Below are 57,671 nucleotides of genomic sequence, written 5' to 3'. Positions count from 1 at the left end.
GATCGGGGTATAGGCCGGCTGCACGGAAAGATTGCGCGCTTTCTGGTCGATAAAGTTCGTATTGTAGGCAACGTCGGCGCTTGCATGCGGCGGGGCAGCCGCCATCAGCACAAGCAGCGCGGCGAAGAGCGGCAGCCACCGCCGCCGGATCGTCATGTTCACGTCGTAACCTCCGTAGCTATCTATATCGCATAAGAATTTCACTTTGCAGGGTTATTTGATGCCGGAATGGGCCATCGTCGCGATCACCTTCCGCTGGAACACAAGAAAGACGACAAGATTGGGCACGAACAGGATGACGGCGGCGGCAGCGGCGGCCCCTTGCCTCGCGACGCTGTTCGCAAGGCCGTTCGTAAGCGTCGAGAGAAAGAACGGGAACGTCTTCATCGCTTCGTCCTGCATAAACAGGCGGGATGCCTCGATGTTGCCCCAGGCGGATTGGAACGTCAAAATTCCGACGGTGGCGACAGCCGGCATGATCATCGGAACGATTACCCGGACGAATATGGTCGTCTGGCTCGCGCCGTCCATTTTCGCCGCTTCCAGGAGCTCGTTCGGCACCTGATCGACGAACTGCTTCATCAGAAAGACGCACGTCGGCGCCGCGAGGTACGGCAGAAGATGTCCCCAATACGTACCCATGATGCCGAGCTTCGAGATGATCAAGTACCGCGGAATCGCTACGGTTTCCGGCGCGAACATGAGCGTCAGCAGAATGAGCGCCATGAGCGGCCGGGACCCGGGGAACCCCAGCTTGGAGAGCGGATAGGCGCACATGGCGCTGACGAGCGTAACGAGCGTTACCAGGGTTCCGGTGACGAAGATACTGTTGAACAAGTACCGGGTCACCGGAACAGCCGAGCTTCCCGTCACGATGAACAGCTCGGTGAAATTGTGCAACGACGGATGCTGCGCGATGAAACGCGGCGGATACACGAACAGTTCCTGATAAGGCTTCAGGGAATGACTGATAATGAACACGATCGGCAGCGCCATGAACAGTCCGAGCAGCGTGAGAATGCCGACAACCGCCAGCTGGAACGGTTCCATACGCCGTATGGATACGATGGTTCGCAAGAGACCCATAGCTACTCGTCCCCCCTTGAGCCGAACAGCTTCCCGCTGCCTTTGCCCGCGGCGTACATCATCAGGAGCAGGAATACCGACACGGCGGCGGCGTAGCCCAATTCGAAGCGCACTTCGCCGTAATCCTGAATGTGGCTGATCATGACGTGTCCCGAATAGAGCGGGGTCGGGAACGTGCCGGACAGTACGGTCCCGATATCTCCTGCCTTGAACGTCGCGACAATCGCCATGACGGCGCTGAACAGCATTTGCGGCTTCATCGACGGAATGGTGATGTACCAGATTTCCTGGAGCCGGCTCCTGATGCCGTCGATTCGGCCGGCTTCGTACAGCTCCGGATTCACATTCAGAATACCGGCGAGCTGGGCGAGAAAACCGACCCCCATGCCGGACCATAGCGTGACCGCAACCATCGACTGCATGAGATACCTGCCGTCCGTTGTCCAGATGACCGGCTGCACGATCAGCCCGAGCTTGAGCAGCAGGCTGTTCAAATAGCCGATCCGGTCCCCGGCGAGAAGAGGGAGCCAAACCGCCGCCATCGCGATGCCTGCCGTCAGCGATGGCGAATAGTAGATCAGCGCGTAGACCGAACGGGACCACTTGGGCAGCTGCGAGATGAGCCATGCCAGCAGGAACGAAGCGGCAAAGCCGCCGGGGCCGACGAGCAGCGCGAAGCGGAACGTGTTCGGCAGCGCGTACTTCAGAAAGATGAGATCCTGCGACAGCAGCGCCATGAAATTGTCCCATCCGATCCAGCGCGGCGGCTCCAACCCGTTGTACGACGTAAAGCTGAGCAGAGCGGCAAGCATAATCGGCAGCAGGATAAAGAGCAGGAAGCAGACGGCGAACGGAGCGATAAACATGTACGCGGCCCGGAACGACCACAGCCGCATGATCCAGGCGGCGGCCCCTCTGCGGACCGTCGGCCGGTCAGGGCGAAGCGCCGTCCGCCATTCGAGCTCATTTTGCGACATACGGATCGACTCCTTCCCATGGCTGATCGACGACGGGCCACTCCAGCGTGTGCAGGATGCGGCCGTCATCCGCGAGGAAACCGAATTCCCGCGATTTGCGCGACATTTCCCGGTTGATATTGACGACCGCCTCCTCAAGCGAATCCCGGAAATGCACGCCCTTGAGCACTGATCGATTCCACGCGTTCCCCAGCTCGCGCGGGATAAAGTAGGAGCCCGGCAAATTCGGCAGCTCCTTGTACCAGCGCCACTGCTCCAGGATCACGGCCAGCTCCTGCTTGGGCCAAAGATGAGTGAACGCCTCGATATTGGCAGTATTCCAGCGGAAGCCGACGCCGTAATACGATTCGAGGTCGGAGCCGTAGCGTTCCTGAGTTTCCGCGGAGACGAGCCATTTCAGAAATGCCCACGCTTGCTCTTTGCGCGCCGAGCTCTTATAGATGAAGGCTGCGGTTTGACCGCCCGACGACCAGCGCGCGACCGTACCGTCCGGCTGCTTGACCCCCGGCAGCGGGGCGATGCCCCACCAGCCGGTCAACTCCGGAGCGGCGACAGACAAGGTCACGTACAGATTATAGTCGGCTACGCCAATGGGCATCGTCCCTTTGCGGAAGTGCTGATAGAAGCTCGGTACGCTTTTCTCCAGGTCGTACAGATTGAACAAATCCGTCAGCTGCTTGAAGCCTTGGAATGCCGCCGGCGAATCGAGCGCCGTCCGCAGACCGCCGCGATCGAAAAATTCGGCTCCGTTCTGATACATGAAGGTCACGTAATCGTTCGGCGGCACGTAGAAGTTATAGCCGTTCTGCTGCAGGGTCGGCATCATGGCGTAAACGTCCTCCCACGTATCGGGAATGCGCAGTCCCAGCTGCTGCATAATGTCCTTCCGGTAGAACAGCACCTTGAACGATTGCGTTTCGGGCAGCGCGTAATAGCCCTTGTTGTAATAGAAAGGAAGCAGGGCACCCGGGGCGAACCGGCTGGCCGTCTCGCGGAAGTCGGGAAATTGGCTGAGGTCCAGCAGCGCGTTCCGCATGGCGAAGTCGATCGATTTATCCTGCGGCTGTCCCAGCGCGATGTCCGGTGCCATTCCGGCAGCGTTGGCATAGAGCAGCAAATTTTCGTCCGGCAGCAGGCTGACCCGCACCGGAATGCCGGTTTCCGGCGTGAACAGCTCGTCGCTGAGCTCCTGAAGCAAATTGACATAGTCGCGCCCCCGGTTGACCCACACGTTCAATACGTCTTCCTCTTGATGCTCCAGTTTGTCCTCGCGGGAGAAGGTGTTCAGGAATCGCACGGCCGAAGCCCGCAGCCGTTCGTACCAGGCTGCCTCCATCTTGGGGATTGGCGACTCAAGCGGGACGATATAAAGTTGGTCGAGCTGCAGAGCCGAACGCAGAAGCGATTCGCGCACGGTGCCGAGTTTCTCCTGCATGGCGCTCAATTGATCGGTATAATAGGGAATTTCATTCGGCACCTTCAAATAACTGTCGAGATCCTTGACGCTCGTTTCGATCAGCTGCAGCAGGTTGTCGCGCCGGCCGTTCGTTGCGAGCAGCAGCTGCGCCATTTGCTGCAGTTCCTCCCTGATTGCCCGGAGGCGGCCCGGTAGTTCGGGGAGATCCCGTTCAATCTTCCACGTTCGGTCCTTATCCACCACGTTGCCGGTCAACGCCTTGAGCTCGACCACGATTTCGCGGACCGCGCCCGCGGCCCGTTCTCCGCGAATGATCACGGGCTGGTACGGCGCGGAGGTAGCCGTCATCGTCAGCGTGTGCTCGCCTTCCGTCAGGCTGAACTCGTACGGCTTGCGCTTGTCGTCCCGGAGCTGCAGCCCTTGCCAGCTGGCGCTGTACGGAAACCGGTAAGCGAGCAGTTCCCGGAAAGGAACCTTTCCGTCAATCGCGATCGTCCGGAAGGCCGACAGATTGGAGGCGGTGTTCTGCAGCGCGCGCATCGCGATGCGGTATCGGCCGGCGGATGGCACGCGAAATGTCCAGCTGATCGACTGCCCGCCGCTTCCCCACTGCGCGCCGCCCACCGTGTTGAATCGATCCTTCCGCAAGGCGGACGGGACCGAGCGCGCATCCCGATCGACCGCGATCAGAATCGATACATCGTTCTTGGCGGCCATCGCTTCAGCCTCGACGGTGATCGTTTCCTTCGGCAGGTTCGTGTCTGCGGGAAGACTTGCGGCATAATCCGCATAAGGCAGGATTGGTTCCTGAGGAGCGACCGTCAGGGAGGCGATGGCAACGGGCTGGTCGCCTGCCAGCCGGATCGTGTGCGCGCCTTTGGTGAAATGCCACAGGAGCGGCTCGCTGTAGGCGTTCGCCGCATCGCGGAACGGTTCCTCGATCCATTCCTTCCGTTCCTGCGGCTTCGGCCGAATGTCGTTGCCGGAACGGTCCGTCTTCGGCGGCAACTCGTCCTTGAACATGCGGCGAAACGGAATCGCGCGCGCCTCCCGGTAAGGAAATGCGCCGTCTACCGTTACGGCCAGCATGACCGGCGTTCGCGTATCGGAAGCGGCTCCGTCCCTATCGAGCGAATGATAATCAAGCTTCATCGTATAGAGAGCGTCTTCCTTCACCGTAAAGGTATATTCCACCCAACTGGTTGCCGCGCTTTGCCAGAGCAGGACATCGTCCTTCTCCCGGTAAGTTCCGGAGAGTGCGTAGCGATCGGCGGATTGAGCCGAGCTGCTCGCTCCCTTGAGGCGAATCGGCTGCGCCGTCGTCGTGGTTAACCCTTGTGTGAGCCAGGAGGCCAGCACCTCGGCATAATAGGGCTCGAGCGTTGTGGCCACCGGGATATCGCCCAGATTTGCCTCCTGATTGGCTGGCGGGGGCTGTTCATTCGACTGCGTTGCGGCCGAACCGGAAGCGGAGCCGATCGACACGGCCGCCGCAAAAAGAGCCGCGAATCGCAATTTACGTAAGGTTCGTATAGCCTGCATGCCCATTCCCCTTCTATGCATCAAGAATTCGGGTGCCGTCTGTCCGATCGAAAACAATCGACTGATTCAGACCGAAAGTCAGCTTAACTTTCTCATCATCGGCGAAATGCCGGTGAGGTGCGGTTCTGGCCACCAGCGTGCTGCCGGTGCCGATATCCAGGTGCAGATAACGGTCGGCCCCCATGAGCTCGGAGAACCGGTGAAGTCCGGTTACGCGGGAGCCGATATCGGTGTCTTCGCCCAGCGAATCTTCCTCTACGGCGATATGCTCCGGCCGTATGCCGAGAATAACGGATTTGCCGTTATAATGGCGCTGTGCAAGCGCTCTCCCCATTGCAGGGGGGAGCGGGAGCGCAAACCGATTGGTATGGAACGCCAGTCCGCCGCCATCCTGCTCAAGCAAGCGGCCTTCCATAAAATTCATCGGAGGCGAACCGATGAAGCCTGCCACGAAAGTGTTTGCGGGTTGATTATAGACCCGTTCCGGCGTGTCGACTTGCTGCACGACGCCGTTCTTCATCACAACGATGCGGCTGGCCATCGTCATCGCTTCCGTCTGGTCGTGCGTGACGTAGATGGTGGTGACGCCGAGCTGCTTCTGCAGCCGGATCAGCTCCGAACGCATGGACACGCGAAGCTTGGCATCGAGGTTCGAAAGCGGCTCATCCATCAGGAATACTTGCGGATTCCGCACAATGGCCCGACCGAGGGCAACCCGTTGCCGCTGCCCGCCGGACAAGTCCCGGGGCTTGCGGCCAAGCAAGGCGTCAATTTCGAGCACACGTGCCGCCCGCTTGACCGCGAGATCGATTTCATGCTTCGGTTGCTTGCGAAGCCGCAGGCCGAAGGCGATATTCTCGTATACCGAAAGGTTCGGATACAAGGCGTAATTTTGAAACACCATCGCGATATCCCGATCTTTGGGGGGCAATTGGTTGACTTTGACATGATTGATATAAATCCCGCCTTGACTGATCTCCTCCAGACCGGCGATCATGCGCAGCGTAGTCGATTTGCCGCACCCCGAGGGTCCGACGAAAACGATGAACTCCCTGTCCAGCACCTCCAGGCAAAAGTCTTTCACGACGGCATTGTCTTTCCCGTATTGCTTGCATACGTGATCGAACAGAATGGTCGACAACATTCGCCCCTCCTTTATTTTCGAGTAACAGTCCCTGCAAACATGCTACGGAAAGATTGGCGCGCTGAACAGCGGACAATGCTCCGAAAATCTGCAAATGCTTGCAATGTTGCCGGTATGGCAGATTTGGATATTACAGAAGGAATCGCATATATACAAAGCCGAACGGCCGCCATACGATAAGGTGGGTCAGTCAAAGAGATGATCGACGGGAGGTGTGCGGTACGTGATGGAACCATGACAAGGCGTACGGGGGCATTATTGGACGGTTTTTGTTGTTTATTGCTGAAAAGGGACAAAGAGAATCGAATGGAGGATAAACGAATGAACAAAGTCATTGCCCGCTTGACACTGCTTCTTGCATTGCTCGCCTTGCTGTTGGCGGCGTGCGGCAGCAAGGGATCCTCGGACGGCAGCGCATCCTCGAGCCCGAGCGCCAGTCCGATCGCAAGCCCGGCCGCATCGGCTGCCGTTTCGCCTTACGGCGATACCGGCGGACTGAAGCTGCCGCTGGTCGACAAGCCGACGACGCTGACCTGGATGATGATCAGCGACCACACGAACATGAACGAATCGATGCTGGCGAAAGAGATTGAGAAGCGGACGGGCATCAAGCTCGATATCCAGGCCTACCCGGCGGCAAGCTATATGGAGAAGCTTCGCGTCGTTCTTGCATCCGGCAAGTTGCCGGATATTTTCCACGGCCTGTCGCCCGCGGAAGTGAACAAGATGGGGGTTCAAGGCGCTTTGACGCCGATCAATCCGTATCTTGACAAGCTGCCGAACTTCAAGAAGCTTTACGTCGACAACAAAGACAACAGCTGGGTGATGAAGTCCTGGTCGGACGACAAGAACAACCTGTACACGTGGCCGATCTACGGACTCCAGCGCGATGTCAATCACGGCTTCCTGTTCCGGAAGGATGTTTTCGACAAGCTGGGCATCAAGGAATGGACCACGACGGATGAATTCTATCAAGCGCTGAAAAAGCTGAAGGAAGCTTATCCGCAGTCGTACCCGTTCGCGTCCAAGTACAAGGAAGCCATCTTTGAAGTGTTGGCGTTCGGCTGGGGGATCGGTTCGCACAACGGCGTTTTCCCCGCTTATTACGACGAACAAGCGAAAACGTGGAAGCTGGCTTACACCGCGCCGGAATATAAAGCGATGCTTGACTTCATGAAGAAGCTGTTTAACGAAGGGCTGCTCGACCCGGAATTCATCACGGACACCGATGCGTCGTGGACGAGCAAAATGACAACGAACAAGGCGTTCGTCACATTCGACTGGATCGGAAGGATGGAAGCGTTCGCCAATCAGGTGAAGTCGCAGATGCCGGACTACAACTTGCGTTACGGCAACCCGGTCGGCCCGACCGGCCATGTCCGCAGCTTGCCCAGGATCGACAACGTCGGGCTGGCGGTGGCGAACAACGCCAATAAAGAAACGGCGCTCAAGCTGTTGGACTATTTGACAAGCCCGTCCGGCGCATCGCTGGTCACCATGGGAGTCGAAGGCGAAACGTACAAGCTGGAAAACGGAAAGCCCGTATATTCGGAGCTGAAGGACGCGCCGACGGTAGATATCAACGTGCTGCAGAAAAAGTACGGCCTGTGGGCCAATGCGATGTACCTTCGCCCCGACAAGCGGAGCGTGTACTTCAACTTCACCGCAAAGGAACAGGAAGCGCAGGATAAGATCGTCAAGAGCAACAAGTTCGAAACGCCGGACCCGATGCCGAAATTTACGGACGAGGAAACGAAGACACTGGCCGATCTTAAAGTTTCGCTCGATAAGGCGGCCCAGGAATTCAGCACGAAATACATCATGAAGAAAGAGATGAGCGACGCGGATTGGACACAGTGGCTGCAAAGCGCCGAGAAGCTTGGGGCGAGCAAGTTCGTCGGCGCCTACAATGCGGCTCAGAAGCGGTATGACGAAATCAAATAGGCAGCTATGGGTGTTGTTTCTTCCTTGCGCCGCCTTCTACTTGCTGTTTCGCTACGGTCCGATTTACGGGTTAATCATTGCATTCAAGGATTACAACGTATACGAGGGGATTCTGAGCAGCGATTGGGTCGGCGTGAGGCATTTTGAACGATTGTTCGACAGTCCGGATTTCTGGTTATTATTTAAAAATACGTTGCTTCTCGGGTTCTATACGCTGCTGTGGGCGTTTCCGATGCCGATTCTCTTCGCGCTTATGCTGAACGAAGTGAGGCATGCCCGATTCAGGAAAACGGTACAGACGATGAGCTACATTCCGGCCTTTCTGTCCGTCGTCATCGTCTGCAGCATGCTGATCGATTTTTTATCCCCCACGAATGGCATCGTGAATCACGCGCTCCATTCGTGGGGCTTTCCCACCACGTATTTCATCGCCAAGCCGGAGTGGTTTCGCACCTTGTACGTCTCCTCCGAGGTATGGCAGTACATGGGGTACGAGTCCATCATCTACCTTGCGGCGATCGCCTCGATCGATCCGTCGCTTTACGAGGCGGCCAGAGTTGACGGCGCCTCCAGGTTGCGCATGATTCGGCACATTACGCTGCCGGGCATCCTGCCGACGATTTCGATCATGCTGATTATCAAGTCGGGGGCGATGTTCCGCATCGGCTACGAGAAGGTGCTGCTGCTCTATAATCCGATGACCTACGACGTGGCGGACGTGTTCTCCACCTACGTGTACCGCAAGGGTCTGCTCGAGGCCAATTATTCGTATGCGGCGGCAGTCGGCCTTTTTGAAGCGACGATTGCCCTGCTCATGCTGACCGCCTCGCAGCTGACGATCCGCCGGGCAGGAGGGAGGGGGATATGGTGAAGCGTTTCCTGTTCGACACGGTTCTTTATGTTTTGCTTGCCAGCGTCGCGTTTATAACCGTGTACCCCCTCCTTTATATCGTGGCGGTGTCGTTCAGCGATCCGGCCAGCATCGTGCAGAACAAAGTGGCGCTTTGGCCCAAAGGATTCAATATCGAGGCTTATCGTGAGCTTCTGCATCATCCGAAAATCCCGCGGGCGTACCTGAATACGATTCTGTATACGTCCGTGGGCACGTTTATCAACCTGGCGATGACCGCGGTAGCGGCGTATCCGCTCTCCAGGCCGGAGTTCAGCGGCCGCAAGCTGGCGCTCGTCGCGATTGTGCTGACGATGTTTCTGAATGGCGGCATCATTCCGACGTATATTATCGTGCAGAAGCTTCATCTGCTCAATACCATCTGGGCGATCGTGCTGCCGAACGCGATCTGGACGATCGAGCTGCTGCTGCTCAAGAGCTTCTACGAAGCGATGTCTTCCTCTTTGCGAGAATCGGCGAAAATCGACGGCGCCTCGGAATATCGGATTCTGCTGTCGATCGTGATTCCGCTTTCCAAGCCAGCCATTGCGTCGATCGGCCTGTTCTTTTTCATGGGGCATTGGAACAGCTTCTTCCTGCCCATGATCTACATGAACGACGCGGACAAATACCCGCTTCAGGTCGTGCTTCGCGATATGCTCATTCTCGGGCAGGCGAAGGAGAACGACCCGATCGGCAACTCGTCCATACCGCCGCAGGCGCTAAAGAACGCCACGATCTTCCTTTCGCTCGTCCCGGTGCTGGCGATTTATCCGTTCGCGCAAAAATATTTCGCCAAAGGCATCATGCTCGGGGCGGAAAAAGGATGAACCGCTAAAAGTGTTTGCGGGCGGCGGGGGGAACGAAGAGGACTTGCATGCAGCAAGTCCTCTTTTCTCATTTCTCCGATCCGAGCGCAACGCCGCGGATGAAGCTCTTCTGGAAGGTCAGGAAGAACGCGATGAGCGGCACCGACGCCACCGTCCCGCCGGCCATGGCCAAACCGTAGTTGATCGACAGGTCCTGGCGAATCAGCCCGGATACGCCGAGCGGCAGCGTCTTCATCGTGTCCTTCTGCAGCACGATCAGCTGCCAGATGTAGTCGTTCCACTCCGCCATGAAGGCGAAGATCGCCAGCGCGCCAAGCGCGGGAGCAATGAGCGGCACGACGATGCGGAAAAAGATGCGCAGCTCGCCCGCGCCGTCGATGCTGGCTGCCTGCAGCAGCTCGTCCGGAATATAGCGGACGAACTGGCGGATCAGGAACACGCCGAACGGATAAGCGAGTCCCGGCAGGATCAGGCCGGTGTACGAGTCGAGCAGGCCCCAGTCGGAGACGAGCCGGTAAAGCGGAATAAGCGTCACCTGCCGGGGCATCATCATCGTGGCAATAATGAAGAAGAACAGCACATGGTGGCCGGGAAATGTTTTCTTCGCGTACGCATAGCCCGCCATCGCGCAGAACAGCACGATGAACAGGACGGAGACGCCGGCGGCGTACACGCTGTTGAACAGCCAGCGCAGCGTCGGCTTCTTGTCGAACAGCTCCGTGAAATGCTGCATCGTCACCCGATGCGGCACCCATTCCGGCGGCGTCGCCCACAGCGACAGGTTCGGCTTGAACGAGCCGGTAATCATCCAATAGATCGGAAAAATCATCAGCACGGCGGCGGCGCCGAGCACGACGGGTTTGACGATATCGGCCGGTTTCATTCGCATTGGCTATCCTCCTTCTACTCCGTCTTCGGCTTGAAAAATTTCAGCTGCAGCAGCGAAATCGCCATGATGACGACGAACAGCACGATGCTTTGCGCAGATGCCAGGCCGAACTGGATCGAACCGAATGCGGTCCGATAAATCGTAAACACGAGCGTTTCCGTGCTGAAGAACGGCCCGCCGCCGGTAAGCAGCTGGATGACGACAAAAATCTGGAACGTGGCGATCGTCGTCGTGATGATGACGAACAGACCGGTATTGGCGATCATCGGCAGTGTGATATGCACGAATCGTTTGAAAGGGGTAGCGCCGTCGATGGCTGCCGCCTCGTAGTAGTCTTTCGGAATCGAATCCATCGAAGACAGATAAAGAATGACCGGCTGGCCGATCGACCAGCTGATGACGACGACGCACATCGAAGCGATGGCGAGCGACGGCGTGCCGAGCCATTCGGTCGGCTGTTTGCCGAACAAGGACACGATGTAGTTGAGCAGCCCCGAATTCGTGTTGAACATCCACGCCCACACCATCGTCAGGACGACGGGCGTACAGATGGTCGGCAAATAAAACAGGATGCGGAAGAGCGATTTGGCGCCGCTGCGCATGTGCTGCATGATGGCGGCCAGCGTAAACGAAACGATGACGATGACGGGCACGATGATAAGCACGAATACGAACGTATTGCGGACCGAATGCAGGAACGTGTCGTCCTGGAAAATCGTGCGGTAGTTGTCCAGGCCGATGAACTGGCTGGCGCCGATGCCGGCGTTGTAGAAGCTCAGCTTGATCGTGTCGAACAGCGGATACAGGAAAAATACGAGCGTAAGCAGCAAGTTGGGAAGGATGAAAAAATATCCCCACAGGTAGCCCTTCCATCTGCGCGACGGCGCCAGCGAAAATCGGCGCCCGGCGTGCGTCGCGAGCAGGGCCGCATCCGTTTTTGGCACAGGCTCACCCTTTCTGTCATCTGTCTGGCGAAGCAAACCGCCCGCTTGCGCCGAATGACGGGCAGGCAGGCGGCCGTGTTGGCGGTTGGTCTTATTTGGGCGCCGATGCGAGCAGCTTGTTCGCCTTGGCCGTATAGTCCTCGACGGCTTGCTGCGGCGTCATCTTGTCGAGCAGCGCCGCTTGCAGCGCCGGGAACCAGAGCGCGCGCGCTTCGGCGTACATCGGCGACGTTTTGCCGAGGTTGGCCGACGGCAGCGCCGGAATCAGCTTGTTGATTTCCGCCATGTCGGCGTAAGGCGCCGGGTAGGAGGAAGAAGTGCGGGCCGGAATGAACGAACCGGATTTGGCCAGCAGCTTCACATTTTCGGAAGTCGTCATGTATTGCAGGAACTCCTTGATCGCTTCGCGCTTGTCCTTGTCGGTTTGCTTGAACACGGTGTAGCCGGCGACGGCGACCGGAATTTTCGGCGTAACGCCGTCCTTGTGCACCGGCAAAATGCCGTACAAGTCGATGTTTTTGCTGACCGAGCCGTCCTTCTGGCCGGCGTCGACCAGGCTGTACAAGCTTTGCGCCCACGGCATCATCGCGATTTTGCCTTGCTTGAACAGCTCCAGCGCGTCAGTCGCCTTGAGCGTGGCCGGTCCCGGCGCAACGACGCCTTCCTTGGTCAAATCTTTGAACAACTGGATCGTATCTCCGGCTTCCTTGTATTTGCCCATTGTCACTTCGGTACTGTCGGCGTTCCACTGCTCTACTCCCATGCCGTACAGGTACATCAGGAACATTTCATCGGCTTGCTCGTTGCCGGCGAACATCGTGGTGCCATACACGCCGCCGCCGTTCACTTTGCGGATGGCGTCCTTCCATTCGTCGAAGTTCCAATCGCGGTCTTTCGGAATGAGGCTTTCGAGACCCTTGTCCTGGAAGATCTTCTTGTTGATGAACATGTATTCGGCATTGACCGTAAGCGGAATGCCATACAGCTTGCCGTCCTTGGATGCGATCGACAGCAGATCCTTCGAATAGTCGGCTTTGTCTTTTTCGATGAAGTCGTCCATCGGTTCGTTTTTGCCGAATTTGACGTATTTCATCAGGCGGCGGTCGAGCGCGTCGAGCAGGATGTCCGGCGGATTGTTGCCGGCAAGGGCGACCGTCATTTTCTGCTCGATGGCGTCGGAGGCGACGAGCTGGAAGTTGATTTTGACATTCGGGTGCGATTTCTGGTACTCGTTGATTTTCGCTTGTTCCCAGTCGCCGAAGTTCGGGTTCGGTATGCTGCCTTCCACGTTTTTGTACGCCGGGGTCGTCCAGTATTCGATTGTGACGTCTTTCTTCGGCGCCGTGGAAGCGGGCGCCGCGGAAGCCGCTGTTGACGGCGCTGCGGATGCGCCTGCGGAGCCGCTCGTATCGTCTTTTTTGGAGCAGCCCGCGATTACGGTCGTGGCCAGCACGGCAAGTGCCAGCGCCGTTTTCGTCATTCGTTGCATAGTAACCCTCCTGATACGGTTGTCATTTCGTTCCCCGCGGGGGACAAATTCATCATAAAACTTTACCGGTGGGAAAACCTTAAAAAAAGGCGGCAGCAGCTTGAAAAAATCCATTTGCATGCAACCGTCTCCCGAAATGAGCAGATTGGAATACTTGTTGCGAAACGGAATATAGATACTCCTTCCTCCAGCCGGTATGATAGGGCTACCATGCAAAGGAGGAAAATGACGATGCCCAATATTGGAGCGACAGGATTCATTCTCATTATTCTGGTGGCCTTATTGTTGTTCGGGCCAAGCAAGCTGCCGGAGCTTGGACGCGCCTTCGGACGTACCTTGCGGGAGTTCAAAAGCGGAGCGAAGGAACTGATCGGCGATACGAACGAGGCGAAGGACACTCTCGCCGTCTCCTCCGTTCAAGTTCGCGCGGATGCGCCAAATGAACGGAAAACGGTGGATTGATGTGCGGTCGGCAAAATGCCCGTTGACGACAGACGGGAGGTCGGACGATGAATCAGACCTTTGCCTCCCTGACTGACCATTTGCTGGAGCTGCGCAAGCGGTTATTGTGGGTTTTGGCTGTGATGACCGTTTCCATGATCGCCGGGTTTTTCTTCGCGCGAAGGCTGATCGTTATACTGCTTCATGCGAAACCCGCCGCCGGGATGGCCTTTTCGCTGAATGCTTTTTCCCCATGGGATTCGGTGCGCATCTTCGTGCAGGTTTCATTTATCGCCGGATTATGTTTCGCATTGCCGTTTGCGTTGTTTCAGCTTTGGCTCTTTGTTAAACCGGGATTGACCGAGCTGGAGCAAAAGGCGACCCTGCGATACATACCGGGCGCATCGTTCCTTTTTTTAGCCGGAATCGCCTTCGGGTATTTTGTCATATTTCCAATGGCTTTCCGTTTCACGATCGCCGTGACGCAAAGCCTCGGATTGACGGAAACTTACGGGGTCGCGCAATACTTTTCCTTCCTGTTCAATATCGTCTTGCCGATGTCGCTGTTGTTTCAGCTTCCCGTTGTGGTCATGTTCCTGACCCAAATTCGACTGATTAACCCGATGCGGTTGAAGAAGCTGCGCAAGGCGGCCTATCTGCTGCTTATCATTATCGCGACATTCGTTACGCCGCCCGATCTGATATCGGACGTTCTTGTCGCGGCCCCTCTCATTCTGCTCTATGAGGCGAGTGTGCTGCTGTCGGCCCGATTGTATCGCAGGCAGTTGGAGCAATCGCAGGAGAAGGAGCCCGGCTTCGGTGCGGACCGCACCGCATGGGGAGCGGAATAGTCGCGGCTGAAGCAAGAAAAAAGAAGTCGCTCAGCGACTTCTTTTTTCTTGCTGCGAAGATGGCTATTATGGGGTGCCCCGGCAAAACAAGCCATGCTTTACCGGCTATTTCGCTCCGGTTGCTTCGGAGGAGGAGACAAATTCCTTATCACGTACTTTACCGTAAAAGAGGTCCCACCAGTCGGGAGATTCGTTCACGTACGCGGGTCGCCGTTCGGCCAATTTCCCCCATGCCTCTTTGGCGGCATCGATCGTTCGTTGTACGTCTCCGAATTGCGGAACGATCCATTTGCGGCCAATCTGCGCATGCAGCACTTCATCCGCCCAGTCATAATCGTGCATGGTCATGGCCAGATCGTAGCCGGTTTGTCTGGATGTTTCCCATTCGTACTTTTTGCCGGTGTCGCCGGGCATCAAGCCGAATTCGATCTCGTACAGGATCGCATGGCGTTCTTCGGGGGTCAACAACGTATTCAGCTCCAGGGAGAAGTTGATCCGGATGGGCAGTTTGGTGAAATCGACGCCGTTCTGGAGGAAGGCGACTTCCCCCATCATGGAGTGGCGGGCTTCATCCCAAATTTGCCGGCCCATGTCAAGGTAGTACTCCCAAGGCTTATTCGGCGTTTGGGCCACAATGGAGCATTGCATCTCCGGCACGTCGAGCTCGCGCAGCCGCTTGTAGAACAGCGCCCACACGCGTTCCTTCGGATCCCTGGCTCGGTCCCGGTAGATTTCGTCCGCACTCAGCACGCTGTTGTAGAGGTCGGAGAATCGGCTGTCCCGCCGGGGAACAAGCTGCAGCTCGAACGGGTCGGCGGAACGGAGCGTACGCTGCGCGGGAGCGGGCGGCGCAGGCTCCGTTCCGAGTAAACCGCCGGCCTGCCCCAGGCATGCCGCAAGATGAGCGACCCATGCCGCGGTTGGTTCCCGTTCGCTATCCGACGCCTGCAGCGCTTCAACCGCCGGGTCGAGCCAGTCGAGCATGTCCTGCTCTTCGAGCGCGACGAACCGCATCACCCGGTATGTCGGGTGGTCGATCAACGGGTTGGACAAGCGGCGATGCTCCGCGTATGCTTCAAGCAGCGCTTGGCGAAAGAAGCGTATGCCTGCCAGCAGCTCCAGCGTCGTGTCGGCATGCAGCAGCTCGTCCAGAGCGGTTTCCAGCTGCGGATCCGGCACTTTGTCCATGTGCAGCGGAGGCTCCCGCATTTCGGAAACGCGTCGTCTTAGCGCCGCCGCATGTTCGGCATCCAGCCACAGATGCAAGCTCATTGCGCCCTTGACTTCCCATTCCGGCGTGCGGCACATATGGCGGACCATCGTATCGTACAGTCTCTTCTTGACATAATGGATGCGCTTCAGCATCGTCACATTGTCGTCCACCGACAGTCCGGCGGCAGCCGCCTCGCGGACGGTGCACAACCCGGCCAGATTGGGGATCGATTGTTCGCAGTTCATCTTCAGCAAGCCTCCTCGCAACAGGTAAAATAGTTTTTATGTTTCCTATCGTACTGCTGCGGCATAGAAACCGCATCGCACAATCGGACTGAATAGTTGCGATTTTCGCTTATTTTGCCAGTGGGGAGTGACGCCTGTGGAGAGACCGGCTACGCTCGGAGAAGCGTTGTTCGTGCCTTATGTGCGCCAAGCCGATTACGCCAATCGTTTGCCATGGTCTTATGGGGAAAGGAGGCTGCTGGATTATTTGCTCGTTTGCATCGAGCAGGGGCATTGCCGCTTTACGGTGAATCGGCAGGCATACGACCTGAAACCGGGCGATTGCTGTCTCGTGCAGCCGGGCGATTTGATCTTGCTCGAGGGGTTGACCGAAACACGGACGCCGTTCGCCCATCTGGATTTCTTCTACAATCCGATGAGGGAGCGGTCGTTTCCGACCAGCGCGGGCATGACGCGTCTCGATTCCTACGGCCATCTGCTGCAGCCGCGGTTGAACGACTATCCCGGCATCGGGATTCCTCCCGTGTTCAAGCCTGCATCGGCGTCCGTCTTCGCCGGCAAGCTGCAGCGATTGATCGGTCACTGGCGGGAGGGCACCGTGTCCGGCATGATCGAGGTCCAGCGAATGGGGCTCGAGCTGTTGCTGGAGCTGCTCCGCTCTTATGGACCGCAGCCGGGAGCGGGCGGCAGGGAGGCGCCATCCGCCATGCTGGAGCGGGTGCTGTCCTATGTATCACTGCATCTGGAAGAGCAGGTGACGGTCAAGACAATGGCGGATCTGGCGCACTTGTCGCCGTCGCGGTTCACTGCCGTATTCCGGGAGCGATACGGCACGTCTCCTTATCGCTACTTGGTGCGGCTGCGGCTGGATCGGGCGGCGGAATTGCTTCGCGCCGAGCCGGATACGCCGGTCGGCCTCGTCTCCGAATACTGCGGCTTCGCCGGCATGCAGCACTTTTCGGCGGCGTTCAAGCTGCGCTTCGGGGTAAGTCCTTCCGCATACCGGCAGTCAAGTCTGGCGGCAGAAGGCGCATCGATGGCGCGGGAAGCTTATTCGCCCGGGGCGGCAGGGCGCTTCTTGCGGTATTCGCCCGGGGACAACCCGAACTCCTTGCGGAACACGGTGGAAAAATAGTTGGAATCGTCGTAGCCGACCGCTTGTGAAATGTCCGTTACTTTGCGGTCGGTGTTGCTGAGCAGGATCGCCGCCTTCTCCATGCGCACCTTGGTCAGGTGGTGGATGTAGCCGTGCCCGGTTTCCCGCCGGAACAAATCGCTGAAGTATTTGGCGTTCAAATAGACGTGAGCGGCGGTGTCCTGCAGGCTGCAGCGCTCCATGTAATGGCGCTCGACGTATTCGAGCGCGCGCTCGATGACGCCCGGCGGCTTGCGCTCCGCAAGCCGCGTCAGCACGCCGGCGAAACGGGCCGTCTCCGCGCGCAGCCAGTTCGCAACCGCAGCCGCGTCCGACAGCAGATGCAGCGCGTCGATTTCGCGGTCGAGGTCGAAGGCGTAGCCGGGAGCGTCGAGATGCTTGCGCGCAATCGCTTGCAGCGTGACGCCGCAGGCGAGCGCTTCGATCCGCGCTTCGTCGAGCGGCAGCCCGCCGACTTCGCCGGCGACGGCCTCCATGTCGCGCAGCAGCAGCTCCGTCTGGCCAAGCATGATGAACGCAAGGAACCGGCTTTCCAGCGTTTGCAGCTTGGCGTAGCCGAGGGTGAAAGCACGGGGCGGGTCGGCTCCGTCGCTCTCCCGTACGGCGCGCGCCCCGGGCGCTTGCGTTGGCGCATCCGCCGCGTCCACAGGCGCCGGCAGCCGATCGAGCCGATCGATCGGTCCGATGTTGTCGCAGGAAGTCGCAATCCCCAGCAGCTCCTTGATTTTGCCATCGATTTCGACGAACAGGTGCGCCGGAGGCAAGCTCCGGTAAGGCGCCAGCAAACGGCTGTAGAAGACGGCGAAGCAATCGTGGCGGATCAGCACGACGCGGGTGAATTCGTAATAGCTGTCGGCGATTTCCTGGATGATGTTGCCGATCGCGAACTGGAGGATGACGAGGTCCGCCGGCTGGTACGATTTGCCCGCCGGGGCGTAGTCCTGCACCCGGACCAGGCCGAGCGTGCTGCCGGCATAAAGCGGCTGAAGCCGCTCCACTTGCCGGGGATCGCAAGGCAGCCGGTAAAACAGCGCCCGAATCGTCGCCTCTTCCTGCGCGCGGGCTTCCGCCTGACGGTTCCGTTTGGCCTCCGACAGCCGGTTGTGCAGCCGGCGCAGGATGTCGCAGACATTCTCCTCCGGACACGGCTTCAGCAGGAAATCAAGCACGCCGAAGCGCAGCGCCGCCTGGGCGTATTCAAAATCTTTATAACCGGTCAGGATAACGACCATCGTCGGCTTCTTCCGGTTGTGGATCGCTTCGGCCAGCTCGATGCCGCTCATCCGCGGCATGCGCACGTCGGTAATGACAAGATCCGGCTCCGCCGTTTCGATCGCCTCGAGCGCTTCCTGGCCGTTGCTCGCTTCGGCGACGACGCGCCATCCGGTTTCGTTCGATTCGATCATTTTGCGCAGCGTTCGGCGTACGAGCGACTCGTCGTCGACAATCAGCACCGTTCCGATCATTCGTTCGCCTCCTCTTGTTGTTCGTAAGGCAGATGCAGGCGCATCAGCGTGCCGCTGCCGGCTTCGCTGACGATCTCCAGCCGGTGCGGCGGACCGTGCAGCAGTTCGATGCGGCGAATGACGTTGCGCAGGCCGATATGCGCCCGGCCGCGTCCTTCGGGGATTTCCTCCGCCCAATGCGGCGGCATGACCGTATCGATCGGCGCGGCCGGCATGCCGCAGCCGTTGTCTTCGATTTCGACCAGCAGCATGCCGTCCTTGGGGTATACGCGAATGGCGAGCATACGCGCGCCGGTGATGTCGCGGAAGCCGTGCACGAACGAATTTTCCACCAGCGGCTGCAGCAGCAGCCGCACGATGCGGCAGCGAAGCACGCTTTCGTCCGCTTCGATGACGATGTGCAGGTTGTCCTCGTAGCGGGCTTGCTGCAAGGTCAAATAGTGGCGCAACTGCTCGAGCTCGGCGCTTACGGTTGTCTGCGACGTGGCCGGTTCGAGCGCGTAGCGCAGCATGCTGGACAGATGGACGATCAGCGCCGCATTCTCGCGGTCGTCCTTCAGGTAGAGCCTGCTGTGGAACATGTCGAGCGTGTTGTGCAGGAAGTGCGGATTGAGCTGCGCCTGCAGCGCGGTCAGCTCGGCCTCCCGTTCGCGCAGCTGCTTCTCGTACACTTCCTTGATCAGCGATTCGACGTTGTCGACCATCGCGTTGAAGCCTTCGCCGATAAAAGCGAGCTCGTCCTTCGTGCGCACGCGGATGCGCGTGCCGAGATGGCCTTCCTGCACGCGCCGCATGCCGCGGACGACGTCGCGCAGGGGCAGCAGCAGGCGGTGGATCGTCGGCACGACCGACAGCCCGGCGATGAGAATGCTCGCCAGCGCGCCGGCGATCGCCACCTGCAGGAGGATGCGGCTCTTCCGGTGCAGCTCGTCGATGGAGATGCGGCCGATGACGCGGAATTTCGTTTGCTGCGCGGTCGCTTGGGTATACAGGTAAGCGGCGTGATCGACGCGGTAGCGCCCGGTTTCGCCGATCGACTGCAGCAGCGGCAGGTCGATGCCGGCTTTATTTTGCAGCGATTCGTCGGTGTAGATCATCCCGCCCATTTTGTCGAGGACGTAGATTTGCCCGCCTTTGCCGCCGATCACTTTGTTCAGGTCGTTGCTGAGGATGCCTTCGTTCATCGCCAGCACGAGGATGCCGTATTTGTTGGCGCGTTGGTCCTTCATATATCGGGCGGCGATCACGACCGGGCTGTTGTTGGAGAAGCCGGTGTAAATGATTTTGTCGTCGAAGGCGGAGCCTTTGGCCCATACCAGCTCGCCGTCGGATCCGGCCAGCAGTTCGTCCAGCCGGCGGGCGATGTTGTTGCCGAAATCGTAAGGAAGCATGGAGCCGCTTGGCATGAAATAGTTGCCTTTGAAATCGTATAGATACATGCCGACCAAATTCGGCACGCTGTACAAATATTGGTTCAGGATTTGCGTCAGTTGATCGCTTGCGACGGAAGACAGTTTTTTGCCCGCGTCCTCGTAGGTGACGGCCTCGATAATTTCGCTGTTGAACACCATCTGGTTGGATACCCGGTAAATGTCCTGCAGCCGCAAATCGACGCGTGCCGCCACCTGCTGCACCCGCTGCGCGAATTGCTCGCTTACTTCCGTTTCGGATATTTGCAGGTGGAGCCGGTAGGTTACATATGCGGTTGCCGAAATGGTCGCCAGCAGCACCAGCGACAAAATCGCGATAAATTTTCCCGTCAGGGTGCGGCGAAGCCCAAGCACACGCTGCACGATCGTCATAGCCATCACTCCAGCTCCGGTGAGATGTACCCTTACTATAGCCTACGGCCATCCGATTTGGATAGATGGACAGTATGGATCGGCGCTTCCTGCAAGCTCAGGGCGATCGGCCTTGAACATGTGACGGAACCTGCAGCCCTTATTTGTCTCCTGGAGTCGCTTTTATCGGAGGGACGGAACTCACAGCCGCTATTCGATGAAAACACACCAAGATGAGGCGAAACAGGCGAAAATAAGAGCGCTGTGTTCCGTCTAGCATCAAAAATAGGTCGCAATCTGCGAAATAAGAGCGGTGAGTTCCGTCCCTCGTGCATTCAGGGCAATAAAAAAATCTCCCCTCGAGAGGGAGATCTAAGTAGTAACCTTTTTTATCGCCTGATCAAGGCGCTTCACCGACAGCCGCCGGCAGCTATCCTCAGTCCCCCTGCTCCCATAGCTTGAACAGCGCCTGCGTGCCTTTGTCGGCGTAGCCGAGACCGGCAAGTCGCCGATACAGCGATTCCGCCAGCGTCAATCCCGGCAGCTCGAGCCTCATCTCACGCGCCGCTTCGAGCGCGATGCCCATATCCTTGATGAAATGCTTCACGTAGAAGCCGGGCTCGAAATTGCCGCCGATGATGCGCGGACCGAGATTGCTCAGCGACCAGCTTCCCGCCGCACCCGACTCGATGCTCGCCAGCACCGTCTTCGGATCGAGGCCCGCCGCTTCCGCGTAAGCGATCGCTTCGCAGACGCCCATCATGTTCGAGGCGATCGCGATCTGGTTGCACATCTTCGTGTGCTGGCCGGCACCGGGCCCGCCCTGGTGCACGACGTTCGTCCCCATCAGCGCGAACAGCGGCCGCGCCGCTTCGAACGCCGACTCGTCGCCCCCGACCATGATCGACAGCCGCCGCTCGCGTGCGCCGATATCGCCACCGGACACCGGCGCGTCGAGCGCCCGCTTTCCTTGCGCCGCCGCGGCTTCGGCGATGCGCGCGGCGAGCAGCGGGCTCGACGTTGTCATGTCGATCAGCAGCGCGCCTTGCTTCGCTGAGGCGACAAGCCCGCTTTCGCCCAAATACAGCTGCTCCACGTCCTGCGGATAGCCGACGATGGTAATGATGACGTCGCTGGCCACCGCGAGCGACGCCGGGTCGTCATGCCGCACGGCGCCGCGCGCAACCAATTCGTCGGCCTTCGCCGCCGTCCGGTTGTAAACGTGCAGCGTGTAGCCCTCGTCCAGAATGTGCCCCGCCATGCTGCGACCCATGACGCCGAGGCCGATGAAGCCGACGGCTGTCGTTTGCGGCTGCACCGCCGCCAATGCCTTGTTTTCCAACACATGTATCCCTCCCTGTCCAGTTAGGACGGTGTCCAATCGGATCTTCTTGCAGTCAATAATCGCGATCGCCGCAATCGCTGATGTCGCGTTCGAGCGCGGCGACCATTCGTGTGGCATGCTCTTTTTTGTCGTCGAAGCCGAGATCTTCACGGCGGTGGATCAAGTGGACTTTTTTCTCGAAATCGATCAGAAGCCGCGTTGCCGGTACAATGCGGTCGAACGAAACCGCGGGGACGACGATGCATCCGTCCGAATCCGCATGGATCAAATCTCCGGTCCGCACCTTCATGCCGCCGATCGTTACCGGCTCTCCGAGTCCGCTCCATTCGTACGGATCGTGGAAGGCGGCGCTGCCGGAGCCGAACAGCTTGAAGCCTTGCGCCGTAATACCTGCAACATCGCGGATGGCCCCCGAGCTCAATAATCCGATACATCCGACTGTCAGAAATATTTTGGCCATGCCATCTCCGCACACCGCCCCGGCGCGGTTGTCGTGCTCGACCGCTTCGATCACGCATACTTTGGGGACATCGCTTCGGCTCATCATGGCGAGCATGTCCCAGAACATATCCATATTGCCCGAGCCGGCGGGATTCGTACTGCACACCTTGATCGTGACTGCCTCGCCGACCATGACGGGCAAGCCCGGTGTCATACATCGCAACGAGCTGTTCGCGTAGCCCGGCGAATAGCCCAAATAGCTCGCGGCGTCGGCCACGGCGGGCGTCGGAAATTCCTGAAGCTGTTGAACGAGTTTGCGCGTTGCCGTCATAATGATCACCTTATCCTCATTTTGATGGAATCATTCGTGTCACTCGCCCCTGATTATATACCAACCGGCAGGGTTCATTAATAGCGGAATTCGTCGTCATTTTCGATAATGTGAGCAAAAATCATAACCGGTCGCGCCATGCGGGCGAGGCAGCTTCATAGCCGTTCTTCCCTGTAAGACGTCGGGGAAACTCCCGTCTTGGCTTTGAACGCGTTACTGAAGTTGCTGACATCGCCGTAACCGACTTTGGCCGCGATGGCGGTGACGGGGAACCGGCTGTTCGCAAGCATGTCTTTGGCGATTTCCATGCGGGTTTCCAGCAGCTTCCGCTTGAACGACATACGGTAATTTTTCCACAATATCCGGTTCAACTGGCTGTGGCTGACCGCCAGATTGGCCGCCAGCTCGCGGGGAGTAACCGCCCGGCCATAGTGTTTGGCGAAAAATTGTTCGATGGTTTCGCTTCGTTCGTCATCCGGCGTCCTGACACGGAATGTAGTGTACATTTCCTTCCGCACCGGAACGGAGCGGAGGATGTTCAGCAGCAGGAGCGCAAACAACGATTGAAGCCGCGCATAATAACCGAAGCTGCGCTCCCGGAACGCGGCATGGATGTCGGTGATCAGCGATCGTATGCCGTATTCGTCGCGGGCCGCGAACCAGGAGATGCGTTCGAGCAGCTTGACGAATTCCGCGGATTCGCCTGGCGGCGCGTCGGCGTCTACCAGGCTGGAACGATAGTAGTCGAACCTCAGGCAATATTTACGGATCGGTCCTTGTTCGGGAACCTTCTGGGTGTGATAAATTCCAGGCCCGATGATGCACAGGCTGTCCGGGGGCAGAGTAATTTTCTCCTGGCCGATTTGCAGCTCGGCGCTGCCTTCGAGCATAAAGTGGGCTTCGAATGCGGCATGATTATGCTTAGCAGCAAAAAAATCGCCTTGATCGTTAAAGAAGTTGTCGTTGATCATCACGTCGAACACAATATTGCCGATTCTGACCTTCAGGTTGATGGGGCCGATTCCTTCGTAGGCGACCATAGGCTTCCTTTCGCTGACCGCAGAGTAAGGGATAGGATCAGTATAAAGCTGTTTGGCTTTCCGGTGTAGTCAAAGATGGCTGAGCCGGAGTTGCTGCGCGAAGTCAAACGCGCACCGGGGGAGAGAATGCCGTGCTGACGCTCCCGTATCCCCGGCACGTCTATTCGGTCTGCGGCCCAATGGACTTGCGCAAGTCCATCGCCGCTCTCGCCGCTCTTGTCCAAGAGGGCTTCGGGTTGGATCGGTTTGCGCCCAGCCTCTTTGTGTTCTGAGCAATCGTACTGCCTGTGGCTGTGCCGAACCGGCTTCTCTCGGTTAGGGACTATTTGATGCTTATTGGCATCGATTAATAAAATCATTACCGCATTGGGCCGTTCCCCAGGCTCAATCGGCAATGATTTTCACCGCTTGCGCCGGGCCATCCTCGCTGATTGGCATCGATTAATAAAATCATTACCGCATTGGGCCGTTCCCCAGGCTCAATCGGCAATGATTTTCACCGCTTGCGCCGGGCCATCCTCGCTGATTGGCATCGATTAATAAAATCATTACCGCATTGGGCCGTTCCCCAGGCTCAATCGGCAATGATTTTCACCGCTTGCGCCGGGCCATCCTCGCTGATTGGCATCGATTAATAAAATCATTATAATGGGGGAAAGCCTGCGAGAAGGCAAGGAAAGCAAAGGGAGGAACAAAGATGGGAGCAGGAACGAACGAGGGGTACCAGGTGAAATGCCCCTATGTCCGGTATGACGAAACGGTATGGTCGCAGCTTGAGTCGCTGCAGCTGGCGGATGTGGTGACCGGAGGCGAGGTGGCCGAGCCGACTTCCGTGCGCGCGTGCTGGGATGACGCCAACGTATACGTGAGGTTTGACTGCCGGGACGGCTACGCGGTATCGCCCTATACGAAGCGGGACGAGCCGCTTTACGATCATGACGTGGTCGAAGTGTTCATCGACGAAGCGGGGGAAGGAACACGGTATTTGGAATTTGAAATCAGCCCGTTCAACGTATTGTTCGACGCGATCATCGACAACAACAACGGCGAATTGACCATCGGACTCGAATGGGACGCCGAAGGCTGGCAAACGTCCGTCCGCGAGGATGGAGAGGGCAACCGGATTTACGAACTGGCGTTTCCGCACGGCACCTTTACCCGGAAACCCGCAGAAGGCGTGCAGTGGCGGGTAAACTTCTACCGGATCGACGAGGAGCCGGGCGGCAAACGCCACTACCAGGCATGGTCGCCGACCGGGATCGAACGCTTCCACGTGCCGGCGCGTTTCGGCACGCTGACGTTCGTGAAGTAAGCGGCTGGACGGCGCGGCGGACATTCGTTCCGGTTGTCCGGCCGCGCCGGGCCGTTCCCCGTAAGGCGCATGCCACCCGCGCTTGGAGCCAGATGCTGCAATGCCCACGCGACTACCCGATCTCCCCGGAAACCAGCTCCATCGTTAACTGCCGATGAGCGATATGATTGCCCATCAATTGCATCTTTCCTAATCGGAGCTAGTAACGGATGGGAAAAATATTTGGCATGAATTTGTTTAAATTCCCTATTATTCCTCAATATCCCAATGCTAGAATGGACAAGGGGACACGCTCACATGGATAACCCCGGAAGGGCAGGCGGGCATGAAGGATATGGAGTTGGAAGCAAGGATGCAGGAGGCAGAAGGAGCGGACGGCATTCATCAGCCACACGACAAAGGGTATAAATATTTGCTGTCGAGCAAAAAGCTGTTTCTCGAGCTGCTTCGCTCTTTCGTCAGCCGGGAGTGGGTGGAGCAGATAGCGGAATCCGATCTTACGGCGCTCGACAAGTCGTTTATTTTGCCCGATTTCAGCGAGAAGGAAGCAGATCTGGTTTACCGGTTGAAGACGAAGGAGCAAGATGTTATCTTTTATGTATTGATGGAAATGCAATCGACGGTCGATTTTCAGATGCCTTATCGTCTGCTGCTCTACCAGGTGGAAATTTGGCGCGACATCCGCAATAATACGGATCCGGACGCTGCCGCGCGCAAATCGTTCAAGCTGCCGGCGATCGTGCCGATTGTCCTGTACAATGGAGAAGCGCCTTGGACGGCGAACACCACTTTTCGCGGCGGTATTGCCGGGGACGGCCGGTTCGGCGACGAACTGCTCGACTTCAGCTATTTGCTCATCGATGTGCAGCGGTATTCCTACTGGAGCAGCGCGCCGATGAGGCGCAACTGATCGCCAGGTTGCGCCGGCTGATGCAAACGATGAGCACGATGCCTGCCGACTCTTTGCAGCGTTTTGCGACCTGGTTGTCGCGCGTGCTCGTCCGTAACGTGCCACCGGAGAAACGGCGGGAAATTGAGACGATTCTCTCGTCCGTCAATACGAAAGGGGTGAAGGCGATGATGTCCAATCTGGAGCGAACGCTCGACGAAATTGTCCGGAAGCGGGAACAGCAAGGGATCGAACGCGGCTTCGAGCAGGGGATCGAGCGAGGCATTGAGCGAGGCATTGAGGATACGAAGCATCAGGTGGCTCGGTCGCTGATCGGCAAAGGGATGGACGACCCGTTCATCACGGATGTGACCGGTCTGTCGCTGGAGACGATCCGCCGGCTGCGCGACTTGCCGCAATAAAGCTCATGCTCCTTCCACAGCAAAATGGCTCGATTTTGCCCAAAACGGCTACCCGTTCCGGTAATGGAAGGTGAGCCGTTTTTTTGTGTCAGGGGCTCCTGTAAAGTACCTGAATTCCGAGCGTTGAGCGGATGAAACGGGGGGATGGGCGGTGGAGCTCGCGTATCGTGTAAACGACGTTTGTCAGGTTGAGGAAGTGGAGGACGTGTTCCGCGCTTCCGGCATCCGCCGGCCGATCGGCGACGCGGAACGCATCGCCCGTATGATCGCGCATGCCGATGTCATCGTCACCGCAAGAGACGGCGGACGACTAGTCGGCTTGCTGCGGGCGCTGACGGATTATTCGTATTGTTGCTACATCTCCGATATTGCGGTTGACGGCGCGTATCAGCGAATGGGAGTAGGCAAACGGCTGCTGGAGCTGCTGCGGCACGAACTGGGCGAAGACGAGGTGCAATATGTGCTGACGTCGGCTCCGGGCGCGGTCGGATTCTACGAGAAGCTGGGCTTCGAGCGGGCCGACAAGGCATTCGTCATCCGGCGCAAACGAAACACGTGAGCCCAGTGAAATAGGCCATAAAAAATGGCTTATTCGCCTCATTTTGCGCGGTCCGGCGAAAATAACCAGTGCAAACGCTGGCTATTTTCGTCAAATCGCCCCAAAATCGAACACAACAAAGAAATAGCCAGTGAAATCACTGGCTATTTCTTTGCAACCGGCCATTTTCTGTGAAATAGCCCACAAAAAATGATTTATTCCCGCGCTGTCCGCTGCGGCTGCGTCAATAGGCGCGCGCGTATTGGCGCGGCGGCTCGGCCTTGGCCGCCGACACGGCCTGGGTCGCGTGCAGCGCCCAGTACGGATCGCGCAGCATGCCGCGCGCCACCGCGACGAGGTCGGCATCGCCGTTCGCGACGGTCGCCTCGGCCAGTTTCGGGTCGTCCAGCAGGCCGACCGCAATAACGGGAACGCCGAGCGCCTGCTTGAAGGCGCGCGCGAACGGCACCTGGTAGCCGGGATAATTGCCCGGCTTCCGAACGCCGGCCGGGCCTTCGCCGCCGCTGCTGACATGGAACATGTCGACGCCGGCGTCCTTGTACCGCCGTGCAATATCCAGGCTGTGCGGCAAATCGTAGCCGCCATCCATATATTCCACTGCCGAAATGCGCAGCTGAAGCGGCATGCCGGCCGGCATTTCGCGTTTGACGGCGGCTATCACTTCCGTGCCGAACAGCGCCAAATCGCGCCCGTATTCGTCCGTCCGGTTGTTGATGGCCGGCGAATGGAACTGGTGGATCAAGTAGCCGTGAGCGCCGTGCAGCTCGATCGTGTCGACGCCGGCGGCTACCGCGCGCCGCGCGGCTTCCCCGAACTTGGCCACGAGTGCTTTCACCTCGGCGGTTTCCAGCGCGCGCGGCCGCCGCGAATCGGCGGTGACCGGGATGTCCGACGGGCCGACAGGCACCGCGGCATCCTCCGCCTTGCGTCCGGCGTGGGCGATTTGGATGCCGATTGCGGCGCCGTGCTTGTGCACTTCGTCCACGATGCGGCGAAACGCCGGAATATGATCGTCCGACCATAACCCGAGGTCATAATCGGAAATACGGCCGTCCGGCTCCACATCGGTCATCTCGATAATAATCAGCCCCGTCCCGCCAACCGCGCGCGAGACATAGTGCACGAAATGCCAGTCGTTCGGCGCGCCGTCCTTGGCGCTGACGGAATATTGACACATCGGCGCCATGACGATGCGGTTTTTCAGCTGCAAATCCTTGAGCGCAAACGGTGAAGACAGTCTCTCCATCAAACAGGGCTCCTTTACCGAAAAAAGTTTGGTTTTCTCATCTGCCCCCATTATAGCGGAAGTCAATTCATTTATGAAAGTAGTGATAAAAAGTTAATCTAGTTTCCGTTTGGGAAGTAATGTGCTATCGTAGTAGGAAAGGCGCCGCTCAAAAGGCAGCTTGCGCCAAACGGCGGTTTATTTTGCATCGGGGTGAAGGGGGACTGACGGGATGGGGGAGACGCTGGGCAACGCGCAGCAAGGCAACGCGGAACCGATCGCCCTGGCGAGAAGCGTACCGGGCGACGCGTGTCCGATCGAACGCGCGCTTGGCATCATCGGCAGCAAATGGACGTTTCTGATCGTCCGCGATCTGCTGCTGGACGGCACGCTTCGTTTCGGCGATCTGCTTCGTTCGCTCGAAGGCATCAGCCCGAAGACGCTGTCGTTGCGGCTGCGCGAGCTGGAGGAGGCGGGGATCGTCACCCGCACTGTATATCCGGAAATTCCGCCGCGGGTCGAGTACGCGTTGACGGACAAAGGCAGGCAGCTGGAGCGTATTTTCATCGAGTTGAAACGGTACGGATTGACGCTTGACGGCGCAGAAGGGAAACGAACCGCCAACGGCGAATAGAAGTTTATGTGAATGTTTACATCTAAAGGAGGCAGCGTTATAAATGGTGCTTGAGATCAAATTTGTGGAAAAACCGGCCTTTCGCGTCGTTGGGTTGACCGAGTCGATCGTCTTCGATTCGCAAACGCCGCCGCCTTCGAACTCGATCGCCAAGCTGTGGGCCCGTTTCGGCAAACGCATACCGGAAATCGCCGGCGAAATCGGCTCGCGCAGCTTCGGTCTGATGCTGCAAAACCCGGCGAATGAATCTTCCATGTGCTTCGACTACACCGCCGCCGTTCAAATCGGGCTCGACGACACCGCGGTGTCCGACGTTTCCGTGCCGGAAGGGCTTGTCTGCATCGACGTGCCTGCCGCGCGTTATCTCGTGCTGACGCATCGCGGCCACCTGGACGGGCTCGGCGAATCGTTCCGATACTTCTGGGGCAACTGGCTGCCGAACCATCCGTTCGAATACGATGGCGGCGTCGCCACGGGCAAGTATGAATTTGAATTTTACGACCAGCGGTATACAAGACCGGACGACCCGAACAGCGAAATCGATCTGTATTTTCCGATCCGCGCCAAATAACGGCGATGGGCGAAATCCGGCAGGCTGTGTTATTATAGGGACGAGTTCACAATGAATACATAGTATACAATATACGAGAGGCAGGAAGGTACGCATGTTCAAGCTGCAATTAAACGGCGCCTGGCAATTCCGCCGAACGGACGAAACAAGCTGGCGGCAAGGCCGGGTGCCGGGCACGCTGTTGTCCGATTTGCTGGCGCTCGGCGCCATCGAGGATCCGTTCTACCGGGACAACGAAGATGCCGTGCTGAAGATGTTCGACGACGATTACGAGTATGCGCGCACGTTCCAGGTTTCGGCCGATTTGCTCGCTTGCGACAAGCTGGCGTTCGTGTTCGAAGGGCTCGATACGCTCGCGGATGTATACGTGAACGGCATCCATGCGCTGTCGACGGACAATATGTTCCGCACGTACGAGCTTGACGCCCGAACGCTGGTGCGCGAAGGCGACAACGAGCTGCGCGTCGTGTTCCGCTCGCCGGTCAAGTACATGCTGGCGAAGCAGGCGGAGAAGCCGCTGTTCGGCATCCCGATGGTTGTGCCGGGCTACACGCATCTGCGCAAGGCGCATTACATGTCCGGCTGGGACTGGGGCCCGAAGCTGCCGGACTGCGGCATATGGCGCAGCGCCAGCTTGTGCGGCTACCGCACGGCGCGGCTCGCCGACGTTTCCGTGCGCCAGCGCCACGAAGGCGGAGCCGTTTCGCTGCAGGTGGCGGTCGCCTCCGAGCGGTTCGACGACGGGGCGGCGCTGCAAGCCGTCGTTGTCGTAACGGCGCAGGACGGATCCGTGGCGGCCGAACGTACGGTCGAGCTTGACGGCTCGGGCGCGGCCACGGCGGACATCGCGATTGCCGAGCCGCGGCTGTGGTGGCCGAACGGCTACGGCGAGCAGCCGCTGTACGGCGTGGAAGTGCGGCTGCAAGCGTCGTCGTCGGCCGGGACGTTGGACGAACGGCGGTTAAGCGTCGGTTTGCGCACCTTGACCGTCAACACCGAGCCGGACGAATGGGGGCGCAAGTTCGCTTTCGAAGTGAACGGCGTCGCCGTCTTTTCGATGGGCGCCGACTACATTCCGGAGGACAACCTGCTCGGCCGCACGTCGCGGGAGCGTTCGGAGCAGCTGATCCGCGACTGCGTGGCGGCGAACTTCAACACGATCCGCATTTGGGGCGGCGGGCTGTATCCGGACGACTATTTTTACGAGCTGTGCGATCAATATGGGCTGATCGTCTGGCAGGACCTGATGTTCGCCTGCGGCGTGTACGACTTGAACGAATCGTTTGTCGCCAACGTCAACGTCGAAATCGCGGACAACGTTCGGCGCATCCGCCACCATGCCTGTCTGGGGCTCATCTGCGGCAACAACGAGATCGAAATGTTTTTCGAGGACGGCCGGATCGCCGACACGGACGAAAACCGCACGTCGTATATCGACTTCTTCGAGCGCGGCGTTCCCGCGACGGTGGCCGAATTGGCGCCGGACACGTTCTATTGGCCGGGTTCGCCTTCGTCGGGCGGCGACTTCTTCGAAACGAACGGCGAAAACTACGGCGACGGCCACTACTGGGAAGTGTGGCACAACAACAAGCCGTTTACGGAATACCGCAAAACGTATTTCCGCTACATGTCCGAATTCGGCTTCGAATCGCTGCCGCACGAGCGGACGATCGAGTCGTTTACGCTGCCGGGGGAACGCAACCTGTTCTCCTATGTGATGGAATGCCACCAGAAGAACCCGTCCGGCAACCAGAAAATATTGATGTATCTCGGCGAAACGCTGCAATTCCCGCGCGATTTCCGCTCGCTCGTATACGCGTCGCAAATTTTGCAGGCGGAAGCGATGCGCTACGGCGTCGAGCATTGGCGGCGCAACCGCGGCCGCTGCATGGGTACGCTGTATTGGCAATTGAACGATTGCTGGCCGGTGTCGTCGTGGGCGAGCATCGACTATTTTGGCCGGTGGAAGGTGCTGCATTATGCGGCCAAACGGTTTTACGCGCCGGTGCTGCTGTCCGCCAGGGAAGAGGGGACTCGCGTGGAGCTGCACGTGACGAACGAAACGAGGCGCAGCTTCGCCGGCACGGTGCGCTGGTTTCTGCGCAGCGCGGACGAGCGGCAACTCGCCAGCGGCACGGCGCCGGCCGCCATCGGCGCGCTTGCGACGGGGGAAGCGGCGGCGCTTGATTTTGCCGGGCAGATCGCCGATGTGAAGGAAGCGTATTTGCAGTACGAGCTCGCCGGCGAGGACGGCGCTGTTGTGTCCAAAGGCACGGTGCTGTTCGTGCCGGCCAAACACTTCAGCTTCCGCAAGCCGCACATCGCCGCGCAAGTGGCCGAAGCGGACGGCCTCGTCAGCATCCGTGTCGGCAGCGACGCGCTGGCGAAGTTCGTCGAACTGGAGCTGGACGGACAAGATGTCGTTTTCTCCGATAACTATTTCGATTTGTCCGGGGGCGAGTCGGTTGTCGTCACGGTGCCGCGCGACCGGCTGCCCGCGTCGTGGACGACGGCGGATATCACGGCGGCGCTGCAAGTTCGCAGCTATTGGGACACGTACGCGGTGGAGTAGTTGTTGGGAACGCGCTTGATAGCCGCTGTCGGGCGCGTGTGTCAATGAATAAGCCATGTTTGATTGGCTATTTCGTCAAAAATGGTGGGCAGTAACGAAATAGCCAGTGAAATCGCTGGCTATTTCGCTGAAAAGTTCGAGTTTGCGGAGATTTGGCCGGAATAGCCAGTGTTTTCACTGGTTATTTGTCATGAGTAGAGGGAAAACAGGCAAATAAGCCATTTTTCATGGCCTATTTCGGGCCAGTCGTTGCAGCAAGGTCCGCCACTGCCCTACGACAACTCCTCCCGACGCCGCGGCTGAAGGTTTTCAGCGTGGAGAGGCATTTTCTAAATATGCATTTACAGGAATATTCCTTTCGTGGTATATTCGTGAGGTGAAATCTCACAACGCGAAAGGGGATACGATTCGTGAAAAAATGGGTGTTTCGTATTTTGCAAGGGCTGCTGGCGGCCGGGTTCCTCATGGCGAGCATGTCGAAGTTTTTTATGGGCACGGATGAGGTGAGGAGGCTGTATACGGAGCCGCTTGGGTACGCGCCGGGGTTCATGTACTTCATTGCGGCGGTGGAGCTGCTGGCGACCGTGTGCCTGATTGTCGGCTTCCGAAATGTCATCTTGACTGTTCTGGGGGCGGGGGCCCTGATCGTTGTAATGGCCGGCGCCTTCGTCTCCGTCCTGGTTTCAGAGATGGGCTTTGGCGAAGCCTTGTCGCCGCTCGTGGGGCTGATCGTCGCGCTGGTCATCTTCTTCGGGAAGCTCCGCCCCGCCGCCGCGCGCCTAAAAAAGCCGCAGGCAGCGTAAAGGCCGACGCGGAGCGGCAAAATGCGGCAAAGCCCCGGTCAGTCCTTCGGCAACTGCGGCCGGACCGAGCTGCGGAATTGATTCGGCGTCATGCCGGTATATTTTTTGAACAGGGTGCAGAAGTAGGAGTAGTTGGAGAAGCCGACTTTGTCCGCCAGCTCGTAATTGCGGTAGTCGCCGCCGATCAGGTACCGTTTGGCCTGGTCGATGCGCTGCTCCATGATGTAGTCCACGATGGACGAGCCGACCTCCTTCTTGAACAATTGTCCCAGGTAGGAGGGGCTTAACTGAACCTCGCGGGCAATGATGTCGAGCGTTAATTCCTCGCGCAGCCGGTGCTTGATGAAGTGCACCGCTTTGGCGATTTCCGGCCGCACGGAGATCGCCCGGCTGCCGCGGTCGCGGTTGCGGGCCCACAGCGTCAAGCTTTCCAGCGCTTGATTCAAATGCGACATCCGCGCAAAATCCGGCCAAGCCGCCGCCGGATCAATCGGCGACGATGCCGCATGCGCCGCCGTTCCCAGCGCGGCAAACCAGGCGAGCAACCGATCCGGCGCCGGCTGCCAATGCTGCCCCGCGTTCCTTGCCCTGAGCACCCACGCTTCAAACGCCTCCAGCGAAGACGGCTGCCCGATCGCTTCGAATTCCGCCCGAAGTTTGGCGAAGAGGGCATTGGGCCAAGGATGGAAAGGGACAACGTCCGCTTCGAATACCGGCCGCGGCTCCCGCTGATAAAATCGATGGGGCAGCAGCGACAGGCATTGCCCGTAAATGCCCCGCAGCTTGTGCAGCGCAACAAACGGGCGGCTCACCGCCATCGTCAGCTGCAGATCCATGTATTGCTGCATCGGCAGCGCCCATTTCCGCGCGATTTCGCTGACGATCGTTCGTTCGTTTTTGTCGTCCGGTGCGTTTTCCCCAAGCTGGAGCAATACCGCAAATTGCCCCAACACGATAGGGAACAGCTCGAACCGGACGGATGGCAACGTCTGAACGGTTTCCCGCACGATCTCCAGCATGCTGAACTCCAGCAAGGCGTCGTCCTGACGGGGATACCGCTCCTTGTATTGCTCCAATTGATCGACCTGGCAGACGAGCAGGCATTGCTGCTCCTCCGACAGACGAATGCCGATCGGCAGCCCGCTCTGCACCATTTCCTCCGACGAAGCCAGAACGCCTTTCAGAATATGGTCAAAATATTGCTTGCGCAGCGGGTATTGATATTGATGCAGCAGCAATTGCTGCGCGCTCCGGGTTTGGTGGAGCGTCTGGCTCCTGTCCACGTCGCGGGCCGCCTGTTCCAGCGCCTCTTTCACTTCTTCCAGCTGCAGCGGAGCTTTCAGCAAATACCCGCAAGCATGCCGCTGAATGGCCTGCCGGGCATAGTTGAAATCCCTATGAGCGGTAAGCATGATGCAGCGAATGTCCGGTTGGTCTTCGTGAAGATGCCGCAGCAGCGTCAACCCGTCCATCACCGGCATCGTAATATCGATCAGCGCAATGTCCGGCTGCAGCGCTGCGCACAGCTCCCGCGCTTCCTGTCCGTTGGACGCTTCGCCCACGATGCGGTAACCCCAGGCCGCCCAAGGAACGCTCTCGCGAAAATGCTCTCTGCTCAAAGCTTCGTCATCCACCAACACGATCGTTTTCACGGCAGTGTTCCTCCTTCGGGAATGTCGACGGGAAGCCGGATGAGAATCCGGGTGCCTTCCGCTTCCGTACTCGCAAGCGTCATGCGGTACGGATGGCCAAAGGTAAGCTTCAGGCGTTCGTTCACGTTGCGCAGGCCGATCGGCCCCGAATCCCGCGCCCCGCCGCCGGAATCGGCAGCTTCATCCGCCTCTTCGACGGACATTTGCAGCATGCGCTGCAAGTGCCGCAGCTTTCCGGCGGGGATGCCGACCCCGTCGTCTTCGATCATAATCGACCATTCCGCCGGTCCGGTCGATGTCCCGATGAACAGCGTTCCCGTCCGTTTGGCCGGAATCAGGCCGTGGAAGATGGCGTTCTCCACAAGCGGCTGCAGAATGAATTTGGGCATGGCGTACTCGAGCGTGGACGGGTCGATGTTGATTTCCACGTCGAACTGGTCCGCATAACGGATCAGCATCAGCTCGATGTAGTCTTCGAGCGCCTTCAGCTCTTCCCGCAAGGAAGTCCGTTTCGGCGTCTTGTCCAGACTGTATGCCAATTGACCGGTCAACGCCGAGATCAGTTGATCGACTTGAGCCATTTGCCCTTGTTTGGCGGAAATGCCGATGGCATTCAACGTATTGTACAAAAAGTGCGGCTTGATCTGGGCCTGGAAAGCCAGCAGATCGGCGGCCTTTTTTTTCGCTTCGGTGCGCTTCAGGTTGACGATCAATTCGCGGATGCGTGCGGTCATCTGATTGAATTGGCGAAACAGAACGCCGAGCTCGTCCTCGCGGTTGACGCGGATCGAGGTGTCCAGATCGCCCAGACTGAACCGGTTCATGGACGTGGAGATCGTGCGCAGCGGGCGGCTGACCAGCTTGGTAATGAAGCTGGCGATGCCCAGCGACAACAGCAGCGACACGAAGGCAAGCAGCCAGTTGAAAGCGATCGAGTTGTGCAGCGGCCGCAGCAGCACGGTTTGGTCCATGATCCACACCACCTGCCAACCGAGCACGTTGTTGACGCTGCGGATGAGGAACAACGTCCGGCCGCGATCGACCAGCGTTCGCGTCGACCAATCCGATTCGAACAAGTCGGGCGACAACCGGCTCAGCACGAACCGGTTCCGATAGACGTCGTACGTGCTATAAGGAGATTCGCCGTAAACGGGTTGGTTGCTTCGGTCCAGCAAAAGCAAATCGCCTTGCAGCGACGATTGTTTATTCGGGTTCAGCGCCTGGTACAGCTGCGTCAAATCCAGATCAAGCGCCAGTATTCGCGGCGCCGACACGCGATCCGAGCCGATGGTCATTGCGGCGGTGACGGTGAACGAAGAGACGGGAGAAAAGTAGGGAGGAAGCCAGTACAAAAAATTAGGGTCGCGAACGGTTTGCAATTGCTCCAGAAAAGAGCGGCTTTCGGTAAGCTTCCAACTGAACACGGAGGTGCTGGCCAGCATCTGGTCGTTCTGCAGCAGATGAATATTTTTGGCGTTCGGCATGTACAGCATCAGGTTGCCCGTAAACCATTTGCCGATTTCTTCATGGTTGTCGCCCTGAATGCGCGGATCGCTTGCGACGGAGCGGAAGAAGCTTTCGACGTTTTTCAAATTCAGCTGCAAATATTCATTGGATTTATCGATAATCTGCGCGGCGTATTCGGTTTGCGCGCGCAGCAGGGTAGCCGAAGAATGCCGGTAATAAAAATACCCGAGCGTCAGAATGATCGACTCCACCAGCAGGAACGTGATCATGAACAGCTTCCAGGTCAGTTTCTTTTTGCGGTAATGGTTGGTCAGCAGGCGAAACGGACGCATCACGAACAGGGAAGCCACCCCCGAAGCAACGAATTGGCGATTCACCTCCATTATAACGGAAAACGGCGGCGGTGCTTGCCGCCCGGACGCATTTCAACGGATAACGAAGGATTTTATCAGATAATGAATTTTTTTGCCAAAGTCGACCGCCTATACTGGGGGTAAGGCGCCGATGCGCAGCGCCACATCACGGCAGAATCGAGGGGTTCGCTTGCTGAAGCGGCTTGCCAGGTACAAAGTGCGACTGATCTTCATCTGGATTGGCTTGTGTTATTTTATCGTCTTCAAATATGTTCCGATGTACGGACTCGTCATCGCGTTCCAAAATTATCGTATCGGAAACGCCTTCCTTCACGGGCCGTGGGTCGGTTTCGATCATTTTGCCACCTTTTTCGAAAATCCGGACTTCACGCGCGTCATTCGCAACACGCTGTTAATCAGTTTGTACCGGCTGGTGTTTACGTTCTTCCCGCCGATCGTGCTGGCGATCCTGCTTAACGAGGTGACGCGGAGCTGGTTCAAACGCTGGGTGCAAACGCTGACGTATTTGCCCCACTTCCTGTCCTGGGTCATCATTTACGGGATTACGTTCGCCTTCCTGTCCGAAGGCACCGGGCTGGTCAATCAATGGATCAAACAACTGGGCTTTTCCACGATCGGCTTCCTGCAGTCGGAAGAATGGTTCCGCACCATTCTCGTGTCCACCGACCTGTGGAAGGACTTGGGCTGGAGCACGATCATTTATATGGCGTCGATCGCTTCGATCAATCCGGAACTGTACGAAGCCGCGAATATCGACGGGGCCGGCAAACGGCGGCAAATTTGGCATGTGACGCTGCCGGGCATCGGTTCGGTCATTATTCTGTTGTTCATTATCCGGCTCGGCCATGTCATGGACGCCGGTCTGGAGCAAATTCTCGTGTTCTACAACCCGCTCGTTTACGCGGTGGGCGACATTATCGACACGTGGACGTATCGCATGGGGATTATGGAAGGCCGTTACAGTCTGGCGTCGGCGGTCGGCGTGTTTAAATCGCTGGTGGGGCTTGCGCTCATTATCGGTGCCAACTGGATCGCGCGCCGTTGGAACGATTCGGGCATCTGGTGAACGCGGCGATTCCATTCGGAAGGAGATTCGAACGACAGATGATTATCTCACGCCAGGAAAAATGGTTTCAATACGCGAACTACACGCTGCTGCTGGTGATCGGGCTTGGCGCGTTGTTTCCTTTTTTGTACATCGTTTCGGTTTCGCTTACCCCGACTTCCGTGGTCGACCGTTACGGCGGATTTCTGATCTTCCCGCGCCAGATTACGTTCGCCGCCTACCAGCAGGTGTTCACGAACTCGGCCATTCCGCGTTCGCTGCTGAACTCGTTGTTTATCACCGGCGCCGGTACGCTGCTGAGCCTGCTCGTTACCGCCGTCATGGGGTTCGGTCTGGCCAAACAAGGCGTTCCGGGACGAAGCGTTTATCTGTTTCTGGTCGTGTTCACGATTCTGTTCAGCGGCGGCATCATTCCCACCTATCTCGTCGTTAAAGACGTCGGCCTGCTGAATTCCTTGTGGTCGTTGATTATTCCAACACTGATCAATCCGTTCAACCTGCTGATATTCAAAACGTTTTTCCAGCAGCTTCCGAAGGAACTGGAGGATGCCGCGGTGATCGACGGCAGCAGCGAGCTGGGCATTTTCGTGCGGATTACGCTCCCGCTGTCCGTAGCCGTCCTGCTCACCATCGGCCTGTTCTACGCCGTTTTCTACTGGAATGTGTATTTTCACGCGATTCTGTATTTGACCGATGCCGAACGTTACCCGCTGCAGGTTGCGCTGCGCCAGCTGCTGATGCAGCCCGACCCGACGGTCCTGGACATGAGCTCGGACTACGAGGTGCCGGCAGAAACGATGAAGATGGCGGGCGTTGTCGTATCGACGCTTCCGATCGTGCTGGCGTATCCGTTCGTGCAAAAATATTTTATGAAAGGAGCGACGCTCGGGGCGGTAAAAGGTTGAAGAACTTGGAATAGGGAATGAAATTGACAGATATTGAATCGAATTGTGCCGGGTGACATTTTACACTAGGGGTAGCTTCAAACCAATTCCAGGGGGAATCCATATGCGTACGAAACGGAATACGATCGCCGCAGTATCGCTTGCCGCCAGCATGCTTCTCGTCTCCGCGTGTTCATCCGGTTCATCCGGCACGGAGAAGACGGGGGCGACAAGCCAGCCGAGTCCGTCCGGCTCGTCTGCCGCTTCTCAGTCGCCGGCCGCGTCGGCGAAGCCCAGCGTCGATATGAGCAAAAAATACAGCATCGAATACGCCCGCCTGCTCAATTCGGTGAATGCCACCGACAAGAAGCTGATTGACGAGAACCCGATCCGGACGCAGCTCGAAAAGGATTTGAATATCGCCTTCAAGCTGACGACCACTCCCGGGCAAATGCCGGATTACACCCAGAAGCTGAATACGCGGATCGCAGCGGGCGACTTGCCCGACATTGTCCGGGTGGGCCGCGACGATTTGGTCAAGTATATGCAGAACGGCACGATCATTCCGCTCGACGAGCTGCTGAACCAGGTGCCCGAGCTGAAAAAGTCGCGTACGGCGGACGAATGGGCGCTCGACAAAATCAACGGCAACATTTACGGCGTCCCCTTGCTGCAGCAGGGCGGCGCGGCGACGGCCCATTATATTCGCAAGGATTGGCTGGACAAACTGAACCTGAAGATGCCGACGACGACGGATGAGCTGTACCAGGTGCTGGTTGCCTTCACGAATAACGATCCGGACGGAAACGGCAAAAACGATACGTTCGGCTACAGCTCGGGAGGGTTGAACACAACGATGCAGGGGATGTTCGCGAACGCGTTCGGCATGCCGCAGATCGGCGCGATCAAGTCGGGAATGCCGGAAGACTGGATCGACTCCAAGGGAGAACTGCATTTCGGCGCCATCTCCGACGAATTCAAAAATTATTTGCTGTACTTGAACAAGCTGACGGCCGCAAAGGCGGTCGATCCGGATATTTTGACCAACACGAACCCGATATTCCAGAAAAAAATGGTCGCCGGGCAGTTCGGCGTGGCCGCCATCGCCAATCCGCAAAACTGGATGATCGGCGGCACTCCCAAATTGCTGCAGCAGATCAAGGAAGCGAATCCGAAAGCGGAATGGGTGTACCTGCCTCCGGTCAAAGGGCCGACCGGCCTGTTCGGCAACGATGCCGACGCTTCCTCCTCCAGCCTGAACGTGGCGATCACGAAAAACGCGCTCAAGGACCCCGGGCTGGCCAGCCGCATCATCCAACTGATCGATTATACGGATACGCGGCCGAACCCGAAGCTCGGCGGAAAAATGATCACCTACGGCATCGAAGGCACGCACTATAACGCGGCCAACGGCAAAATCACTTTGCTGCCTGCCTTTGCGGGCGATTCGGCCGCTTACTTCTCCTCCTTGCAGATGGCGGGAATCAAGCCGGATATGGATTTCTACAAGAATACGTTCACGGATCAGGATCTGGCGGCCATGAAACAGGTGTACGCCGACAACAGCAAAGGCAATGTCATTGCGGACAACTATTACAACGAGCTGCCGTTCGTGTTCGACGGCGAAACGTACATTCAGGAGATGGAGCTCAAGTTCATTTACGGCAAGATCGGCTTCGACCAGTGGGATACTTACGTGAACACGCTGAAGACGACGTACAAATACAATCAGGTGATGGAGCAGCGGAAAAAAGATTTGCAGGCGGTCGGTTTGCTGAAGTAGGCGGGATAAGGCAAATAGAAAGGACGAGAGGTTTTGGACAAACGACCGAACGTGCTCTACATCATGGCCGATCAGTTTCACGCCGATTGTCTCGGGATCGTTCGCGAACAGGTGCGGACGCCGCATCTGGATCGGTTGGCAGCGGAAGGGGTCCGGTTCAAGCAGGCTTATTGCAACAATCCGGTCTGCGCGCCGTCGCGCGCCACGTTTATTACCGGCCAATACCCGCACACCCACGGCGTCATCGGCAACGACGTCTTCGCGATGAACGACCGCAACGAGCATACGCTGTCGGCCGTGTTCCGCCGCACCGGCTACCAGACCGCGCTGGTCGGCAAGTCGCATATGATCGGCGCGTGGGATGCGGAAGGCTTCGAATACTTGCGCTATTGCGACCTGTGCGATTGCGACCGCAACGACCCGCTCGCCAATCCCTACTTTCGTTATTTGCACGAACACGGATTGGCCCATCTGTACGATCTCGGGACGCTGAAGAAGGAGCATCCGGGCAGCAATATCCGGGCGTTCGAATCGCTAATTCCGGAGCGGCATTCGCTGGAGACGTGGACCGGCGACGAAGCGCTGCATTTCCTGCAAACCAGGGACGGACGGCGGCCGTTTTTCCTGCACCTGAGCTTCCAGCGGCCGCACGAGCCGTATACCGTTCCGTTCGACGGCGGTTTGTTGTACGATCCCGTGTCGATCGAGCTGCCGCCGGGTTTCGTCGACCTGTTCGAGCGTCGATTCGCCGGCAAACCGGAGAAGATGAAGGCGTTGGCCGGCACGGTCGGCGGTTTCCCGTATGTGCCGGAGGATGAAGCGGATTTGCGGCGCCAGCTCGCTTTCTACTACAGCCTGATCACACGAATCGACGGGCAGATCGGCCGCGTATTCGAGTATTTGCGGGAAACCGGCGAATACGACAACACCGTGATCGTTTTTACGGCGGATCATGGCGATTTTGCCGGCGATCACGGCCTGGTGAACAAGAACATCGGCATCTACGAATCGATTCACCGCATTCCGTTCCTGCTGAAATTTCCGGGCGGACCGGCCGGGCGCGTCATGGACGGCATTATGGAAAGCGTCGATATGTTCCCGACACTGTGCGAGCTGTGCGATTGCACGATTCCGCAAGGCGTGGAAGGCAGAAGCCTGAAGCCGGTCGTGGCGGGCGAGCTGCCGGGAAAGCCGGCAACCGTCTGCGAATGGTCGGTCGCCCGTTACGAGCGGCGGGTCAACGCGATCCGCACCGACCGTTACCGGCTCGTGTATTACGGACGGGGCGAAGGCGAACTGTACGATCACGAAACCGACCCGCACGAGCTGGATAACCGTTACGACGACCCGGCTTACGCGGCAATCAGGCTTTCGCTGACGGAGCAGATCGTCGATCATATCGCCCAATACCGGGCGAAGTCGGACAAGGAAATCAGCGGGAAAGTCAGCCACGGCACCCGCAATGCGATGACCCGGCTGCTGCACACCGGCCGCCGGAGCTGGGACGAAATCGAACATTTGTATACGTAACGAACCGGCAGGAGGATAAAATGGCGCTCATCATCGGCAGGCAGCAGCAAGCTCATTGTTCGTCCCATCGGCAGTTTGCTTACGAGTTGACATGGCTGCCGGAGAACAACTATCTTCCCGGCACCGAAGTGGAAATCCGCGCCGGCCTGTTCCGGCAAAAGTACGAATGGACCATCCACCGGATGGAGATGGCGGGGGTGGAGGCGTTGTTCAGCCCGGCCGTCAGCCGGGACGCGCCGGACCCGCTGCTGAACCGCAAGCAGCATATCGTCTTCAAGGCAAGATTGCTGGAGATGACGGTCAAAGCGCAGCCGGTGGCGATCGGACTTGTGGCGACGCCGTCGATGTATGCCGGCATGGACCTGGAATTGTTCGTTTGGGTGCGGGAACCGCTGCCGGGCCATGCGGCGACGGACTCGGAACGTTTTCCTGTCGTCAGGGAAAAGGGAGAAGGCTGCAGGCTGAAGGTGACGGCCGGGCCCGTCGAACGGTTTTCGGTTTATTCGCGGCCCGCCCCGTCCGCGGCCCGCGGGACCGTACGAACGTGTCTCGTGCCGGAAGACCGGTACGGCAATCCGTCCCGTTTTGCCCGGCCGGTTGGCGTTGAGTGGTCGTGGGGCGACATCCGTTCCTCGCTGACGATGACGGATGCCGCTACGATCGAACTTCCGGCGCCGGAGGCTGCTCCGTCGGAGCGGTTGACGATTCGCATCCGAATGGATGAGCTGTCCGCCGACGAAAATATCGCCAACGGCTCCACCCACGGCGAGTATTTGGCGGTGAAAGGCAATCCGGTGCTGCCGGGCAAAAGGAGCGGGCTTGTGCCTGCATTCGGCGATATTCATTGGCATACGGAGACGGTCGTCGGCTCCGACGGCGGACGTTCGTTAAGCGCGGCGCTGCTGTCGGCACGGGACGAATTGAACATGGATTTTGCCGCGCCGAGCGATCACAGCCCGCTGGAAGCGGAATGGGCGCTGACGACCGAGACGGTGGACGCGTTTAACGAAGCCGATCGGTTCGCCGTCCTGTACGGCTGGGAAAATTCCACGAACCGCGGCCACGAAAATTATTATTTCGCCGAGCCGCGGCAAGACGCCGTTCATGGCGGGCGGGCCGGCTTGCCGTCCGGAAATCTTGCGGATGCGACGAAGCGGCTGGATGCGATGCGCGGCGTGCTTGCCGTGCCCCATCACACCAACATTACCGCAACGATGAAAAAAGACGGGGTGCCGATGTGGCACCAGTACAACTGGACGGAGCCGCGCGAATACCGGCGTTTGGTCGAAATCGTGCAAAATCGCGGCAACCAGGAAAAAAACGATTACACCGACGCCTGGCGCGGCTTGTCGCACAACCGGAACGCTTCCGTTCAGGATGCCCTGCGCACCGGGCACCGGCTCGGTTTTACCGGCGGCACCGACAACCATGTCGGCTGGCCGGGGCGCGTCCTGTTCCACGACCGCAAGAGCGTGATCATGACCGGCGTTTGGACCGAACGCGTGGAGCGCGGCTGCGTGTTCGACAGCCTGTGGCAGCGGCATACGTGGGCGGTTTGCGACACGCGGGCGATCGTATGGTTTGCGCTGAACGACAGGCTCATGGGCGGCGAACTGGCGGTTGCCGCGGGAACGGAGCTGGTCGCGCAGCTGTCCATTATGGCCGAAGCGCCGCTGCAGACGGTCGATATCGTATCGGAAGGGCAAACGGTGTGGTCGTCTTCATTTTCCGGAACGACGGTCGACGTTCGGGTGCCGCTGGGCAAGGCGGACCGTTCGACGCATTACTACATGCGGGCCTTGCAGCGGGATGGCGGGTTCATGTATGCCAGTCCGATATTCGTTGCCACCTTGGAGGAGTAATCCGTGAATACACGCAAACCGAACATCGTAATGCTGCTGATCGACGATCTTGGCTGGAAGGACGTCGGCTTCATGGGCAGCACGTATTACGAAACGCCGCATATGGACCGCCTTGCCGCTGATGGCATGACTTTCGGCAGCGCTTATGCGTGCCCGAACTGCGCCCCCTCGCGCGCTTCGCTCATGACCGGCCTGTATTCGCCGCGCCACGGCATTTATACCGTCGGTTCCGCGGAGCGGGGACCGGCGCACAAGCGGAAGCTGATCCCGCCCGCGAACCGCGGCATACTCGGCGTCGAACATGCGACGATCGCCGAAAGGCTGAAGGCGGCAGGGTATGCCTGCGGGCATATCGGCAAATGGCATCTGGGCGAAGGGCCGGCGACGGGGCCGGAAGGAAGAGGGTTCGACCTTAACGTCGGCGGCATTCATAAAGGGCAGCCGCCTGCCGGTTATTTCAGTCCATTTCATATTGCCACGCTCCCCGACGGCCCGGAGAACGAATATTTGACCGACCGGCTGACGAACGAAGCGCTGCGGTTTATCGACGATCATGCCGAACAGCCGTTTTTTCTTTACTTTGCGCACTATGCGGTGCACAAGCCGCTGCAAGCCAAGCCGGAGATGATCGCAAAATACGAGCGCAAAGAAGCGAGCCAGGGGCAGGATAACCCGGTTTATGCCGCCATGATCGAAAGCACGGACGACAGTGTCGGCCGCATTGTCGGCAAGCTGGACCAGCTTGGTTTGGCGGACCATACGATCGTGCTGCTCGTTTCCGATAACGGTGGCCTCGGCGGTTATGGGGCCGAAGGCCTGGGGGCGCATGACGTGACGTCCCAACTGCCGCTTCGCGGAGGGAAGGGGATGTTGTACGAAGGAGGCATTCGTGTGCCGATGGCGGTCAAGTGGCCGCAGCGGATCGAGCCGGGGACAACGTGCGATACGCCCGTTATGGTGATCGACTTCCTGCCGACGATCCTCGAAGCGGCCGGAGTGAGCGAGCCGGCGGCGCCCGCGGATGGGGAAAGCTTGCTGCCGCTGCTGGAGCAGAACGGCGGGTTGGCGCGGGACACGTTGTTCTGGCACTTCCCCGTCTATCTGGAGGACGGGGCGGGCAATTGGCGGACGAGGCCCGGAGCGGCGCTGCGGCACGGCGACTGGAAATTGATCGAATGGTTCGAAACGGGTTGCCTGGAGCTGTACCGGCTGACGGACGACATCGGCGAACGGCACAATCTTGCCGGGGAGCTGCCTGATCTTGCGCGGGAGCTGCACGAACGGATGCAGCGTTGGCGCGAAGCCGTGCATGCGCCTGTGCCGACGGAATGGAATCCGGCTTATGCGCCCGAATCGGCGGATTCCATATGACAACCTACAGAACATGACGAGAGAGGACGGGAAGGCAAAATGGGGCAAACGTTCAAAGCGGCGCTGATCGGCGCGGGGGAGCGGGCGCGCAACGTCATTTATCCGGCGCTTGCCGCGCTTGGCGATGTGGAGCTTGCGGCCATCTGCGATATCGATCCGTCGATGCGGCAGATCGCCGCCGACCGATTCGGGATCGAGCGGCGGTATGGCGATTCGGGGGCGGATTATCGGCGGATGATCGCGGAGGTCGAGCCCGACGCCGTTTTTGCGATCGGCCAGCCGCATCATCTGTACGACGTCTGGATGTGGTGCCTGGAGCGCGGCCTTCCGCTGTATATCGAGAAGCCGCTGGGGCTGAACATGCATCAGGCGCGGGCGCTCGCCCATGTGGCGCAAGCGGGCAACTGCATTACGCAAGTGAGCTTCCAGCGCCGGATTACGCCGCTTGTGGTTCAACTGCGGGAGGAATGCCTGAAGCGCGGCCCGATCGTCCATGCGGTGTGCAAATTTTACAAGTCGGAAGTGCGGCCGTTCCTCGGAATGCGCGACCATATGATGGACGATTGTGTGCATGCGATCGATACGTTGCGCTGGATTTGCGGCGGCGAAGTCGCCCGTGTGGACAGCCATGTGAAACGGGTGCTGACGCCGGACATCAATTTCATCTCGGCGACGCTGCATTTCGATAACGGCGCGACCGGGTATTTGCTCAACAGTTGGTCCAGCGGCAGAAGAATTTTTCAGGTGGAGATGCACGCGCCGAATATTTGCGCCGAGGCGGAGCACGAGAGCAAAGGTTATTTGTATGCGGACGGCGACACCAAAGGCGTGGCGTTCGATACGAAGCAGGCGGCGGGCAGCGACGAACCGTATGCGTACACCGGCGTGCTGGCCAAGTGCCGCGAATTCGTCGACTGCTGCAAGGAGGGCCGGCTGCCCGAGTCTCATTTTGGCGACGCCTTGAAGACGATGGAGGTCGCCGAAATTATTTTGGCGCAGGCGCTGTTGGCGGGGAAGTAAGCGAACGCCGCACTGAAGTCGGCGGATTATATGCGAAAAATCATACAGAATGAGTGATGTTCGCACCAAAGCTGGCGATTATATGCGAAAAATCATACAGAATGAGTGGCATTCGCCTCAAAGCCGGCGATTATATTCGAAAAATCATACACAATGAGCAGCCCCGGCCCCGGACCCAGCAATTATAGTCGAAAAATCATATTTCATGGCCTATTTCTTAAGTTGAAAGGAGCGTATGGATGAAAAAAACGATTTGCCTGCTGCTGGTTGCTTTGCTGTTGGTAGCGTCCGTCCAGGTGGCGTCGCCCAGGTCTGCTTCCGCTGCCGCCTTGCCAAGGCCGGTCGTATCCGGCAACACGCTGAAAACGCCCGCCGGCGACTTGCTTCGCGGCACTCACGTTTCCTACGGAGCCAATTGGCCGGACCTGACGGCGCTGGCGAACGACGTCGACACCTGGAGGAGGGCGCAGGAATTCGGCCTGAATCTCATGCGGATCACGAATCGGGACGCGGAGGCTTACAAAATCAACACGACCGAAAATCCCCCGACTCCGCTGCCGATCTGGACGATCGAAGACAACCTGGAAGAGCTCGACGGCCTGATCGACATCGCGGAAAGCCTGGGCATGTACGTCATGATTACGCCGAACTCCCGCACGGGCACCTTCAGCAAACAATATTTGCAGGACTTCTGGACGTTGGCCGCTCCCCGCTACAAGGACCGCACCAACGTGTTTTACGAGATGCAGAACGAACCCGTGCAATGGAGTGCGAACGATTACACGAATGCGACGCTTAACGATCTGGCGGATATTTACGGCATCATGCGCAGCGGAGCGCCGAATACCCCCATTCTGAGCCTTTGCGTTGCGGTGGCTTCGGACGATATCCGGCCGATCGTCCAGCAGTATACGAATAAGACCGGGATCAATTGGTCCGCCGGCAAAGATTTGGTTTCCATTCACCCCTATGGCACAACATCGGATACGAATATCAATACGCTGAAAATCGCTTACCCGGTGATGAACACCGAAAGCGGGCATCCGCGAAGAGATGCCACGAAACCGATAAGCCCCTATACCTACCATACCGAAATGTTCGAGAAGAAGGGGATCAGTTGGGTGGATTTCTGGATGGCGCGCACGGACGACGTGTTTGCCCGGTGGACCTACAATTTGATCGACGATGCCAAGGTCCGCAATTATTACTGGAAAGCGACCGACGACGTTATTACCGACGGGCTCGACGATCTGGCCTTGACGGACTCTAGCGCCAACGTCACATTCGCTACCGCAAACGCGAATGCGTATTTTGCCGGCGATGCGTCAAGAATTACGCGCGCGGGTACCGGGGCGGGTTCGATTGTTTATAAGCTCGACGGCGATTTGACCGGTGTCGGCTCGATGAAAGTGAATGTTTTTTATAACGATACGTCGATCGGCGTCAAATTGTATGTTTCGGAGGACGGGATTAACTGGCGGATGGTGACGCGGAGCAATTCGACGCCGGTCGCAACGGCGGGCGGATGGAAGCAGACGGATGTGACGTTTGCGGACGCCGTTCCGGTCAATGCCGGGTATATCAAGTTGGAGCTGGTGGCCGGCGTCGTCAATCAAATCGGTTCCGTGCAGTTCAATTCCTGGGACAGGAACCACTACGGCGGCGTCGACGAGCTCGACACGTGGAATTTTATCGCATCCAAATCGGCGAATATGGTAGCGGCCGCTGCCGGCAACGTCAAAAACTCGTTCGACTCCGATCCCGACAGGGCGATGAAAAACAGCGCGGCAGCGAGATACATCGCCTATAAGACATTCGACGACGTATACGACGGGTTGTATTTGACGGCGTTCATTAAAGGCGGAAGCACGGGGGTGTTGTTCTATACTTCTCCCGACGGGACCAACTGGACTTCCTTCAGCGACGCCAATATGACGACCAAAACAGTCGGCATGCCGGACGGGACGTGGTCGCGAAAAGACTATACGCTCGACTATGCGGCTCATCCGCTGCCGAACGGCACGAAATATATCAAGGTGGAAATCCCGACAACCTCCAATTATCAAAATACGCAACTCGGTTCGTTTACCTGGTGGACGCGTTACGATTATACCGGCGTTCCATTGCCAACGCCAACACCGACGCCAACGCCAACTCCAACTCCAACACCGACGCCCACCACCCAGGCAAACTTTGAAAGCGCCGCCGCCTCGCTTGACGGGATCCTGATCGAAACCGGCGAAACCGCCGTCGGCACCATGTACGTGGACGAGATCAAGGTGACGGCCAATTAGCTTGGCAAGCATCGCATCGGACAGTTCCTTCCATGAGGGGGACTGTCCGTTTTAGTGCGACTGCTCCGCCACATCGACAACGATGCTGCCGATCAGCCGCTCCGAGACGTAGGCGGTCAAACGCCAGCGTCCGGCCGAAGGCAGCTTCATGGAAGAAACGACGCTCGCATCCGCCCCGTTGACCGCTCCGCCTACCGCCTCGGCACGGAACACGTCAATCAGTTGTTCCCTTCCTTGCTTGACGGCAACGACACGAAACGGTCCTTGCAACGATTCCGGATTTCCCCACAGATGCCACATGTACTTGTTTGCCTTACCGGCGATAAATCCCGGGTCGACAAAAGCGAGCTTGTCTTTGATGCCGCTCATCTGCAGCAAGCCAAGCTGAAAATGCGGGCTCGGTTCCCAACCGGCCGGTCCGGCCACAATAACGACATCGCCGAACCATTCGTCGTCGAGGTAAATATCGAGCTTCCACGGTCCTTCCGCCGGCAAACCGAAAGGCGTTGCAACCTTCGTGACGGAAGGGTAAGCCGGATCGGATTCGCCGATGACAACGTCGGCAAGCAGCGTCATTTTGCTGCCTGTTCGTTCCTGCGTCGCTTCGACCCGCAAATGTCGTCCCGCCATCTGCTCCGGCGGCTGCTCGAAGATCCACCAGCTTCCTTCCTGCTGCCCCGCGGTTGCATTTCCTCCGGGCAATACGGTCAACATCTTCCGCCCGTCGCGTTCGTATACTTGCCGCTGCAGGTGGAGATCGTCCGGCGCCGCCCGGAACGGTTGCCCGGATCGAAGGTGCGGGCTGGTCTTGTTGCCGACTGCCGGAAGCTGCAGCGCCAGCGGCAGCAGGACAGCGGCGATGAGCGCGGCCCAGACGATGCGCGTTGTGGCGCGTTTGCCTGTAGGAGGGCGTTTGGCTGCGCCCGCGATGCGTTCCGCCAGCTTCGGCGTGAAACCGGCGCCCTGTACCGGGGGCGCAGCGAGCTCCGCGTACCAGGCCGGCTGCGGCGGGGGCCAGTCGCGTTCCTCGCCGGGAACGCGGGAATCGGTACTATTTTGCCGGCGCTCCTTGTTCTCTCGATCCATTAATCCGTCTCCTCCTTCATGCGTGAGCCGACCTGTGCCCGTGCCCGATGAAGCCGCGATTTGACCGTTCCGGGCGAGATGCCGAGCAGACGGGCGATTTCCGTTTGATTCATCTGGTAATGCGCTTCCAGTACCAGCACTTCCCGCAGCTTGCGCGGCAAGCCGAGCACAATGCGCCATAACCGGCTTGTTGCATGCCGGGCCATAAATTCCGCTTCCGCGGACGGTCCGTTCCGGTGCGGCTGGCGGCGGATGAGCCGGAGCGTCACGAGCCGGCGCAGCGTTTCCGTTTTGATCGCGGAGAGCGCCGTATTGCGCGCGATCGTCAGCAGCCACGTGCGCAGCGAGCTGTCGCCGCGAAACGAGTACAACCCGCGGTACGCCTTGAGGAACACATCCTGGGCGATATCGTCGGCAGCGTCGCTGGAGCGGGTCATCAAATACGCGTAATGCCAAATCTCTTTGCCGTACTTTTCCATCATTTCGCGCAGGATCGCATCTTTATCCTCCGTTTCGCGCAAGTGGCGCAGCATCCGCTCCATCGTTTCACCGCCTTCTTGCTGTATTAGACTGCCGGGCGGCAAAATGGTTCCCTTCCTTACGCCGCGGCCCCTGCCAATTTAGGCCCAAAACCGCATCGATTGGCGCTATGCGCCCGCTTGAATTGTTGTATAATGATTTTATTGATTGAAGCAAATCAGCGTGGCCACGCTTCCGAAGCCCGTTTGCTCCGCAAACGGTTCAGACCCGGCACAAGTGGAGAAAATCAATGCCGATTGGACCTGAGGAGGGCCCAATGCGGTAATATAGGAAAAGTTCACGCCATGCAGCGCGGGAGGATACATGGAGCCCCAGTGGATCTATTTTCACCGGAATGACGGAGAAGACGGCATCGGCATTTTATTGGATCTCGGGGCGGGGCGGCGGCTGGCGAAAGCGTCTTATCCGATATTGCTGACCTACGCGGTGAACGTATATCATGCGGCGGAAACGAAGGAGCAAGCGGAGTTGGTGCGCCAGGCGCTGGTGCTGCTGGAGGAAACGCTGCAGGAGCGGCTGACGCGCGCCGGGTCCGGGGAATACATCGGGCGGATCGATTCGCAGACGCGTGTGGAATATGTGTTTTATGTGCGGGAGGAAGCGGCGGCGATGGCGGCGGTCCGCCACGTGGCAACAGCCGGCATCGAGCTGCGCACGCGTTGTCATGCGCGGGAAGACGAGGAGCATTCGTTTTATCGCACGTACTTGCACCCGAGCCCGCGCGAGAAGCTGCATGCCAGCAATACCGCCCTGCTTCAGGGACTGCGGGCCGACGGGTACAAAACCGGGAGAGAGCAGCGCATCCACTTCTGGCTGCGTTTCCTCGACAAGCGCGGCTATGAGGAAGGCAAACGGGAGCTTGGCGAGCTCGGCTTCCGGATCGAAAATTCGCCGACGGAACGGCCGAGCGGCCACGGCTATTTGCTGCAAGTGTCGCGCATCGGGATGCTCGACGCGCCGTCGCTGAACGAAGCGACGGACGGCCTTTACAAGCTGGCCGCCGCGCGCGGCGGCATCTACGAAGGCTGGGGCCTGCAGCCGCGGCGCGGCGCGGGCCGCAAGCTGCGCGCGTATCTGCCGCGGCTGCTCGGCGCGTTATGCGCGCTGAGCGCCTTGGCCGGCATCGTGGCGATCGTGTCCGCGCTGATGAAGTAGACGGCGAACGTCCGGGCGCCAGGGTGGCAGCCGCCCTGGCGCTACTCCTCGACATAAGGAATGGTCAGCGGCCCCAGCGGCATGACGGCGATCGTCATGTCCGGGCCGTATTTGCGTTCGAGCGCCTGCAGCGTCGTTTCGAGCTGCGGCGCCGGCTTCAGCATGGCCAGCTCCACCTGCTCGTCGGTCAGGCTGGAATGCACATACACATCGGCCCACGTCTGGATGACCGCCTGCTTCTGCACCTGCCATTGGTCGAACATGCGGAACGACTTGTCTTCGATCATGGCGAGGATGTCGGCCGGCGTTTTGCGCATCGCCAGGATGGCGGCGTAATTGCCGTGGTTCGGCAGCCCGTCGGAGCATTCCGCGGCGCAGATGATGGTGCCGCCTTGTTTGACGATTTTGTGGGCGGCGCTCATGCCTTTGACCGCTTGGTACAAGTTCTGGTCGAGCGGGTAGCCCGAATTCGACGTCAGCACCACGTCGAAGCGCCGCTCGCAGCGCACCATCGCATGTTCCTTGGCGAAGGCGCAGCCCGCGTCGTGCGCGGCGAACAGCTCGCCGGCGAACACGGCGGTGATGGCTTTGCCGCCGTTCAGCGTCACATTGAGCATAAAGTGCGGCTTGCACATCCGGTTCACTTCCCGCGCCATATCCTGCAGCGGGTTATTCGTCATGTTGCCCCAGGTGGCCAGCGGGTCGCCGATCATGCGCGCGTTGTGAAACGTCAGAATCGTTTCGATTCCGGCGATGCCCGGCATGATGCCTTTGGGCCCGCCCGAAAAGCCGGCAAAAAAATGCGGCTCGATGAATCCCGTCACGATGCGGAAATCCGCTTCGACATACTCCTTGTGCAGGTACACGTCGCAGCCGAACGAGCTGTGGCCGACCCGCGTCAGCCGGTCCGGGTTCTGGAACGCGTTGTTGATGACGCGGTAGCGGGAGACGACGTCTTCGCCGAGCATCTGCACGAACTCGTCGCGGGTCTGGTCGCGGTGCGTGCCGGTGCCGTTGATGATCACGATCTGCTCCGCGGGCACGTGCGGCAGCTCCTGCAGCAGCCACGGCACCAGCTTGTGGTTGGGCGTCGGCCGCGTAATGTCGGAGATGACGATGGCGACTTTGTCCGTAGGCTTCACCATGCCGGCGAGCGGCGGCGTGCCGATCGGCTGCCGCAGCGCGGCTGTCACCGCGGCCTCTTCGTCGGCCAGCCCCGGCAAGTGGCGCGGCTCGACGACGACGGCGCGATCGGGCACTTCCACGGCAAGGCCGTGACGGCCGTAGGCGAGTGTTACGTTCATGGTGCTTTCCTCCTTTTTGTACCGAAACGTGGGCGGCGAGACAAGCAATTTGCCGCCGCCGGGTGCGGGACGGAATAAGCCGGGAAAATCGGCTTATTCTGCTGCCGGAGCGCCGCGCCCGGCGAGAAAAGCGCGCGTCAACTGCTCGGCGGCATCCGCCAGCAGCGTCTCCGCGTCACGGATCGCGTCCGCCAGCGCCATCGGGCCGTTCGCGATGCTGACGACGGCCGTGATGCCGCGTGCGTGCAGCGGCCGGGTGCCGCCACCGACGGAGCCGGCCAGCACAAACACGGGCACGCCGTACTTGCGGGCGACGGTGGCGACGCCCAGCGGCGTTTTGCCCATGGCGGTTTGCGCGTCGATGCGGCCTTCGCCGGTGAAGACGAGCGCGGCCCCTTCCATATGATGGGCAAGTTTCGTCATTGCCATCACAATGTCGACGCCCGGCTGCATCGTCGCGGGAAAAAACGCGCGAAACGCCCCGCCGATGCCGCCCGCCGCCCCCGCACCCGGCATATCGTGCAAACGGACGCCGGTGTGGCGCTCGACTAGGTCGGCCCACTGCGTCATGCCGCGATCGAGCGCGGCGACCATGTCGGGCGTCGCCCCTTTCTGCGGGCCGAACACGTGCGACGCGCCCTGCGGGCCGACGAGCGGATTGTTTACGTCGCAGGCAATCGTAAACGTGCTTTCGCGAATGCGCGCGTCCCATTCGCCGTCGTCGATGGCGGCGATGCGCGCCAGTTCCGCGCCGCCGGCGAATGCGGCGATCGGCGCGCCGCCCTCATCGCGCAGCTTGAGGCCAAGCGCCTGCAGCATGCCGAGGCCGCCGTCGTTCGTGGCGCTGCCGCCGATCGCCAGAATGAAGCGGCGGTAGCCGCCGTCCAGCGCATGGCGGATGAGCTCGCCGGTGCCGTACGTCGTCGTGAGCAGCGGGTTGCGGCGCGCTTCCGGCACGAGCACGAGGCCGGAGGCGCTGGCCATCTCGACGACGCAGGTGACGCCGTCGCCAAGCACGCCGTACGCCGCGCGGACCGGTTCGCCGAGCGGACCGGCGACGGTCACGGCGACGCTGCGGCCGCCGGTGGCGGCGACGAGGCTGTCGGCCGTTCCTTCGCCGCCGTCGGCGACCGGGACGAGCACGGTTTCCGCCTGCGGCGCAGCTTTGGCGACGCCGCGGGCGATCGCATTGGCCGCTTCCGGCGCGGACAAGCTTCCTTTAAACGAGTCGGGTGCGATGACGATCTTCACTTCGGTTCGTCCTCCGTCGAGCCGTCCGGCAGCCGTGCCAGACAAGGCGGACGCTGCCGAAGGCGTGATTATGAATCCGGTTGCAATGGGTATTAGGTATATTATATCGGGTTTTCGGGCAAAACGATTCAGTCGTTATCGCCAAATATACGTTATAATAGTGGTAATTTTATAGGCGCAATGTCTAAAAGGAAGAAGGCGAACCGATGCTGACCGAACCGCTTGCCCAATCGATCGTACGCGAAACGATGGCTCGTTTGCGGTACAACATCAACATTGTCGACGAGTCGGGAACGATTATCGCTTCCGGCGATCCGGAGCGCGTCGGCAACAAGCACGAAGGCGGTTTGGCCGCCATGCGCTCGCGGGCGCCGCTGGTCGTGACGGCGGAGAATGAAGCGGACTGGCCCGGCTGCAAACGCGGCATCAATTTGCCGCTTGAATTCGGCGGCGCAATTGTCGGCGCGATTGGCATCACCGGCGATCCGGAGGCGGTGGCGGCGATCGGCGATTTTGTAAAACTGACGACCGAGTTGATGATGCGGCAGGAGCAGCTATTGGCGCAGAAGGAGTGGCGGCAGCGGACGATGGAGGCGATCGCCGAGGAATTGATGCGCGGCGAACCGGACTGGCCGGCGATCGAACGCCGGCTCGGCATGCTGCAGGTGCGCCCGCAGCCGCCGTTCGACGTGCTGCTGGCAGCGTTTCCGGCCGCCGTCGAACCGGCGCGGCGCGAGGAGTTTGCCCGCAGGCTGCGCGAAGCGGCGGCGGGCGGAAGCGAGGAGATGGCGTTGTCCGCGTGGTACGCGGCGGACCGGCTGCTCCTCGTGATCGGCGGCGCGTTGCAGCGCGAAGCGGCGAAGCGCCCGGAGCTGGCCGCAGCGGCGGCGGAGCGGCTGATGCGCGGCTGCCGCGTCGGCAGCACGGCGCAGGCGGCCGGACTGCACGATGTGCCGGCGGCGATTCGCGAGTGCGAGTGGGCGCTGCGGCTTGGCGCGGCGTACCGGCCGCTGGCGGTTTACGCCGACGTGGCGACGCAGGCGCTGGTGCGCCAGCTGGCGCCAGCGCTGGGTCGGCGATTCGCCGAGCGGGTGCTGAAGCGGCTGCCGGACAAGCTGGACGAGTCGATGCAGGCGCTGTTCGACAACGACTTGAACGTTGCGGAAGCGTCGCAAGCGCTTGGCGTGCACCGCAATACGCTACTGTACCGGCTCGCCGGCATCAAGGAAACAACCGGCTTCGATCCGAAGCGGTTTCACGATGCGGTGGCGCTGCAGCTGGCGATTTGGCTGCGGGAGCAGGAGGAAGAGTAAATCGCGGGTTATGCTGCGCCAATGGGCCATCGCCATCGTCCCCGGACGAACGGCTTTGGCCTTTGGCGGTTGTGTGATCGAAATCAGCGGTCGAGGCCGATTTTTTTGCGATATTCTCCCGGCGTAATGCCCGTATATTTTTTGAACATGCGGATAAAAGAGTTTACGTTCGTATAACCGATTTTTTCGGATATTTGCTGGATACGCATGTTGTAGCTTTGCAACAGCAATTTGGCCCGATCGATGCGAAGCTGGTTGACATATTCCAGGTAGTTGCTTCCGGTTTTTTCTTTGAAATAAGTAGAAAGGTAGCCGGCCGAAAGATTCAGTTTTTCCGCCAGCCAGTCGAGGGATACATCCGTATCCAGATGATCGTTCAAGTGCTCGGTGACGAACCGGATAATCGGGTCCGGGTTTTTCTCCCGCTTCTCCATCCCGGTTTTTGCCTGCCGGACAAACGTTCCCAGCAACAGCTTGAGCTCTTCCGGCGTATGGCAGCGCTTGATCCGTTCGCTTATCTCGCCGGCCATTTCCTCCATGCGCAATTGTCGCGCTTGCATCTCCTTTTTGACGATGGCGACGGCCGATTCGGAAAATTCAAATAGTCGGACGGCCGAAGCGCCTTCCTCCTGCAGATGATCGATTCTGTCATCGATCCATTCGATGGCGTCTTCGGCATTCCCGTACAGCAGTCTGGTCAAAAATTGATGCTCCTGAGCGCCTGTCCATACGAATGGCGCGTGCTTCGTTTCCGCCGTGACAATAATTTGTGCGCCATCCGACAGCCTGCGCCGCTCTATCAGGTCGCTCACCCGCTGATAGGCGACCGTAAGCTGGGAGGAGTGGCTTTCCGCCGGACTGACGGCAATGGCGATGGAGAGGTAGTCCCGATCGATATCGAACACTTGTTTCATTTGCTGCAGAATCGTAATCAGACTTATTCCTTCCTGAAGGAACAGAACGGACAAAATTTGATCGTGTTCGAGTTGTAGCGTATGCGAATCCGTGTACCGTTCCGAGAAGGAGCGGTACACGAGCTCCCTGTAATGGGAAACCGCCCTTTCTTCATTGATTTCGGACGTGCTGTCGGCGTTTGGTTTGAAGATGAGCTTGAACAAGACAAGAACGAAGGGCTTGTCGGCAAAATGCAAGTCTTTGTTTTTGTCCCCGTTCATGCGGATTTTTTTCAATTTGTTGATGTAGGCGTAATGCTGGACGATCGAATTTGTAGTGGACAGATCCTCTTGTATCGCATCATTGGCAAGCATCATTTCCGAAATTTTGGTGTGGATCAGATCGAATTCCTTGATCTTCGTTCGGATGGAACCGTTGGAGCGCGTATTCTGGATCGCTTCCAGTATTTTTTTGATCGGAAGATGGAACCGGTTGGTCATCCAAAGCGAGAGCAGAAAGCCAACGATGACGGAAACGGCCAGCAGCGAGTAGAAAATCATTTTGAGATGAAAAATTTGGGACGAAATATAATCAATCGGAATAATGTTGATATACGTTAAACGGGAAGAAGCTCCCTGCTGATAAAAATAGTAGCTGTCCCCCTTCTTCTTGAAAGCGCTGTCCGGTGTGAAAACGGGGAGGATTTCAGACTGATCTTGACGATCCGAAGCGAAGATGATGCGGTTATCGTCGTCGATGATGATCAATTTGTCGTTGATGGAGTGATGGAAGGCCCGGTGCAGCTTCTCGGCGTCCAGAAACGCCATGATGGTCAAATTCGTTGCATATCGGTTATTGACGATGATCGGAATGTAGCGGTTCGTCTGTTTGTCGGAGGCAAAGGTGAAATCCGCAAATTCGGCGGCAGGATAAATGTGGAACAGAAAATTTCCTTCCAGCTCGTTCCGCCAAAATTCGGGGCTGTAGCGATCGTTGCGATAATATTTCTGCATAAAATCCTGATACGCAATCACGTTGTTTTTCTGAATGACGTAAGATTTGTCCTTCATATGGATAATGACGTTGTCCAGATACAGGAAAGGATTGGTAACGATCTGTTCCAGCTCAAGCCGGATTTGGTTGGCGATCCAGAAGTCCATGTCCGGGCTGTTGCCGAGCGCGATGACGTTGGTGCCGCCGGACTCGCTGAGCAGCATATTCCGGATCAGGACAAGATAGCTTTCGTAGTTGTCCACCGTGTGCTTGAGATTTAAATTGTTGTACTTGATGATTTCCCTGTATACCGCTTTTTGAAAAAAAGCGAAAGACATGAAATTGAAGCCGATCAGCAGCATGACGATAAGAAGGAAACCGGCGATCAAGCGGATGTAATGCGATTTCGTTCTGTTCGCAAGAGACGCCAGCTTCACCATAACAACCCTCCCCTTATTCCCTCTCTTTCCATACACCCCTATTATAATCCCCCCGTATAGGGATGAGAAGCAAGTCAAGGCAAGCTGCGATATGCATTTGTTCGACTCCATCTGCACATTCTCCACATCCGCGGGATTGGTTGATTGATATGCAAAACAATCGATAGCTTGAAGGCATGAAATGGCATACATTTGCGTCAGGACGACAAGCACGAAGAAGGGAGTTCGAAGCATGTCAATGGATTTTCCGGCAGACGGCAACACAGACTTGATGATCGCGCCAAAAAACAAGAAATGGAGAAAGACGTTCCAGGCCAACAAATATTTACTGCTGCTCTTCCTGCCCTGTCTGCTCTATTACCTGCTATTCAAGTATTTGCCGATATTCGGAATCGCAGTTTCGTTCAAGAATTACAACATCTTTAAAGGAATATGGGCCAGCGAATGGGTCGGGTTCAAATATTACCGGCTCTTCTTCAACAATCCCGACTGCTACAAGCTGATCAGAAATACGTTCCTGCTCGGGGTGTACCGGCTGCTGTTCGAATTTCCGGCGCCGATTATACTCGCTCTGCTGCTGAACGAGTTGAAAAATCAGGCGTTCAAGCGTTTCGTGCAAACCGTCAGTTATTTGCCCCATTTTATATCCAACGTGGTAGTCGCGGGAATGGTGACCTTGTTTCTCTCCCCTACGTTCGGCATTGTGAACAAAGGGATCCGCGCTTTCGGCTTCGAGTCCGTCAATTTCATGGTTGTACCGGGTTTTTTTCGGACCATCTATATCAGCTCGGAAGTGTGGCAGCATATCGGATGGTCTTCCATTATTTATTTGGCCGCGGTAACGGCGATCGATCCCCAGCTTTACGAGGCGGCGGAAATAGACGGGGCGAATCGCTGGAGAAAGGTTGCCCATGTGACGTTTCCCGGCATTTTGCCCGTGATCG

The 57,671-nt window shown here is 58.5% G+C and carries 48 protein-coding genes (2 of these 48 cut by a window edge); 26 read left to right on the top strand and 22 right to left on the bottom strand.

Translation table 11 applies throughout. From position 1 onward, the window contains the following. The 5 genes from EXY20_RS10365 to EXY20_RS10345 form a co-directional block, all read right to left on the bottom strand. Positions 1-156, bottom strand: partial view of a YIP1 family protein gene (locus tag EXY20_RS10365; protein WP_235885643.1) — the start only. Its footprint begins 1,968 nt before the window's first position; only the first 156 of its 2,124 coding nucleotides appear in the window; the start codon lies at positions 154-156; the stop codon falls past the left edge of the window. 57 nt (positions 157-213) lie between these two features. Beyond that, positions 214-1,086, bottom strand: coding sequence for a carbohydrate ABC transporter permease (locus EXY20_RS10360; RefSeq protein ID WP_135550524.1), 873 nt, complete (start codon positions 1,084-1,086; stop codon positions 214-216). A 2-nt stretch (positions 1,087-1,088) separates the two neighbouring features. Next, complete coding sequence (locus tag EXY20_RS10355; RefSeq protein ID WP_407944910.1) at positions 1,089-1,982, bottom strand: carbohydrate ABC transporter permease; 894 nt, start codon at positions 1,980-1,982, stop codon at positions 1,089-1,091. 67 nt (positions 1,983-2,049) lie between these two features. Then, positions 2,050-4,872, bottom strand: a complete 2,823-nt coding sequence (locus EXY20_RS10350; RefSeq protein WP_167859140.1) for an extracellular solute-binding protein — start codon at positions 4,870-4,872, stop codon at positions 2,050-2,052. A 163-nt stretch (positions 4,873-5,035) separates the two neighbouring features. Beyond that, positions 5,036-6,163 carry an ABC transporter ATP-binding protein gene (locus EXY20_RS10345; RefSeq protein WP_135550841.1) on the bottom strand — a complete coding sequence of 376 codons (1,128 nt, stop codon included), beginning with the start codon at positions 6,161-6,163 and terminating at the stop codon, positions 5,036-5,038. Between the two features lie 324 nt (positions 6,164-6,487). Between EXY20_RS10345 and EXY20_RS10340 the strand changes: the two genes are divergently transcribed. The 3 genes from EXY20_RS10340 to EXY20_RS10330 are packed head-to-tail and all read left to right on the top strand — an operon-like array spanning position 6,488 to position 9,829. After that, entirely contained in the window at positions 6,488-8,110 is a 1,623-nt protein-coding gene (locus EXY20_RS10340) for an extracellular solute-binding protein (protein ID WP_135550520.1), read from the top strand. Further along, positions 8,094-8,981 carry an ABC transporter permease gene (locus EXY20_RS10335; protein WP_235885547.1) on the top strand — a complete coding sequence of 296 codons (888 nt, stop codon included), beginning with the start codon at positions 8,094-8,096 and terminating at the stop codon, positions 8,979-8,981. Before EXY20_RS10340 ends, EXY20_RS10335 begins: the two co-directional genes overlap by 17 nt. Then, positions 8,975-9,829: a carbohydrate ABC transporter permease gene (locus EXY20_RS10330; protein WP_135550516.1), complete on the top strand. Its 855-nt coding sequence runs from the start codon at positions 8,975-8,977 to the stop codon at positions 9,827-9,829. Before EXY20_RS10335 ends, EXY20_RS10330 begins: the two co-directional genes overlap by 7 nt. A gap of 67 nt (positions 9,830-9,896) precedes the next feature. On the opposite strand, the gene EXY20_RS10325 is transcribed toward EXY20_RS10330, so the two are convergent. From EXY20_RS10325 to EXY20_RS10315, 3 genes are all read right to left on the bottom strand, one after another. Further along, on the bottom strand, positions 9,897-10,718 hold the full coding sequence (locus tag EXY20_RS10325) for a carbohydrate ABC transporter permease (RefSeq protein WP_135550514.1): 822 nt from the start codon (positions 10,716-10,718) through the stop codon (positions 9,897-9,899). 14 nt (positions 10,719-10,732) lie between these two features. Then, complete coding sequence (locus EXY20_RS10320) at positions 10,733-11,662, bottom strand: carbohydrate ABC transporter permease (protein WP_135550512.1); 930 nt, start codon at positions 11,660-11,662, stop codon at positions 10,733-10,735. A 91-nt stretch (positions 11,663-11,753) separates the two neighbouring features. After that, positions 11,754-13,151, bottom strand: a complete 1,398-nt coding sequence (locus tag EXY20_RS10315; protein ID WP_167859139.1) for an ABC transporter substrate-binding protein — start codon at positions 13,149-13,151, stop codon at positions 11,754-11,756. A gap of 231 nt (positions 13,152-13,382) precedes the next feature. Between EXY20_RS10315 and tatA the strand changes: the two genes are divergently transcribed. Both tatA and tatC read left to right on the top strand, forming a co-directional pair. Next, positions 13,383-13,613 (top strand): twin-arginine translocase TatA/TatE family subunit, encoded by a 231-nt coding sequence (gene tatA / locus EXY20_RS10310; RefSeq protein WP_135550508.1) that lies wholly within the window; start codon positions 13,383-13,385, stop codon positions 13,611-13,613. A gap of 47 nt (positions 13,614-13,660) precedes the next feature. Continuing rightward, positions 13,661-14,443, top strand: a complete 783-nt coding sequence (tatC, locus tag EXY20_RS10305; RefSeq protein WP_135550506.1) for a twin-arginine translocase subunit TatC — start codon at positions 13,661-13,663, stop codon at positions 14,441-14,443. Between the two features lie 105 nt (positions 14,444-14,548). On the opposite strand, the gene EXY20_RS10300 is transcribed toward tatC, so the two are convergent. After that, positions 14,549-15,901, bottom strand: coding sequence for a hypothetical protein (locus EXY20_RS10300; protein ID WP_135550504.1), 1,353 nt, complete (start codon positions 15,899-15,901; stop codon positions 14,549-14,551). Positions 15,902-16,037: 136 nt separating this feature from the next. Between EXY20_RS10300 and EXY20_RS10295 the strand changes: the two genes are divergently transcribed. Further along, a complete protein-coding gene (locus EXY20_RS10295) occupies positions 16,038-17,036 on the top strand; it encodes an AraC family transcriptional regulator (RefSeq protein WP_135550502.1) in 999 nt (332 codons plus the stop codon). Here the strand turns inward: EXY20_RS10295 and EXY20_RS10290 are convergent. From EXY20_RS10290 to EXY20_RS10270, 5 genes are all read right to left on the bottom strand, one after another. Beyond that, complete coding sequence (locus EXY20_RS10290; protein WP_135550500.1) at positions 16,952-18,523, bottom strand: response regulator; 1,572 nt, start codon at positions 18,521-18,523, stop codon at positions 16,952-16,954. The two genes, EXY20_RS10295 and EXY20_RS10290, sit on opposite strands and share 85 nt — an antisense overlap. Continuing rightward, positions 18,520-20,331 carry a cache domain-containing sensor histidine kinase gene (locus EXY20_RS10285; protein WP_135550497.1) on the bottom strand — a complete coding sequence of 604 codons (1,812 nt, stop codon included), beginning with the start codon at positions 20,329-20,331 and terminating at the stop codon, positions 18,520-18,522. Before EXY20_RS10285 ends, EXY20_RS10290 begins: the two co-directional genes overlap by 4 nt. 409 nt (positions 20,332-20,740) lie before the next feature. Next, a complete protein-coding gene (locus EXY20_RS10280; RefSeq protein ID WP_268966188.1) occupies positions 20,741-21,649 on the bottom strand; it encodes an NAD(P)-dependent oxidoreductase in 909 nt (302 codons plus the stop codon). A gap of 52 nt (positions 21,650-21,701) precedes the next feature. Next, on the bottom strand, positions 21,702-22,421 hold the full coding sequence (locus EXY20_RS10275) for an RraA family protein (RefSeq protein ID WP_235885628.1): 720 nt from the start codon (positions 22,419-22,421) through the stop codon (positions 21,702-21,704). A gap of 155 nt (positions 22,422-22,576) precedes the next feature. Further along, positions 22,577-23,461, bottom strand: a complete 885-nt coding sequence (locus tag EXY20_RS10270; protein ID WP_135550490.1) for a helix-turn-helix transcriptional regulator — start codon at positions 23,459-23,461, stop codon at positions 22,577-22,579. A gap of 131 nt (positions 23,462-23,592) precedes the next feature. On the opposite strand from EXY20_RS10270, the gene tnpB reads away from it, so the two are divergent. The 5 genes from tnpB to EXY20_RS10245 all read left to right on the top strand — a co-directional run bounded on the left by tnpB (position 23,593) and on the right by EXY20_RS10245 (position 26,643). After that, a complete protein-coding gene (gene tnpB, locus EXY20_RS40620) occupies positions 23,593-23,733 on the top strand; it encodes an IS66 family insertion sequence element accessory protein TnpB (protein ID WP_135550488.1) in 141 nt (46 codons plus the stop codon). Between the two features lie 425 nt (positions 23,734-24,158). After that, entirely contained in the window at positions 24,159-24,773 is a 615-nt protein-coding gene (locus EXY20_RS10260; protein WP_135550486.1) for a carbohydrate-binding family 9-like protein, read from the top strand. Between the two features lie 325 nt (positions 24,774-25,098). Then, on the top strand, positions 25,099-25,683 hold the full coding sequence (locus EXY20_RS39800) for an Rpn family recombination-promoting nuclease/putative transposase (protein WP_135550484.1): 585 nt from the start codon (positions 25,099-25,101) through the stop codon (positions 25,681-25,683). A gap of 20 nt (positions 25,684-25,703) precedes the next feature. Beyond that, positions 25,704-26,084, top strand: coding sequence for an RpnC/YadD family protein (locus EXY20_RS39795; RefSeq protein WP_135550482.1), 381 nt, complete (start codon positions 25,704-25,706; stop codon positions 26,082-26,084). Positions 26,085-26,235: 151 nt separating this feature from the next. Continuing rightward, positions 26,236-26,643 carry a GNAT family N-acetyltransferase gene (locus EXY20_RS10245; protein WP_135550480.1) on the top strand — a complete coding sequence of 136 codons (408 nt, stop codon included), beginning with the start codon at positions 26,236-26,238 and terminating at the stop codon, positions 26,641-26,643. Positions 26,644-26,866: 223 nt separating this feature from the next. On the opposite strand, the gene EXY20_RS10240 is transcribed toward EXY20_RS10245, so the two are convergent. Beyond that, on the bottom strand, positions 26,867-27,889 hold the full coding sequence (locus EXY20_RS10240) for an NADH:flavin oxidoreductase/NADH oxidase (RefSeq protein WP_135550478.1): 1,023 nt from the start codon (positions 27,887-27,889) through the stop codon (positions 26,867-26,869). Between the two features lie 211 nt (positions 27,890-28,100). Here EXY20_RS10240 and EXY20_RS10235 point away from each other — a divergent pair, with 211 nt between their 5' ends. From EXY20_RS10235 to EXY20_RS10220, 4 genes are all read left to right on the top strand, one after another. After that, positions 28,101-28,502, top strand: a complete 402-nt coding sequence (locus EXY20_RS10235) for a winged helix-turn-helix transcriptional regulator (RefSeq protein WP_135550476.1) — start codon at positions 28,101-28,103, stop codon at positions 28,500-28,502. Positions 28,503-28,545: 43 nt separating this feature from the next. Beyond that, positions 28,546-29,073 carry a GyrI-like domain-containing protein gene (locus EXY20_RS10230; protein WP_135550474.1) on the top strand — a complete coding sequence of 176 codons (528 nt, stop codon included), beginning with the start codon at positions 28,546-28,548 and terminating at the stop codon, positions 29,071-29,073. A 94-nt stretch (positions 29,074-29,167) separates the two neighbouring features. After that, positions 29,168-31,645, top strand: a complete 2,478-nt coding sequence (locus EXY20_RS10225; RefSeq protein ID WP_135550472.1) for a beta-mannosidase — start codon at positions 29,168-29,170, stop codon at positions 31,643-31,645. Between the two features lie 410 nt (positions 31,646-32,055). Beyond that, the gene (locus tag EXY20_RS10220; RefSeq protein ID WP_135550470.1) at positions 32,056-32,448 is read left to right on the top strand and encodes a DoxX family protein; all 393 of its coding nucleotides are present in this window, start codon (positions 32,056-32,058) and stop codon (positions 32,446-32,448) included. A 38-nt stretch (positions 32,449-32,486) separates the two neighbouring features. Here EXY20_RS10220 and EXY20_RS10215 read toward each other — a convergent pair whose 3' ends face one another. Together EXY20_RS10215 and EXY20_RS10210 are read right to left on the bottom strand one after the other, a co-directional pair. After that, positions 32,487-34,100 (bottom strand): response regulator, encoded by a 1,614-nt coding sequence (locus EXY20_RS10215; RefSeq protein ID WP_135550468.1) that lies wholly within the window; start codon positions 34,098-34,100, stop codon positions 32,487-32,489. Next, a complete protein-coding gene (locus tag EXY20_RS10210; protein ID WP_235885612.1) occupies positions 34,097-35,899 on the bottom strand; it encodes a sensor histidine kinase in 1,803 nt (600 codons plus the stop codon). Before EXY20_RS10210 ends, EXY20_RS10215 begins: the two co-directional genes overlap by 4 nt. 211 nt (positions 35,900-36,110) lie before the next feature. Between EXY20_RS10210 and EXY20_RS10205 the strand changes: the two genes are divergently transcribed. From EXY20_RS10205 to EXY20_RS10170, 8 genes are all read left to right on the top strand, one after another. Continuing rightward, positions 36,111-37,007 (top strand): ABC transporter permease, encoded by an 897-nt coding sequence (locus tag EXY20_RS10205; RefSeq protein ID WP_235885545.1) that lies wholly within the window; start codon positions 36,111-36,113, stop codon positions 37,005-37,007. Between the two features lie 38 nt (positions 37,008-37,045). After that, positions 37,046-37,912, top strand: coding sequence for a carbohydrate ABC transporter permease (locus EXY20_RS10200; RefSeq protein WP_135550462.1), 867 nt, complete (start codon positions 37,046-37,048; stop codon positions 37,910-37,912). Between the two features lie 103 nt (positions 37,913-38,015). Next, positions 38,016-39,674 carry an extracellular solute-binding protein gene (locus EXY20_RS10195; RefSeq protein ID WP_135550460.1) on the top strand — a complete coding sequence of 553 codons (1,659 nt, stop codon included), beginning with the start codon at positions 38,016-38,018 and terminating at the stop codon, positions 39,672-39,674. A gap of 33 nt (positions 39,675-39,707) precedes the next feature. Next, positions 39,708-41,204 (top strand): sulfatase family protein, encoded by a 1,497-nt coding sequence (locus EXY20_RS10190; RefSeq protein ID WP_135550458.1) that lies wholly within the window; start codon positions 39,708-39,710, stop codon positions 41,202-41,204. Between the two features lie 20 nt (positions 41,205-41,224). Then, positions 41,225-43,066: a CehA/McbA family metallohydrolase domain-containing protein gene (locus EXY20_RS10185; protein WP_135550456.1), complete on the top strand. Its 1,842-nt coding sequence runs from the start codon at positions 41,225-41,227 to the stop codon at positions 43,064-43,066. Between the two features lie 3 nt (positions 43,067-43,069). Beyond that, entirely contained in the window at positions 43,070-44,437 is a 1,368-nt protein-coding gene (locus EXY20_RS10180; RefSeq protein WP_207671247.1) for a sulfatase, read from the top strand. Positions 44,438-44,476: 39 nt separating this feature from the next. Further along, positions 44,477-45,457 (top strand): Gfo/Idh/MocA family protein, encoded by a 981-nt coding sequence (locus tag EXY20_RS10175; RefSeq protein ID WP_135550454.1) that lies wholly within the window; start codon positions 44,477-44,479, stop codon positions 45,455-45,457. Between the two features lie 239 nt (positions 45,458-45,696). Further along, entirely contained in the window at positions 45,697-47,751 is a 2,055-nt protein-coding gene (locus EXY20_RS10170) for a cellulase family glycosylhydrolase (RefSeq protein WP_135550452.1), read from the top strand. Between the two features lie 51 nt (positions 47,752-47,802). Here the strand turns inward: EXY20_RS10170 and EXY20_RS10165 are convergent, their stop codons facing one another. Together EXY20_RS10165 and EXY20_RS10160 are read right to left on the bottom strand one after the other, a co-directional pair. After that, on the bottom strand, positions 47,803-48,837 hold the full coding sequence (locus EXY20_RS10165) for a DUF4871 domain-containing protein (RefSeq protein WP_135550450.1): 1,035 nt from the start codon (positions 48,835-48,837) through the stop codon (positions 47,803-47,805). Beyond that, on the bottom strand, positions 48,837-49,379 hold the full coding sequence (locus EXY20_RS10160) for an RNA polymerase sigma factor (RefSeq protein WP_135550448.1): 543 nt from the start codon (positions 49,377-49,379) through the stop codon (positions 48,837-48,839). The genes EXY20_RS10165 and EXY20_RS10160 overlap by 1 nt, the downstream gene beginning before the upstream one ends. A gap of 301 nt (positions 49,380-49,680) precedes the next feature. Between EXY20_RS10160 and EXY20_RS10155 the strand changes: the two genes are divergently transcribed. After that, entirely contained in the window at positions 49,681-50,532 is an 852-nt protein-coding gene (locus EXY20_RS10155; protein WP_135550446.1) for a ribonuclease E inhibitor RraB, read from the top strand. Positions 50,533-50,573: 41 nt separating this feature from the next. Here the strand turns inward: EXY20_RS10155 and larA are convergent, their stop codons facing one another. Next, the gene (gene larA, locus EXY20_RS10150) at positions 50,574-51,836 is read right to left on the bottom strand and encodes a nickel-dependent lactate racemase (protein WP_135550444.1); all 1,263 of its coding nucleotides are present in this window, start codon (positions 51,834-51,836) and stop codon (positions 50,574-50,576) included. 93 nt (positions 51,837-51,929) lie between these two features. Further along, positions 51,930-53,087, bottom strand: coding sequence for a glycerate kinase (locus EXY20_RS10145; protein ID WP_135550442.1), 1,158 nt, complete (start codon positions 53,085-53,087; stop codon positions 51,930-51,932). Between the two features lie 206 nt (positions 53,088-53,293). Here EXY20_RS10145 and EXY20_RS10140 point away from each other — a divergent pair, with 206 nt between their 5' ends. Next, positions 53,294-54,400, top strand: a complete 1,107-nt coding sequence (locus EXY20_RS10140; protein WP_135550440.1) for a CdaR family transcriptional regulator — start codon at positions 53,294-53,296, stop codon at positions 54,398-54,400. An 83-nt stretch (positions 54,401-54,483) separates the two neighbouring features. On the opposite strand, the gene EXY20_RS10135 is transcribed toward EXY20_RS10140, so the two are convergent. Then, positions 54,484-56,727, bottom strand: a complete 2,244-nt coding sequence (locus EXY20_RS10135) for a helix-turn-helix transcriptional regulator (protein WP_167859137.1) — start codon at positions 56,725-56,727, stop codon at positions 54,484-54,486. A gap of 238 nt (positions 56,728-56,965) precedes the next feature. Here EXY20_RS10135 and EXY20_RS10130 point away from each other — a divergent pair, with 238 nt between their 5' ends. Beyond that, positions 56,966-57,671: the 5' portion of an ABC transporter permease gene (locus tag EXY20_RS10130; protein WP_407944909.1), read on the top strand. The gene runs 248 nt beyond the window's last position; 706 of the gene's 954 nt are visible here — the first part of the coding sequence; it begins with the start codon at positions 56,966-56,968; its stop codon lies off the right edge, out of view.

The sequence above is a fragment of the Paenibacillus cymbidii genome, from assembly GCF_004764705.1.
GTDB classification, from domain to species: domain Bacteria; phylum Bacillota; class Bacilli; order Paenibacillales; family NBRC-103111; genus Paenibacillus_AN; species Paenibacillus_AN cymbidii.
Note: the sequence above shows the minus strand (reverse complement) of the source record. Positions and strands in the feature narration are given on the sequence as shown.

Bases quoted from the DNA above. Each gene is read 5' to 3' on its own strand.
- tatA (WP_135550508.1), top strand. From the start codon at position 13,383: ATGCCCAATATTGGAGCGACAGGATTCATTCTCATTATTCTGGTGGCC.
- EXY20_RS10200 (WP_135550462.1), top strand. From the start codon at position 37,046: ATGATTATCTCACGCCAGGAAAAATGGTTTCAATACGCGAACTACACG.
- EXY20_RS10230 (WP_135550474.1), top strand. From the start codon at position 28,546: ATGGTGCTTGAGATCAAATTTGTGGAAAAACCGGCCTTTCGCGTCGTT.
- EXY20_RS10175 (WP_135550454.1), top strand. From the start codon at position 44,477: ATGGGGCAAACGTTCAAAGCGGCGCTGATCGGCGCGGGGGAGCGGGCG.
- EXY20_RS10240 (WP_135550478.1), bottom strand. From the start codon at position 27,889: ATGGAGAGACTGTCTTCACCGTTTGCGCTCAAGGATTTGCAGCTGAAA.
- EXY20_RS10335 (WP_235885547.1), top strand. From the start codon at position 8,094: ATGACGAAATCAAATAGGCAGCTATGGGTGTTGTTTCTTCCTTGCGCC.
- EXY20_RS10300 (WP_135550504.1), bottom strand. From the start codon at position 15,901: ATGAACTGCGAACAATCGATCCCCAATCTGGCCGGGTTGTGCACCGTC.
- larA (WP_135550444.1), bottom strand. From the start codon at position 51,836: ATGAACGTAACACTCGCCTACGGCCGTCACGGCCTTGCCGTGGAAGTG.
- EXY20_RS10195 (WP_135550460.1), top strand. From the start codon at position 38,016: ATGCGTACGAAACGGAATACGATCGCCGCAGTATCGCTTGCCGCCAGC.
- EXY20_RS10155 (WP_135550446.1), top strand. From the start codon at position 49,681: ATGGAGCCCCAGTGGATCTATTTTCACCGGAATGACGGAGAAGACGGC.
- EXY20_RS39800 (WP_135550484.1), top strand. From the start codon at position 25,099: ATGAAGGATATGGAGTTGGAAGCAAGGATGCAGGAGGCAGAAGGAGCG.
- EXY20_RS10315 (WP_167859139.1), bottom strand. From the start codon at position 13,151: ATGCAACGAATGACGAAAACGGCGCTGGCACTTGCCGTGCTGGCCACG.
- EXY20_RS10260 (WP_135550486.1), top strand. From the start codon at position 24,159: ATGGGAGCAGGAACGAACGAGGGGTACCAGGTGAAATGCCCCTATGTC.
- EXY20_RS10290 (WP_135550500.1), bottom strand. From the start codon at position 18,523: ATGATCGGAACGGTGCTGATTGTCGACGACGAGTCGCTCGTACGCCGA.
- EXY20_RS10330 (WP_135550516.1), top strand. From the start codon at position 8,975: ATGGTGAAGCGTTTCCTGTTCGACACGGTTCTTTATGTTTTGCTTGCC.
- EXY20_RS10325 (WP_135550514.1), bottom strand. From the start codon at position 10,718: ATGCGAATGAAACCGGCCGATATCGTCAAACCCGTCGTGCTCGGCGCC.
- EXY20_RS10170 (WP_135550452.1), top strand. From the start codon at position 45,697: ATGAAAAAAACGATTTGCCTGCTGCTGGTTGCTTTGCTGTTGGTAGCG.
- EXY20_RS10210 (WP_235885612.1), bottom strand. From the start codon at position 35,899: ATGCGTCCGTTTCGCCTGCTGACCAACCATTACCGCAAAAAGAAACTG.
- EXY20_RS10285 (WP_135550497.1), bottom strand. From the start codon at position 20,331: ATGGCTATGACGATCGTGCAGCGTGTGCTTGGGCTTCGCCGCACCCTG.
- EXY20_RS10355 (WP_407944910.1), bottom strand. From the start codon at position 1,982: ATGCGGCTGTGGTCGTTCCGGGCCGCGTACATGTTTATCGCTCCGTTC.
- EXY20_RS10340 (WP_135550520.1), top strand. From the start codon at position 6,488: ATGAACAAAGTCATTGCCCGCTTGACACTGCTTCTTGCATTGCTCGCC.
- EXY20_RS10225 (WP_135550472.1), top strand. From the start codon at position 29,168: ATGTTCAAGCTGCAATTAAACGGCGCCTGGCAATTCCGCCGAACGGAC.
- EXY20_RS10275 (WP_235885628.1), bottom strand. From the start codon at position 22,421: ATGACGGCAACGCGCAAACTCGTTCAACAGCTTCAGGAATTTCCGACG.
- EXY20_RS10160 (WP_135550448.1), bottom strand. From the start codon at position 49,379: ATGGAGCGGATGCTGCGCCACTTGCGCGAAACGGAGGATAAAGATGCG.
- EXY20_RS10360 (WP_135550524.1), bottom strand. From the start codon at position 1,086: ATGGGTCTCTTGCGAACCATCGTATCCATACGGCGTATGGAACCGTTC.
- EXY20_RS10140 (WP_135550440.1), top strand. From the start codon at position 53,294: ATGCTGACCGAACCGCTTGCCCAATCGATCGTACGCGAAACGATGGCT.
- EXY20_RS10185 (WP_135550456.1), top strand. From the start codon at position 41,225: ATGGCGCTCATCATCGGCAGGCAGCAGCAAGCTCATTGTTCGTCCCAT.
- EXY20_RS10235 (WP_135550476.1), top strand. From the start codon at position 28,101: ATGGGGGAGACGCTGGGCAACGCGCAGCAAGGCAACGCGGAACCGATC.
- tatC (WP_135550506.1), top strand. From the start codon at position 13,661: ATGAATCAGACCTTTGCCTCCCTGACTGACCATTTGCTGGAGCTGCGC.
- EXY20_RS10165 (WP_135550450.1), bottom strand. From the start codon at position 48,837: ATGGATCGAGAGAACAAGGAGCGCCGGCAAAATAGTACCGATTCCCGC.
- EXY20_RS39795 (WP_135550482.1), top strand. From the start codon at position 25,704: ATGCAAACGATGAGCACGATGCCTGCCGACTCTTTGCAGCGTTTTGCG.
- EXY20_RS10135 (WP_167859137.1), bottom strand. From the start codon at position 56,727: ATGGTGAAGCTGGCGTCTCTTGCGAACAGAACGAAATCGCATTACATC.
- EXY20_RS10270 (WP_135550490.1), bottom strand. From the start codon at position 23,461: ATGGTCGCCTACGAAGGAATCGGCCCCATCAACCTGAAGGTCAGAATC.